This is a genomic window from Actinophytocola sp., from assembly GCF_036402745.1.
In the GTDB taxonomy this organism is placed as follows: Bacteria; Actinomycetota; Actinomycetes; order Mycobacteriales; family Pseudonocardiaceae; genus Actinophytocola.
This window is the reverse complement of the sequence record NZ_DASWSJ010000285.1, coordinates 1-54382: the sequence shown is the minus strand read 5'-3', so window position 1 is coordinate 54382 and position 54382 is coordinate 1. Positions and strand designations below refer to the sequence as shown.

Genomic DNA, 54382 nt, shown 5'->3' with positions numbered 1-54382 from the left:
CTGATCGCGTCGCGATCGACGTCGGGCGCGTCGTCGAGGTTGTCGAACAGGCCCGATCCGTCTTCGGTGTCGTCCTCGCGTGGCTCGTACTGGCCGGTCGGGTCGTCGTGCGAGGGGTCCTGGCCGGTCGGGTCGGTGCCGCCACCGGAGCCGGTGTGGCTCGGGTCCTCGGAGCCCGTGCCGGGCGGGGTGTCCTGGCCGGAGCCGGGGCCGGTGCCGGGGCCGGTGCCGCCCCCGCCCGTGTCGCCACCGGTGTCCCCGCTCGTGCCCCCACCGGTGTCGCCGCTGCCGCTGTCGTAGGGCTCGTACTCGCTGCTGCTGTCGGTGTCCTGCGGGCCCGGGCTGGGCTGTGGCTCCGGCTGGGGGGCGGGCTCCGGGGCGGGCTCGGGCTGGGGCGTGGCGGCGTTCGGGTCGCCGCCGCGGCCCTCCTCGTTCCAGGTGCCCATGCCGGTGGGGTCGGAGTACTCGGCCTCGGCCTTGCCGTCGTCATCGAGGTCGAGCACCGCGGTGTCGGCGACGCCGTCGCCGTCGGAGTCCCACATCACGTCGTCGACCCGGCCGTCGCCGTCGAAGTCGAGCGCCACGCCGTCGGCGGTGCCGTCACCGTCCACATCGACGTCGGCGGCGGAGTGGTGGACGTTCGGGTCACTCTCGCCGGTGCCGAAGCGGTACTCGATGTCGGACATGTCTCCCCCGTCCAGGATGGCTGCGCTGAGGGTAGATGCGGCCAGGGGGTTCGCGGTTCCAGGGGTTTGCAACGGTGAAGGATGCGAGATCACGGGAACGGTGATCGCGACGAGCACGTCCCAGACACCGTCCGAGACAGAGGAGGTCGGAATGTCGCAGCCCGCGGGCTTCGAGGCATTGCACCAACTGGCCGGCGAGGCCGAGCGGATGAGCCGGGTGCTCGGCGCGGCCGCGGACCCCGAGGCCACCTACGAGGGGCACGACGAGACGGAGACCGTGCACGCCGTGGTCGACGGCGACGGGGTGGTCGTCGACTTCCGGCTCGAGCACGAGTGGTACGACAAGGTCGACCCGCGCAGGCTCGGCGCCGCGGTGCTCGAGGCGGTCAACGCCGCGGGCGTCGCCCGGCTGTCCACCTGGGCCGAGAAGGTCGCCGACGCCCAGACCTCGGAGCCGGAGGCCGCGCCCGCGCCCGCCCCGAGCCCGGTGCCGGCCGGCCCGTTCGACATCAACCCGTCGGCGGAGATGATCGACCAGCTGCTATACCTGCTGCACCGGGTGGGCACGGAGTCCGAGGCGGAGGCCAAGGCACGCGCCGCGGCCGAGCAGCTGCGGCGCAAGCCGATCAAGGGCCGCAGCGACGGCGGGCACGTCACCGTCGCGATGGACGGCAAGCAGCTGGTCGAGGTGCAGATCGAGACCGACACGCGCTGGATCGGCACCGCGAACCACCTCGAGCTCGTCAGCGAGCTGCGCAGCGCGTTCGCCACCGCGTACGAGAACGTCGCCGAGGCGACGCCGCGGCGCCGGTCCAACAGCGCCATCACCGAGCTGCAGGCACTCACCGCGGACCCGCAGGAGTTCCTGACGCGCCTGTTCGGCATCCGTAGCTGACCGGCAGACCAACCACATTCCACTCAGGAGGGACTCGATGGCGCCAACCCCCGACCAGTACCAGGTCGCGCTGACCGCGTTGCGGGACGACGCGGACAAGTGGGACCAGTGCGGCAACGACCTCGCCACCGCCAAGGGCAGCGCGGAGAGCCTCGACCTGGAGGCACTGCACTTCTCCTACGTCGGCGACAAGCTCGGCGTCACCGCGCTCTACCAGCAGTTCCAGGCCAGGATGGTGGCGCTGCTCAGCGAGGGCAACGCGATGTCGACCAGGGTCGCGACGGCGCTGCGCAACTCCGCGCAGACCTACCAGCAGGAAGAAGAAGCAGGCGTCCACCGTATGAACAACGTTTGGTAGGGGATCGACATGGGCGATGTGTTGGGGCAGGCCGAGTTCGAGGACGTCCTGCGGCGGGTGCGGGAGGCGCTGGACGCGATTCCCAAGCAGTTCCAGCGGCTGGTCGACAACATCAACAGCGTGCTCGGCTGGCTGCCGGGCTTCATCATGGACCGGATCCGGGACGCGCTGAAGGCGGTGGGCGGCTTCATCGAGAAGGTGCTCACGGAGATCGGCAAGTTCATCATGCAGCCGGGGGTGCCCTGGACCCTGTGGAACCACGGCAACTCGTGGACCAACGACGTGGGCGGCAAGGCCAGCAACTGGCAGGAGGTCTTCACGCTCGGCGCGATGAAGACCGACGACGAGTGGTCCGGCAGCGCGGCGAACGCCTACAAGAACGTGCTGCCGCAGCAGAAGTCGGCGCTGGCCGCGGTGAAGTCCGCCTGCGACGACGTCGACGACGTGCTCACCCAGATGGCGATCGCGATCGGCGTGGCGTGGCTCGCCGTGGTCACCGCGATCGTGTCGTTCGTCATCGAGCTCACCGCTGAGGGCACCGCGGCGGCCACCGGTGCCGGCGCCCCGCCCGCCGCGGCCGCGGCCGGTGTGTCGGCGGCCAAGGTGTGGGGCCTGATCTCCGCCGCGCTCGCGCTGCTGGAGGCGTTCGTGGCGAGCAACCTGCTGCCCGCGATCAAGAACCTCAACCAGCGGGTGAACTCGAGCGAGGGCTTCCCGGAGGGGCGCTGGCCCCAGCTCACGACCGACATCTCCAACTCGAGCCACAAGGAAAACCACGGCAAGAACGCGCCGTGGGAGATGTCCAACGCCTAGTCCGCCTCCCCGGGATTAAAAGTGTGCGTTGCGTCCCGGCGAATAGTGCGGGTATCGAGGTGGATGGTGGCTGGGTGCCGTCACGGTCCCCTGAGGTTCCGGTGGTCGGCGCAGGACTTCGCACGAAGATCTACGAGACAGGCCTTAGCCCCGACCCGGTGGTGGTCGCCTTTCTGGCGGCCACCACCTTTGTCGTCGCTGACCCCGTGAGCGGCCCGTCACGCCGCCAGGCCGTGCTCGGTGAGCCGGCGGGTGATCGCGATGGCCGGGTAGGCCGGGGGCAGCGGGCGGGTCGGGGTGGGCGGCTCGATCCAGCGCCACGAGCGGTCCAGGGGCACCTGGCGGCCGGCCGGGGTGGTGGTGATCGGGGTCGTCGGAGTGGTCGGGACCACCACGTGGCCGCCGCGGGGGGCGAGGTCCACGTGGGCCCGGGCCAGCGCGCCGGCGACCCCGGGGCGTAAGTCCTCCGGTTGGCGGGTCAGGAATGTCCATTTGAGACTGTCTGGGTCGGTGAGCACCGGGCCGCACTGCATGGCAAGGCGCAGCTCGCCGCGTACCGAGCGGCCCAGGGCGGCCGGCATGGTGATCGCGGCGATCGACGAGCCGATCGCCACGATCAGCACCCGGTTGCCCACCTGCACGGAGACCGGCCAGCCCAGCAGTTCCTCGTAGGCCGCGCGGCCGTGTGCCAGCTCGCGGAGCCACCACGGGGCAGGCCGGTTCGTGATCGGAGTAGTCATGATCGTCCCCAAGGAGTTCGACGGTTCGAACGGTTCAGGGGCGCGCCGGAAACCATTGAATAACCGACCGAGTGGTATGTCAATACCGACCAGCCGGTTTTGTTTAGTGGATCTTCGCAGGTCAGGCCAGTAATGCGTTGAGGTCGCCGTAGGTCAGGTCCGTGGCCAGCGACTGGTACGTGCCGTGGTCGAGCAACTCCGTGGCGCAGCGGGTGGCGAGCGCGTAGGCGGCCTGAGCGATCCCCGAGCCGACGCTCACCCGGGCCACGCCCAGCGCGGCCAGGTCGGCGACCGGCGGGGCGCCGGGACCGGCCAGCACGTTGAGCGGCCCGGGTACCTGGGAGACGAGGGCCGCGATGGTCTCCGGATCGACGACGCCGGGTACGAACACGCCGTCGGCGCCGGCGTCGAGGTAGGCCCTGGCCCGCGCGACGGTGTCGCCCAGCCGGGTGGCCGGGTCGCCGACCGCGAACAGGTAGCTGTCGATGCGGGCGTTGACGAACAGCGGCGCGGCCGCCCGCGCGGCGGCGATGCGGTGTGCCTGCTCGTCGGCAGGGCGCAGGCCGGGGTAGGCGCCGTCCTCGATGTTGATGCCGGCCGCGCCCGCGTCGGCCACCGCGCGCACGGTGTCGCCGACCTCGGCCGCTGTGGCGCCGAAGCCGGTCTCGAGGTCGGCGGTGACCGGGACCTTGGCACCGGCCGCGATGCGGGCCACCAGGTCGACGGCCCGGTCGCGGGTGAGCTGGTCGCCGTCCGGGGCGCCGAGGCTCCAGGCGACGCCGGCGCTGGTGGTGGCGATGGCCCGGGCGCCGGCCCGCTCGATGAGGCGGGCGCTGGCGACGTCCCAGGCGTTGGGCAGGATCAGGATGGTGCCGGTGTGCAGTGCGCGAAACTCATCAATCATGGGCGCCACTCCAGCACGGCCCACCGACAGAAACGAACGCCACCGACGGCCACGGCGGATTCCCGCCAGCCGGCCGGTGGGGAGAGGGGCACCGTGGACGTCATGGTTCACGCTCTGCTGGACAGTCCTATCGGGCCGGTCACGCTCGTCGGCGCGGACGGCGCGCTGACGGGCCTGTACATGGCGGAGCACCGCTACGCCCCAGAGTCCTTCGGCCCCCGCGACGACGGCGCGTTCCCCGCGGTGGCCGAGCAGCTGACGGAGTACTTCGCCGGCGCCCGCACGGAGTTCGACATTCCCCTCGCGCCGCGCGGCACGCCGTTCCAGCAGCAGGTGTGGGCCGCGCTGCGCGAGGTCCCCTACGGCGAGACCGTGTCCTACGGCGAGCTGGCCGCGACCATCGGCCGCCCGACCGCGTCCCGAGCGGTGGGCCACGCCAACGGCCACAACCCGATCAGCATCATCGTGCCGTGCCACCGGGTCATCGGAACGTCCGGCAGCCTGACGGGCTACGGCGGCGGCCTCCCGCGCAAGCGCTTCCTCCTGGCGCTGGAGGCCGGCACCCCGGTCCTGCTCTGACCCGCTGGTTGGCTCGTGTGGTGTCGGGACGCATCGGGAGGTGCCGGGCGCGATGAGCAGGATGACGACCGTCAGGGTTGGGCAGCGGGGCTTCTGGGCGCTGGATGACGCGTTCGGTGTGTGGCTGGCCTACGTGGTCGAGGAGATCGAGCGGAGTGGGCCGGCGGCATGGCTGGACACGCTCGCCGAGCAGTGGCGGGTGGCGGCGGCGGTCACCGAGCTCGGCGCCGACGCGGGGCGGTTGACCGGCGAGCAGGCCGCTGCCCTCCACACGATCGCGGTAGCGGCGCGACGGCGCGCCGAGGCGGTGGGAGACATCCCGGTCGACCGGCTCCGCAGCTGGATCATCGTCGACGACCTGCCGGTTGCCGGTGGCTTCGCGCGGACCGGTGGATCGGTCGAGCTGTCCCGGGTGCTGGAGGTGGCCGACGGGTTCATCTCGCTGGTGGAGGGCAGCCGGGCGCCGGACCCGCCGGCCGGCGCGTGGCTCCTCGGGACCGGTGCCGGCGCAGTGGTGATGGAGTACCGACCGGAGGCCCGAACGGAGCCGCGCTTCTCCCGCCGCTGACCGGCGATGGAGCTTGCCTACGCGAGGTCAGGCGGGTGTGGCCACCTTTGGTTGCTCGATCGACTTCGTGGCCAGGCGGCGTTCTCTTTCCTGGGCGCCGATCAGGTCGTCCGGCAACGAGTCCTCGACCTCGGTGTCGAAGTCGCGCAGGAGCTTGATCGAGAAGCCGCCGATCGTGATCAGGACCAGCATCAGGCCGAAGACCACGTAGCCGAGGCCTATCCCGCGGCCGTCGCCCGTGCCGATCAGGGCGCCGAGGGAACCCGCCAGGGCGCCGTCGGGGGCCATCAGGGGCTCGAACAGCGCGGTCGCACCCGGGGCCAGCAGGGCGAAGCCGATCGGCAGGGTGGACCAGGTGATCGTCTGGTTCAGGGCGAACACTCGGCCGTGGTAGCGCTGCGGCACCTTCACCTGCACCAGCGTCGCGTAGATGCCCTGCGCCGTGGCCATCGAGCCGGCCATGAAGAACATGCCGCAGAACACCACGATCATCGACGCGTCGAGACCGATCACGAGACAACCGGCCGCCGTGCCCAGGTTGCCGATCAGCACGCCGATCATCCGGCGCTTGCGTGGCCCGCCCCAGACCGACATCAGGATGCCGCCCGCGATCGCGCCGGCCGCCTCCGCCAGGGCGACCTGGGCCACCTGGGTGGTGGAGCCGAACGACAGCACCAGCGGGGTGACCAGCACCAGGGCCGGCGCCAGAAAGACGTTCCCCAGCGCGAAGTACGCCAGCATCGTGCGGAACCCGCGGTGGTTCCACGAGTACCGCAGGCCGTTGACGATCGCGACCATCAGTGGCTCGCGCGGGCGCCAGCCCAGCAGGTCCGGGAACCGCACGAACGTCAGCGCCACGATGGCGAACAGGTAGCTCGCCACGTCGATCAGCAGGATGCCCTTGAGATCGATCGCCGCGTACAGGCCGGCCGCCAGCACCGGCATCAACAGCTGCGCCGTACCCGTCGACAGCTGCACCATGCCCATCGCGTGGCCGAGGAACTTCTTCGGCACCAGCTGCGGCACCGCCGACTGGAACGCGATCCGCTGGAACGAGCCGCCCACCTGGGACAGTGACACCAGCACGTAGACGTGCCACAACACCAGGCTGTCCGTGAACAGCAGCGCGGCGAGGCTCAGCTGGATGGTGCCGGACAGGCAGCTCGCCAGCATCATCACCTTGCGCCGGTCGGCCCGGTCGACGATCGCGCCGGCGACCGGAAGCGTCAGGACGCCGAAGATCAGCGCCAGCGCCCACAGCAGGCCGAGGTCGGTGACCGAGCCGGTGCGGGTGAACAGCCAGATCGGCAGCGCGAACGCGGTCAGCAAGGACCCGGTCGTCGACACCAGCTGGCCCAGCGTCACCGCGACGAACCGGGCCATCGTCGGCTTCACCGCCGGCGACGCGGAACCCTCGCCCGTGTCGATCCGCTGCCACGACCGCAGGTCCCACGGCGCGTCCTCGCCCCGCGCCGCCGCCTCGAGCGGCGCTGTCTGTCCGCTCTCGAGGGCCGGGTGCGCGGTCGTGACGATCTCCGCCAGCTCGTCGGCCCGGTACTTCAGGAAGAAGTGGCCCGCCTGGTCGAGCACCACCAGCCCGAGCGTGTCGGACAGGAACCGCCACTCCGCGTACCGCTCGGTGTAGTAGTCGGTGACCGGGTCCTCCGAGCCGACCACCGACACGATCGGCGCCCGCAGCTTCGCCGCCTGCCGGTCCAGCAGACCCGTGAAGTAGTCCTCCGACGCCCGCGAGTCGGCCCGCATGTTGCTGATGATCCGGTCCGCCTGCTCGGGGTCGAGCTCGTCGGTGTCCACGCCCATCGACTTGAGCCAGGACGCGTAGTGCCGGTTGCTCTTCAGCTTCTCGAGCTTGGTGCGCAGCGCGGCTAACGCGCCCTTCGGCCGGGCGAACGGGAACATCGCGCCGATGTAGACGACCTCGAGCTCGCGCCCGGCCGCCTCCAGCTTGCGCGCGACCTCCGCGATGATCGCCGAGCCGACGCCGCAGTGGCCGTAGAGCGCGAGCTTGCCCTCGATCCTCTCCAGCACCTCGTCGGCGAGCCGGGTGGTCAGCTCGTCGAACGGCAGCGCCTGCTCCTCCAGCCCGACGTCGTGGCCGGGGATCGCGACCGAGTAGAGCGCGTAGCCGTCCGGCAGCGCGTCGGCCAGCGGCTGGTACACGATCGCGCTGCCGCCGCCGTAGGGCACGCACACGTAGGTGAGGTCGTGTTCGCCGCGGGTCTTCGTCAGCTCGTACAGCAGCCTGCGCGGGCCGTCGTCCACGACGTCACCGTCCATGAAGGACGCCAGGTCGCGGATCGTGCGGTGGGTGAACAGGTCCATCACGCCGACCGCGCGGGTGCCGGTGGAGTCCTTGCGGATCCGGGCGACCACCTGGGTGGCCAGCATCGAGTGCCCGCCCAGGTCGAAGAAGTCGTCGTCGATGCCGAGCGTCGCGACGTCGAGGATCTCCGACCAGATCGCGGCGAGCAGCCGCTCCACGTCGGTCCTCGGCTCGACCAGCGCCGCGCTCGCGTCCCGGGTCATCACCGGCGCCGGGAGCGCCTTGCGGTCGAGCTTCCCGTTGGGGGTCAGCGGAAGCGCGTCCAGCGCCACGAAGGACGCGGGCACCATGTACTCGGGCAGCGTGTCCTTCAGCGCGGCCTTGAGGTCGGCGACCTCCGCCGTGCCGACGACGTAGGCGACGAGCCGCTTGTCGCCCGGGTTGTCCTCGCGGACGATCACCGCGGCCTCGGTCACGCCGTCCTGGTCGCGCAGCGCCGACTCGATCTCGCCCAGCTCGATCCGCAGGCCGCGCAGCTTCACCTGGTGGTCGATGCGGCCGAGGAAGTCGATGGTGCCGACCGAAGATCCGCTTGCGGGATCGGGCGTCGGCGGAGTACGCCAGCGGGCCAGGTCGCCCGTGCGGTACAGCCGCGAGCCCGGGACCGGCGAGAACGGGTCGGGCACGAACCGCTCGGCGGTGAGCGCCGGGCGGCGGTGGTAGCCCCGCGCCAGGCCGGCCCCGCCGATGAGCAGCTCGCCGGCCACGCCGACCGGGACCGGGTTGCCGGCCGGGTCCACGACGTAGAGCCGCAGGTTGGCGATGGGCGCGCCGATCGGCACGCTCGTGACCCCGGCCAGCGCGGCGGGCTCGCAGTGCCACGAGCTGACGTCGATCGCCGCTTCCGTCGGCCCGTACAGGTTGTGCAGCTCGCAGGAGGGGAACCGGGTGGTGAAGTCGACCGCGGCGGCGTGCGGCAGCTCCTCGCCGGAGCAGATCACCCGCCGCAGGCCCGTGGCCGCCTCGATGCCGTCCTCGCCGAGGAACACGGTCAGCATCGACGGCACGAAGTGCGCGGTCGTGATCCGCTCGGCGACCAGCAGGTCCCGCAGGTACCCGGCGTCCTTGTGCCCGCCCGGCTTCGCGAGCACCAGCCGCGCGCCGGTCTGCAGCGGCCAGAAGAACTCCCACACCGACACGTCGAAGCTCGCCGGCGTCTTCTGCAGCACCGAGTCCTCCGCGCCGAGCCGGTAGCGCTTCTGCATCCAGTCCAGCCGGTTCACGATGCCGCGGTGCGTGTTCGGCACGCCCTTCGGCCGGCCCGTCGAGCCGGAGGTGTAGATGACGTAGGCGAGGTGGTCGGCCGTGGTCGGCGGCGGGTTGTGGATCGGCTGGCCGGCCCACTCCGTCTCGTGGTCGAGCACCAGCACCCGCGCCTTCGTCGAGGGCAGCTCGTCCTGCAGGTGGCTCTGCACCAGCACGACCGGCGCCGCCGCGTCGGCCACCATGAACGCCAGCCGGTCCGCCGGGTACTCGGGGTCGAGCGGCAGGTACGCGCCGCCGGCCTTCAGGACCCCCAGCAGCCCGGCGACCAGCTCCAGCGACCGCTCGGCACACACGCCGACCAGCGTCTCCGGGCCGACGCCGACGCCGCGCAGCTTGTGCGCGATGCGGTTGGCCATCGCGTTGAGCTGCGCGTAGTTGAGGCTCTCGTCCTCGAACGTCACCGCGACCGCGCCGGGGGTGCGGGCCACCTGCTCCTCGATGAGGCCGTGCAGCGTGGCCGCGTCCGGGAAGTCCGCGGTGGTGTCGTTCCAGCCGTCGACGACCAGCGCCGCCTCGGCGGCGTCCATGACGTCCAGCTCGGACACCCGGGTGTCCGGGTTCGCCACGATCGACCGGAGGAGCGCGCCGAGCCGGTCCGCCATCCGCTCCACAGTGGACCGGTGGAACAGGTCGGTGTTGTAGACCAGCTTTCCCCACAGTCCACTCGGGATCTCGACGAGGTGCAGCTCGAAGTCGAACCGGGTGGCCCGCAGCTCCATCGGCGTCCACTCGAACGACACGTCCGAACCGGCCGCCGCGTCGCCGAACCGGCCCATCTCGTAGTTCTGCAGCACGAACATCGCCTGGAACACCGGCGACCGGGACACGTCACGCACCAGGCCGAGCTCCTGCACCACCTTGGCGAAGGGCACGTCGGCGTGCTCGAACCCGTCGAGCACGCTGCGCTGGGTGGCCTCGAGCAGCTCGGCGAACGTCGGGTCCGCGGACAGGTCCGCGCGCAGCGGCAGCATGTTGATGAACATGCCGATGACGTCCTCGAGCTCCGGCGCCGAGCGACCGGCCACCGACGCGCCGACCGCGAAGTCGTCCTGGCGGGAGTGCCGGGACAGGAACACCTGGTAGGCCGCGAGCAACGTCATGAACAGCGTGCCGCCGCAGCGCCGGGAGAGTTCCCCCAGCGCGTCGGTGACCTCGCGGTCGACGGTGAGCTCGACGTAGTCGCCGTGGTAGGTCTGGGTCGCCGGCCGCGCGAGGTCGGTCGGCAGCTCCAGCGGCTCGATGCCGGCCAGCCGCTCCTTCCAGTACGCGACGTGCCCCTCGGCCTCCGGCCCGGCGAGGCGCCGCGCCTCCCACACGGCGAAGTCGCCGTACTGGATCGGCAGCGTCGGCAGCGAACCGTCGCGGTACAGCGTGATCACGTCGCGCAGCATCACGTCGACCGACCAGCCGTCGCCGACGATGTGGTGCTTGGACAGCAGCAGCACGTGGTCGCCGGGCTCGTCGTCGGCACTGTCCAGCTCGACGAGCAGCGCCCGCAGCAGGGGGCCGGTGGCCAGGTCGAACGGCTCGACCGCGGCCTCGTCCACCAGCCGCTGCGCGGCCGCCTCGTCCGGCGCGGACACGATCCGCAGCGGCACCTCGACGTGCTCCTCGACGACCACCCGCGGCTTGCCGTCGGCGTCGGCGGGGAACCGGGTGCGCAGCGACTCGTGCCGCGCGACCAGCCCGGCCAGCGCCGCCCGCAGCGCGGCCACGTCCAGCGCGCCACGGATCCGCAGCGGCACCGCGATGTGGTACGCCGCCTCGCCGGGGGCGAGCTGGTCCATGAACCAGACCCGTTCCTGGGCGTAGGACAGCGGCGCCGGGGTGGCGTCGGGGCGGGGCCGGATGCCGTGCTGGGTGCGACCCTCGGCTGCCGCGTTCTTGCGGAGCTTCTTGGCCAGCAGGGCAGCTCGTGCCGCCCGCCGGTCGGCGGCCTCTGGCAGAGCGGTCATGGGTTAGTCGTTCTCCTCAGTCAACAAGGCCGCGACCTCGTCGTCGGACAGCGCGTCCAGCTCGGCGTCGAGCAGCCGGTCGATCTCGGCCGCGAGGTCCGCGACCACGGGGAAGCCGAACAACGCGCGCATGGGCACGTCGACCTCGGTCCGGGCGCGGATCTTGGCCATGGCCCGCATGCCCCGCAGCGAGTTGCCGCCGAGGTCCAGGAAGTTGTCGTGCGCGCCGACCTTGTCGACGCCGAGGATCTCCGCGAACACCTCGGCCACGAGCGACTCGGCGTCGGTGCGTGGCGCGAGGTAGGCCGAGCCCACCGCGACGACCGGCTCGGGCAGCGCGTCCCGGTCGAGCTTCCCGTTGGGCGTCAACGGAAGGGCGTCGAGCACCACGAACGCCGAGGGCACCATGTGCGCGGGCAGCGTCCGGGCCAGCTCGGTGGCCAGCACCGCGACGTCCGGGCCGCCGACGACGTAGCCGACGAGCGCGTCGCCCCGCACGACCGCGACGGCCTCGCGGACGCCGGAGCACGTGAGCATGGCCGAGGAGATCTCGTCCAGCTCGACCCGCATGCCGCGGATCTTCACCTGGTGGTCGGTGCGGCCGAGGAAGTCCAGCGAGCCGTCCCCGTGCTCGTCGACCCGCCAGCGGGCCAGGTCGCCGGTCTTGTACATTCGCGCGCCGGTCGGGCCGAACGGGCAGGGCAGGAACCGCTCGGCGGTGAGCCCCGGCCGGTTCAGGTAGCCGCGGGCCACCTGCGGGCCGGCCACGAACAGCTCGCCGACCACGCCCGGCGCGACCGGCCGCAGCCGCTCGTCCAGCACGTAGGCCCGCATGCCCGGGATCGGCCGGCCGATGCTGACCGGCCCCGGCGCCAGCTCGGCACCCGGCTCGATCCGCTCGGCGATGCAGCCGACGGTGGCCTCGGTCGGGCCGTACTCGTTGACCACGGTCACCGCCGGGTTGGCCGCGCGCCACTCCCGCAGCGCCTCGCTCGCCAGCGCCTCACCACCGAGCACCAGGTCACCGGTGGGTGCCAGCCCGCCGTCCAGCAGCGCGAGGTGACCCGGGGTGGCCTTGACGAAGTCGGGGGCGCCGCCCGTGCGGGCGGCCGGGTCGTCGATCGCGGCGAGCCGGACCGTGCCGCCTGCGGTGAGTGGGCCCAGCAGCGCGGTGACCGTGAGGTCGAACGACACCGGCGAGTGGGTGAGCACCGTGCCGGCGAGGCTCGGGTACGCCTCCCGCGCGTAGGCCAGGTAGGCGTTGGCCGCGCGGTGCTCGACGACCACGCCCTTGGGCCGGCCGGTGGAGCCCGACGTGTAGATCACGTAGGCCGGGTGCTCGCCGCGCAGCGGGGTCCGCCGGTCCGCGTCCGCGAGGTTGGTGTCCACAGTGGAGCCGGACGTGGCCAGGTCGGCGGGCGGCGTCAGCCGCGGCACGCCGGCCGGGAGGGTCGCGTCCGGCGTGGCGATCACCAGCGTCGGCGCGGCGTCGGCCAGCATGAACGCGATCCGCTCGGCCGGGTAGGCGGTGTCCACCGGCAGGTAGCCCGCGCCCGACTTGAGCACCGCGAGGATCGCGACGACGAGGTCGGCGCCGCGCGGAAGGGCCAGCGCCACCAGCGACTCCGGCCCGGCACCCCGCTCGGCCAGCGTGCGGGCCAGCCGGTTGGCGGCCGCGTTCAGCTCGGCGTAGGTCATCCTCACCGCACCGGCGACCAGCGCGGTCCGCTCCGGCGTCGCCGTCACCTGGCGTTCCACCAGCTCCGGCAGGGTCGCGTCCGGGACCGGCACGTCCGAGCCGGACCAGGTCCGCACGACCAGCTCCCGCTCGGCGTCGTCCAGCAGCGGCAGGTCGGCCACCGGCCGGCTGGGGTCGGCGACCCCGGCGGCCAGCAGCCGCAGGTAGCGGTCCACGACGGACTCGGCGGTGGCCCGGTCGAACAGGTCCGTGCGGTAGAGCAGCCGGCTCTTGCCCGAGGTCACGTCGAACGCCAGGTCGTCCTTGGTCGTGCCGAGCGTGATCGTGTCGAACCCGGAGTCCGGCACGTAGTTGAACGCCACCTGGAACACCGGCTGCACGGACGGGTCCCGCTGCGGGGCCACGGCCTCCACGATCGTCTGGAACGGCGTGTGCCAGTGCTCCATCGCGTCCAGCAGCACGGTCCGCACCCGGCCGAGCAGCTCGGCGAACGTCGGGTCGCCGCTCGCGTCCACCCGCAGCGCCACCGGGTTGACGAACATGCCGATCAGCGGCGCCAGCTCGGGCAGGTCACGCCCGGCGGTCGACACGCCGACCACCACGTCGTCGGTGCCGGACAGCCGGGCGAGCAGCGCGGCGTAGGCGGTGAGCAGCACCAGCTGCGGGGTCGACGAGTGCGTCCGGCCGATCTCCCCGACCTGGTCCAGCAGGCCCGCGGGCATCTCGAACCACACCTCGTCGCCGGCGAAGCCCGGCCGCGCGGGACGGGGCCGGTCGGTGGGCAGGCCGATCACCGCGGGCGCACCGGCCAGCCGGCCGCGCCAGAAGTCGAGCTGGCGCGCCAGCTCGGCGCCGGCCAGCTGGTCACGTTGCCACGCCGAGAAGTCCGGGTACTGGATCTCGAGCGGGGGCAGGTTCGGCTCCCGCTCGGCGACCATCGCCCGGCCGATCTCGTCGACCTCGGCGGCGTACACGAGGACCGAGTGGCCGTCGAACACCGCGTGGTGCGCGACGAACAGCAGCGCGAGCCGCTCGGCGTCCTTGCGGAGCAGCCGGGCCCGCCACAGCGGTGGCTGGTCCAGCGGGATCGGGGCGCGGGCCAGCTCCTCGGCCAGCTCGACGATCCGCCGGGTCTGCGCCGCACCGTCCAGCTCGGACAGGTCGACGACGTCCAGCCGCACCGGCTCGGGCGCGCGGACGACCTGCGCCAGGTCACCGTCGTCGGCCCGCAGGTGGGTGCGCAGCGCCTCGTGCCGGGCCACGATCCGGCCGAGGAGGTCGCAGGCCTGCTCGACGGTCAGTCCCGGCGGCAGGTCGGCCGGCCGGGACACGTTGTAGACGGGCGAGCTCGGGTCGAGCTGGTTGGCCAGCCACACCCGTTCCTGGGCATAGGAAGCAGGGAAGATCCACTCCCCAGGTTTCGCACTCACGACAGCCCCTCGCAGGCTCGGTACTGCCGCTCGCGGCTCGCAAGCTCGCCCTGTGTCGGTGATTCGCGAGCAAGCTCGCCCTGTGTCGATGATTCGCTCGCAAGCTCGCCCTGCATAGATGATTCGCTCGCCAGCTCGCTCATCCGGACACCTCACGAAGGGACCTGGGGCGCATGTCCGTCCACACGGTGTCCACATGGGACAGGCAGTCGGCCTTGCTGCCGGCGAAGCCGGCGTCGTACCAGCCGGCCGGCAGCTCCCGGCCCTCCGGCCAGACGGAGTACTGCTCCTCGTCGTTGCGCACCACGAGGAATCGGTCGTCAGTCATGAGCTCTCCTGGGAAGGTTTGTACGCCTCGGCCATGGCGACGGCGATCTTGCGCGGCCCGGTGAACGGCTCGCGGCCGTGCGCGGCGGACATGTTGTCCACCACGAGCACGTCGTCGCGGTGGTAGTCGAACCGGACGCTCGCGGCCCGGTAGGTGGCCCGCAGGTGGTCCATCACCTCGGCCGGGATGGGCTCGCCGTCGCCGTAGTAGGTGTTGGTCGGCAGGTCGTCCTCGCCGAACATCGCGATCAGGCCCTCCTGGAGGTCCTTCGCCAGCGTGCTCACGTGGAAGAACGTGGCGTGGTTGAACCAGCGCGGCACGTCGCTGCCCGGCCGGTGGTGCACGGCCTCGCGGACCGCGGTGGTGCGCAGGCCGTTCCTGCCGCGCCACTCGAGGTCGATACCGTTGCCCGCGCAGTACTCGGCAACCTCGTCGCGGTCCTCGGTGTCGAACACGTGCTGCCACGTGGTGCCGAAGTCCTCGTGGAAGTTGCGCACGAGCCGCCAGCCGCGCCGCTCGAACTCGCCGCGGATCGCCGGGTCGAGCTCCTGGTACACCCGGCGCACGTCGGCGAGCGGGGTCGCGCCCAGCGTCTCGGGCGGGGTGACGCAGTAGAAGAACAGCGTCAGCGGCCAGCCCGCCTGGTAGGAGTTCTCGTTGTGGAGGAAGATCTCCTCCTCCGGCGGGTAGTCCGTCGAGGTGTAGACCTTGCCCTTGATCGAGTGCCGGGGTGAGGAGCGCTCGGTGTAGGTCAGCGGTTCGCCGGCCAGCGCGCGGACGAGCTCGTTGAAGCCGTCCACGCCGCCGATGTCGAAGCCGCGGAACAGCAGGCCGCCGTGCTCGACCAGCGACGCGCGCAGCTCCTCGCGGCGCTCGCCGATCAGCTCGAGGACACCGGTGCCGTCACCGTCCACCACCTGGGGCAGCGTGATCGCGGTCGGGGTGCTCATCTGTCTGTCTCCTTAGGACCCGGTCAGGCTCGGGGCAGTCGGGGGATGGTGGTCTTCGGTGTCTCGGGCTCGGGTGCCGCCGCCTCCTCGGCCCGGATCTCCTCGATGCGGGTGGCGAGCCCGGCCACGGTCGGCGTCTCGAAGAGGCTCCGCATCGGCAGCCGGACCCCGACCGCCTTGCGCAGCGCGGCGATCAGCTGCACGGCGACCAGCGAGTTGCCACCCAGGCCGAAGAAGTCGTCGTCGACGCCGACCACCTCGACACCCAGACCCTCCCGCCAGACCTGCGCGATCGTCGCCTCCAGGTCGGTGCGCGGCGGCGTGGCGCCGTCCGTGGGGAGCAGCGGTGCGTCCGCCGCCCCGTCGAGGTCGGTGGCGATCGTGTCGGTGGTGACCTCGCGGGCCCGGGCCACGAGGTCGGCGACCGGGTACGTGGTGATCACGACCTGGCGGCCGAGGTCCGTGACAAGGCTGCTGGCGAGGCTGCGGTGGAACGCCTCGGCGCCGTCGGCCGGCGTGATGTCCTCGCTCGTCGTCGCCACGGCCGGTGACCCGGTCGTGGCCCCGGCGCTCAGCCCGCCGGTGACCGCGGCCTGGTCCACCTTGCGCAGCACGAAGTCGCTGATCGACACCAGCTCGCGGCCGGCCGGGTCGACGAGCCGCAGGTCCGCGGCCACGACGTCGTCGGTGCCGCCCTCGCGGTAGGTGAGGTAGCTGTAGAACTCCCGCGGCAGCGGCGCGCGGACGACGATCCGGCCGTAGGACAGCGGCAGGTAGGTGCCCTCGCCCCGGCCGCGGCCGAACGCGGTGGCCACGTCCAGCAGCGCGGGCTGCAGGACCCAGCCGGGCCCGGTGCCCTCCGCTGCGGCCGGCGCCTCGATCCGGGCGATCTCCTCGCCGTCGCCGAGGTGGTGCTCGGTCAGCGCCTTCCACCGCGGGCCGAACGTGAGCATGCTGGTCCGGCCGCGGCCGAACGAGGAGTCGTCGTCGACGCGGCGGCAGCGGGCGATGATCCCGTTGACGTCGAGGTCCGCGCCCGGTGCGTCGGTGGTCCAGCCGGCCGAGCCGCGCACGTGCGTGCGGGTCGCGCCGGCGGCGACGCTCTGGATCTCCAGGTCCAGCCCGTCCGCCGCGGGGGAGGTGAGGACCTGGTACTGGGCCAGCGTCGCGTCCGGCACGGCGAACGGTTCCAGGAACGCGACGTCCCGCAGCTCCACGGCGGCATTCGAGCCGCCGCCGGCCGGGCCGGGCAGGATCGCGGCGGTCGCGGCCCGCGCGCACTCGAGGTGCGCGGTGCCCGGAACCACCGGCACACCACCGATCCGGTGCTCGTCGAGCAGCCAGTGCGTGCCGGCCGAGACGAGGCCGCGGGCCACCGTGCGCCCGGGCGACTCGACGACCGTGGTGAGCACCGGGTGCTCCAGCGAGCGGGCCGTGCCGTCCTGGGTGAGCGCGCGGAACGCGGCCGGCGCGGCGGTCTCCGCGGCCATGCCGACCTCGGCCCAGCCGCCCCAGTTCTGGCTCAGCACCGGGGCCCGCCAGCCGTTGGTGCCGCGGGCGTAGGCGTCGAGGAAGTTGTTCGCCGCGCAGTAGTCGACCTGGCCGAAGCCGCCGGCCACCGCGGTGATCGACGAGCACAGGACGAGGAAGTCCAGCTCGTCGTCGCCGAACACCTGGGCCAGCGCCAGCGTGCCGGCGAGCTTGGGCGCCAGCACCTTCGCCGCCTCGGCCCGCTCCTTGACCTCCGCCATGCCGCCGCCGGGCAGGCCGGCCGCGTGCACGATGCCGTCCAGCCCGCCGAACGCCTCGTGTGCCCGGGTGCGGACTTCGCGCAAGTCGTCGGGGTCGGTCACGTCGGCGGCCACGACCAGCACCTCGGCACCGGCCGCCTCCATCCGGCGGATCGCCGCGATGCCGCGGCCGACCCGGTCGGTCGGCGCGCTGCCGTGCACGGCGAGGTGGGTGTCCCAGTCCTCGCGCGGCGGCAGGCCCGAGCGGGCGGCGAGCACCAGCTTGACCGGGCTGACCCGGCTGCCGCGCATCGCGAAGTCCTCGGCGAGCGTGATGCCGACGCCGCCGAGACCACCGGTGACGAGGTAGCGCCCGCCCGCGCGGATCGGGCTCGACGCCGCTGCCGGCAGCGGGACCTGCTCGTACCCGCCGACCCAGGCCCGGCCGGAGCGCAGCGCCACGTCGGCGCGGTCCTCGTCGACCGGCCGGCGCAGCTCGGCGACCACGGCCCGCACGTCCGAGGTGGACGCGTCGGCGTCGACCCGGCGCACGGTCAGGCCGGGCAGCTCCACCGGCAGCACCCGGGCGAGACCGGCGAGCGTGGCCTGCTCGGGGCGGGTGAGGTCGATGCCGGTGACGTCGGAGGTGCCGGCGCAGACCAGGTCCAGGTGCACGCCCTCGGTCGCGCCCGCCCCGGCCAGCGCCTGCACCAGGTGCAGCACGCTGAAGAAGCCGCGGTCCTGGGCCTGCCAGGCGGCGTCGATGTCGGTGCCGGCCGGGTCGCCGTCCAGCGCGAACGCGTGCACGACCCGGGTCACCTGTCCGCCCAGCGCGATGACGAGGCTGTCGTAGTCCTCCCGCGCGCCGGGGCGCACGGTGAACGTCTCGCCCGCCGCGAACTCCGCACCCGCGGCCACGGCGACCACCTCGGCACCCGCGGCCCGCAACGCGTCGGCGAGCGCGGTGCCGCGCGGGCCGTCGGCGAACACCAGGCACCGTCCGAACGGGACGGTCCGCGGGCCGGGCGCGGCCTGCTTCCACGTGGGCACCGCGAACCAGTCGGCGAGCGGCGCCGGCCCGCGCCGGGCCGGCTTCGCGACCGCCGCCACCGGGTCGGGGTCGACCCAGTGCCGCTTGCGTTCGAACGGGTACACCGGCAGCGGCACCCGCCGCGCGTCCGGGTCGGCGACCGGCCGCACCGGCACGCCGGTCACCCACAGCGCGCCGGCGGTCGTGGTGAACGTGGCCAGGTCGCCGGCCGGCTCGCCCGGGCCCGGCAGGCTCGCGAGCGGCACCACCGCCCGCTGCTCCGGCGCGGCCTTCGCCACCTGCATCCGGGCCAGGCCCACGAGCTGCTTGCCCGGCCCGCACTCGACGAACGCCCACCGCTCGCCGCCGGCCAGCAGCGTGGCCACGTTCGCGCCGAAGCGCACCGGCCGGCGCAGGTGTGCGGCCCAATACTCCGGGTCGGTCGCCTCCGCGTCGGTGATCCAGTCACCGGACACGTTGGACTGGAAGCGCAGGGTCGGGGCGGACAGCCGGATCCCGCGCATCAGCTCGGTGAACCCGGCCAGGACCGGGTCCATCATCGCCGAGTGGAACGCGTGCGAGGTGCGCAGCTCCTTGGCCTTCACCCCGTCGGCCTTGAGCCGCTCGGCGTAGGCGGCGACGGCCTCGCCCGGCCCGGCCACCACGCAGGTGCCCGGCCCGTTGACGGTGGCCACGGTCAACCCGTCCGGCAGCTCCACCGCGGACTCGTCGAGCTGCACCGCCAGCATCGCGCCCGCGGGGACCGTCTGCATCAGCCGCCCGCGCGCGGCCACCACGCGCAGCGCGTCGGGCAGGGTGAACACGCCGGCCACGGTGGCCGCGACGTACTCGCCGATCGAGTGGCCGATCATCGCGGCCGGCCGCACGCCCATGCTCTGCCACAGCGTCGCGAGCGCGTACTCGACGACGAACAGCGCCGGCTGGGTGTACCGGGTCTCGCGCAGCTTCGCCTCGGCTTCGGGGTCGCGACCGAGGACGAGGTCGCGGAGGTCGCTGCCCAGCTCGGGGATGAGCAGCGCCGCGCACTCGTCGACCGCGGCCGCGAACACCGGGCGGCGCGCGTAGAGCTCCGCGCCCATGCCGGCGTACTGCGAGCCCTGGCCGGAGAACAGGAACGCCACCCGGGTCGCCGGCGGGCCGGTCACCCCGTGCTGGCGGCGCCGCCTGGTGCGCAGCGCCGCGATCGCGTCCGGCACGTCGGTGGCCACGACGCTCGCGCGGTGGGCGTACTCGGCCCGGCCGACCCGCAGCGTGTGCGCCACGTCGGCCAGGTACTCATCCGCCCCGGTCATCCCCTCCAGGTGGTCGGCGAGCCGCGTGAGCGCCGCGGTGAGCGCCGACTCGGTCCGCGCGGACACGGCCAGCAGCTGCGGCTCGGCCACCTCGCGCCGGGGCCGGCCGGCCTCGGGCGCCTCCTGCAGCACGACGTGCGCGTTGGTCCCGCCGATGCCGAACGAGCTGACGCCCGCGGTGCGCGGGATCCCGTCGGTGTCCCACTTGGTCAGCGTCGTCGTCACGTAGAACGGCGTGTCCGCGAAGTCGATGGCCGGGTTGGGCCGCTCGAAGTTGATCGTCGGCGGGATCATCCCGTGCTCGATCGCGAGCACCGCCTTGATCACGCTGATGATGCCGGCGGACTGGCTCAGGTGGCCGATGTTCGACTTCACCGAGCCGATGCCGCACCACTCCCTGGCGTCGGTGTTCTCGGAGTACACAGTGGACAGCGCGGCGACCTCGATCGGGTCGCCGACCGCGGTGCCGGTGCCGTGCGCCTCGACGTAGGTGATCGTGCGGGGGTCGATGCCGGCCATGCCGACGGCCTGGGCGACCGCCTCGACCTGGCCGTCCACGCTGGGCGCGGTGAAGCCGACCTTGTTCGCGCCGTCGTTGTTGATCGCGTTGCCCAGGACCACCGCGCGCACGTGGTCGCCGTCGGCGATCGCGTCCGAGAGCCGCTTGACCAGCACCGCGCCGACGCCGCTGCCCCACACGGTGCCGTTGGCGCCCGCGTCGAAGGGCCGGCAGTGCCCGTCGGGGGAGGTGAAGCCCTCCATGCCGAGGTAGCCGGTGCCGTGCGGAATCTCCAGGTTCACCCCGCCGGCGAGTGCCATGTCGCACTCGCCGTTGCGCAGCGCCTCGCACGCGAGGTGCAGCGCGACCAGCGACGTGGAGCACGCGGTCGCCACGGTCATGCTCGGGCCGCGCAGGTCGAGCTTGTAGGACGGCGTGGTGGCCACGTAGTTCGGCTGGTTGCCGGTGGCGAGCGACACCGCGTTGTGCGGCGACCCGCTGGCCGCGGCGTTGCGCTTGATGTTCTCCCAGAAGTAGGTGTTGCCGCCCGTGCCCGCGTACACGCCGATCGCGCCCGGGTAGCGGGCCGAGTCGTAGCCGGCGTCCTGCAGCGCGGTGAGGCAGCTCTCGAGGAACAGCCGGTGCTGCGGGCTCATCAGCTCCGCCTCGCGGTTGGTCATGCCGAAGAGCCCCGCGTCGAACTGGTCGAACCCGTCGACCATCGGCGCCGCGTTCACCCAACCCGGATCGTCCACATCGGACTCCTGGGCGCCGCGGGCGAGCTGCTCCTCGCGGGTGAAGTGGGTGAGCGACTCGACGCCGTCCACCAGGTTGCGCCAGAACTGGTGCACGTCGCCGGCACCGGGCACGCGCGCGGCGAGGCCGACGATCGCGATCGGCTCGGTGCCGTCGAAGTCCCCCGGCGCGCCGATCTCGTTCGGCTGATCCATCTCGGTCCCCTCTGCTACTGCGCGGTGCCGCTGACACGGCGTGGTGGGTTGCGTCTGCCTCGGTTGCCGGCACTGGTGCGCCGTGCGGCGGCCCGCAGCGCGGCCCTGGCCAGCTCCGGCCGCTCCGCCGTGCCGTCCAGATGTGCGGCGAGCGCGCGGATGTTCGGGTACCGGAACAGGTCCAGCATCCGGATGGAGCGGCCGGTCGCCGCGGTGAGCCGGCCATGCACGGCGGCGACCGCGAGCGAGTGACCCCCGATGTCGAAGAAGTTGTCCGCCACGCCGACGGACTCGCGCTCCAGCACCTCCCGCCAGATGCCGGCGATCAGCGCCTCGGTGGCGGTGATCTCGGCACTCGTCGCCGGCTGGTACTCCGGGGTGTCCGGGGCGGTGACGGTCATCGCGCCGGCCGCCGCCTCCCGCACGGCGGGCCGGGGCAGGTGCGGCGCGGTCCGCGCGGCCGCGGTGTCCGGCGCGGCGGCGAGCGCGCCGACCAGCTCGGTGAGGTCGGTGAGCAGGCCCACCACCCGGTCGGCGTCGAACAGGTCCGGGTTGTAGACGGTGTCGAAGGCGAACCGGCCGTCCCGCTCGGCCACGTAGACCGTGAGGTCGAACGGCGAGCCGGGCTTGGGCACCTCGATCGTCTCGCCGGCCAGGCCCGCCAGGCGCAGCCGCGGCTCGGTGAAGTTCAGGACGTTGAACAGCACCTGCACCAGCGGCGCGCGGGAGGTGTCCCGGCCGACGCCGAGGCTGTCGACGATCCGCTCCAGCGGCGCGCCCGGGTGGGCGGTCGCGTCCCGCAGCTCGTCGGCACCCGCCCGGACCGTGTCGGCGAACGTGGGCGCACCGGCCCGCAGCCGCACCGGCACGGTGTCGACGAAGAAGCCGAGCACGTCGTCGAACGCGGCGAGCGCGCGGTCCGCGACGATCGCGCCCAGCACGTGGTCGGTCGCGCCGGTGAGCCGGTGCAGCAGCTCGCCGAACCCGCCGAGCAGCACGCTCGCCGGGGTGGTGCCGAGCGCGGCGGCCAGCTCCCGGACCGCGGTGTCCACTTCGGACGGAAGGGGGACGCTCGCCTCGGCGCCCGCGTAGGTCGCCGTGGCGGCGCGCGGCCGGTCCCGGGGCAGGTCCACCACGGTCGGCGCGCCGGCGAGGTGCTCGGTCCACCACGCGAGGTCGGCGGTGCCGCCCCGCTCGTCGCGGTCGGCGCGCCACACGGCGTAGTCCGCGTAGGTCGCGGCCGGCGGCGCCAGCGCGGGAGACCCACCCTGGCGGGCCCGCTCGTAGGCCTTCGCGAGGTCGTCGTAGAGCACGGCCTGCGACCAGCCGTCGAACACCGCGTGGTGCAGGGTGATCGCGAGGACGTGCTCGTCGCCCGCCAGCTCGTAGAGCGTCACGAGCCAGGCCGGCCCGGTGGCGAGGTCGAACACGTGCCGGGCACCGGCCGCGAGCAGCCGCCGCAGCGTCGTCTCCTTGTCGGCGGTGACCGTGAGGTCGACGATCTCCACCGGCACGTCGGCCGGCGGGGCGCAGTCGGCGTAGGGCACCCCGGCGGTCTGCCGGATCCGCCAGCGCAGCACGTCGTGCCGGTCGGACACCGCCCGCAGCGCCGCCCGCAGCGCGGGCAGGTCGAGCGCGCCGCGCAGCCGGTTGGCCAGCGCGATGTTGTAGGGCGCGTCGTCGGGGGCGAGCTGGTCGGTGAACCAGAGGCGGCGCTGCGGCGGGGCGAGCGTCGGCGGGTTGCCGGTGGTCAGCTCCTTGCCCGGCAACGGATCCGCCCTCGCCACCCGCTCGGCGAGCCCGGCGACGGTCGGCGCCTGGAACAGGTCCTCGATCGCGACCTGGCGGCCCAGCTCCACGCGCAGCCCGGCGACCAGCCGCATCGCCGCGATGGAGTTGCCGCCGCCGGTGAAGAAGTCGGTCTCCCGGGTCGGCGCCTGGCCCAGCACCCGGGTCCATACCCGGGCCACGACCTGCTCGGCCGGCGTGCCGGCGAACCTCGGCTCGTCCTCGGCGAGGTCGGCCAGCGCCCGCTCGGCGAGCGCGCGCAGCGCCGGCCGGTCGAGCTTGCCGGACACCGGGTTGAACGTCAGCTCGGCCAGCGCCACCACCAGGGTCGGCTGCATCGCGCTGGTCAGCCGGTCCTTGGTGTACTCCCGCAGCGCGTCCGCGTCGGGTGCGGTGGCCGGCGCGAGGAACGCGACGAGCCGCTTGCCGCCCGGCCCGTCCACCGCCTCGACGGCCGCCTGCCGCACGTCCGGGTGCGCACCGAGCACGGCCTCGACCTCGCCCAGCTCGATGCGCTGGCCGCGGACCTTCACCTGCCGGTCGCCGCGGCCCAGGTAGACGATCCGGCCGTGGGAGTCCTCGTAGACCTGGTCGCCCGTGCGGTAGAGCCGCTCACCCGGGTGCTCGGCGAACGGGTCCGGCACGAACCGGTCGGCGGTGAGCCCCGGCCGGTCCAGGTAGCCGTTCGCGAGGCCGGGGCCGCCGACCATCAGCTCACCCACCTCGCCGCGGGGTACCGGGCGCAACAGCTCGTCCATCACGTACGCGCGGTGCCCGGGGGTCGCCCTGCCGATCGGCAGCGGGTCCTCGGGCGCGTAGGTGATGTCCTCGGTGAGCACGAGCACGGTCGACTCGGTGGGGCCGTAGGTGTCGGTGAACCGCCGGCCGGGCGCCCAGCGGGCCGCCAGCTCCGCGGGCACCGCCTCGCCGCCGCACTGGACGACCGCCCAGCCCGGCACGTCCGCCGGGTCCAGCATGGACAGCATCGTCGGCGTGATGAAGCCGTAGTCCACCTCGTGCTCGACGACGAACCGCCGCAGCCGCTCCGGGTCGGCCCGGTCCACGGCCGACAGCAGCTGCACCGACGCGCCCACGGTCAGCGGCACGAACAGGTCGATCGTGGTGGCGTCGAAGCCGAGCGAGGAGATGCCGAGCACCCGGGTGCTCGCGTCGATCGGGAACAGCTGGGTCCAGCCGGCCACGAAGGACCTGATGTTGCGGTGGGTGGTCAGCACGCCCTTGGGCCGGCCGGTCGAGCCGGAGGTGTAGAGCACGTGCGCGGTGTTGTGCTCGGTCGCCGGGCACGGCTGGGGCTGGGCCGGCGGTGGCAGCTCGAGCGTGCGGATGCCGGGCACGTCACCGAACTCGGCGGCCGCCCGGTCGCCGACGACGACGGCCACACCGGCGTCCTCGGCGATCTCGCGGAGCCTGGTGCGCGGACCGCCCGGGTCGAGCGGCACGTAGCAGCCGCCGGAGAGCAGCACGCCGACCACGGTCGCGACGTAGGCCGGGTCGCGGGTGGTGCAGATGCCGACCCGGGTCTCCGGCCGGACACCCAGCTCACGCAGCGCGTTCGCCACCCCGGCGGCCCGCTCGACGAGCTCGCGGTAGGTGAGCCGGTCGTCCCACTGCCGTACGGCCACGGCGTCCGGTGTCGCGCGGGCCTGCGCGAGGATCAGGTCTGCGGTGGTCAGGGCGGCGCTGGTCATCCGCGTGCTCCCCTTGGTTGGTAGGTGGCCGGGTCGGTGAGCTGGAACCGCAGCTCGCTGACGTACCGGCGGCCGGCCGGGTCGGGCAGCCAGGAGTCCTCGGTGAGCGGCAGCTGCTCGCTGAACGTCACGCTGACGTCCGGCCCGCTGCGCGCGGCGGTGCGCAGCATCGTGCAGAGGGCCTGCACGTGGGCCGGGCCGGCGAGGTCGGTGAAGCAGGGCTTCGGCTCGGTGCCGATCTTCACGAACACCCGCTCGGGCAGGCCGAGGTCGCCGCGCAGCCTGCGCGCGGCGAGGAAGCGCGCGCGCTCGCCGGTGACGTCGGCGAGGCCGGTCGCGGCGACCGTCGTGCGCCAGGTGCGCCGGGCCACCACGAGCCGGTCGATGACGATCCGCGGGCTGTGCGCGGCCGGGCCGACGAGCTTGAAGCTGTCCAGCAGCAACGCGGTGAGCACGTCGCCGAACGTCTCGACCACCGGCCAGCCGCGGCCCTCGGGGGTCGAGGCGGTCAGCTCGCCGTCGCGGTCCTCGACGAGCAGGGCGCTCGCCGCGACCAGGCGACCGGGTGTCGCGCCCCGCGCGTCGGCGACCCCCAGCTCGCGGTCGGCGCTGCCGAGGAGGCTGTGCCGGGCGCGGCCGGTGATGCGCTGCGAGTGCTCGGGGTAGAGCAGCCGCGGCCGGGCGCCGAACGTCGTGTCGTGCGCGGCCCGCAGCGCCGCCGGATCCGGGTGCCACGGCGAGAACAACGCGCTGTCGAACGGGTCGTAGGCCGGGTGGAGCTCGCCGAGGACCAGCAGCACGTCGTCGCGGTCGAGGTCGGCGACCTCGCGGGCACACGCCTGGATGTCCGCGCTGTGCACCCGCGCCGACGGCCAGCCCGGCCCGGTCGCGGCGAACACCTCGGCCGCGGGACCAGCGAGCTCCGCCGCCGACAGCCGGACCTCGGCCTGGCCGGCCGGCACCCCGTCGAGCCCGAACAGCCGCGCCCACCGCGCGGTGAACTCCGCGCCGATCGCCCGGCCCGGGCCCTGCTCGTCGAAGAGCATGCCCTGCACCAGGTTCCAGAAGTCGGCGAGCCGCACCGGGCCCGCCACGCGCAGCTCGGTGTAGAGCTCCCCGCAGATCCGCTCGCAGGCCGCGCCGAACTCCGCCGACAGCCACCGGGCCGCGCGCAGCACCACCGACAGCGGCGCGGCGAGCGAGTCGAGCAGCCCGCGGCCCACGACCAGGTCGGCGTCGCGGGTGGTGTCCTCGTAGGTGAGCGTGCGCCCGGCGTAGGTCTGGCCGTCCCGGCGGCGGGGCGCCACGCCGGTCAGCCCGGTGAACACCTCGTCCAGAGTGGACAGCGCGGTACGCAGGGCGAGCGGGTCGCCGGCGGCCGCGGCCACCGCGTCGCGCGCGGCGCGGAGCCGGTCGAGGCCACCGGCCGCGCGGGCCCGGACCTCGTCGTCGCCGATCGCCGCGATCCGCTCGCGCAGCACCCGCTCCGCGTCCGGCGACGTCGGCAGGCCGGCGTCCCAGCGCAGCAGCTCCCGCTCGACGAGGCGGTCGAGCAGCAGGTAGCCGTCCGCCTCGGTACGCAGGCCCGCCTGCTCGACCAGCTCCGCGACCAGCCGGTGGGCGGCGGTGTGGCCGGTGCACCGGGCGAGCACCGCCCTGTCCACTGTGGACAGCTCGAGCGGCGGCCGGAGCGGCCGGCGCAGCAGCCGGCCGTCGAGGGTCAGGTGCGGCCGGAGCACGGGTGCCCACCAGCGGCGCACCGCGAGGTCCCCGGCGAGCCCGTCGGCGAGGCACTGCACCGCCCACGCCTCGAAGAACACCCGGCGCTCCCGCACCAGCCCGGTGCCCAGCCGCACGTGCGTGCCGGCCGTGTCGTCCACCCGGCCCCAGGACACGGGACCGAAGAAGCCGATCGTCTCGCTCTTGGCGCAGTAACGCTGCCAGTACCTGAGCAGCGCCTTCTCCCGGTCCCGGCGGCGGACGTTGCGGGCGGCGTCCGGCCCGCCCGCCAGCAGCCCGTCCAGGCTCGCCAGCACACCCGGGTTCTGCCAGGTGACCGCCTCGCGGAACAGCGGGTCGGCGGCGATCTCGTTGGCCGCCACCGCACCCGCGTGCAGCGCCTCGGCGAAGGCCTTGTCGAACACGCCGGCGTCGCCGGTGCCGGCCAGCAGCGCGTCCGCCGCGGCCGCCGCCTCCGGGGCGGTGAACCGGTCGAGGCCGTCGGCCGGGAAGCCGGCGGTGCGCAGCAGGACGTCGCGCCAGACCGACCAGCCCGTCCCGGCGAGGGGTAACTCGTGGCTCATCGAGCACCCTCCGCGGGGCGCTCGACGGCGGTGTCGCCAGTGGACCCGACGGTGGGCTCCACGGTGGACTCGACGGTCGTGTCGACGATGTGCAGGCGCAGCTCGCTCACGTAGCGGCGGCCCTGCGCGTCGGGCACCCAGGCACCGTCCGGCCCCGGCAGCAGCTCGCTGGCCACGACCGACACGCCGGTGCCGGCCTGCCCGACCGCGGCGCGGATCATGCTGCACAGCAGCGTCGCGTACTGCGGGCTGGTCAGGTCCAGGTAGCACGGCTTGGTCTCGGTGCCGATCTTGACGAACACCTGGTCCGGCAGGCCGAGCGCGAGCCGCCAGCGGCGCACCGCGAGGAACCGCTCGCGCTCGCCGGTGACCGTGGCGAACCCGGTCTCGCCGGCCGTGGTCCGCCAGGTCTCCCGGCTCACCACCATCCGGTCGACGGTGATCCGCGGTGTGTGCGCGGTGGGCGAGGTCAGCTTGAACGCGTCCACCGCGTGCGTCGCGACCATCTGGGAGAACACCTCGACCAGCGGCCAGCGCCGCCCGTCCGGGTCGGCCGCGACCAGCTGACCGTCCTCTTCGGACACCAGCAGCGCGGTCGTCGGGACCAGCCGGTCGGGCTCGGCGCCGGGCGCGGGCACGAAGCCGAGCTGCACGTCGGTCGGGCCGGTCAGGCTTTCGGCCACCCGGCTGGTGCGCCGCGGCCAGTCCAGCGGGTACAGCGGGCGGACCCGGCGCTGGCCGAGGTCCTCGGCGAGCGCGGTGCGCAGCCGCTCCACGTCGGGGTGCGCGAGGGTGAACACCTCGTTGTCGAACGACGCCCACGCGGTGTGCATCTCGCCGAGCACGACGTGGTACTCGCCGCGCTCCAGCGCGTCCGGCCCGGTCGCGCTGATCTGCAGGTCCGGGCTGTGCAGCCGGGCCGCCGACCAGGTCGGCCGCAGCGGCGGGAAGACCTCGTCGACCCGCGCGCGCAGTGCCGACGTGGACCGCACGACGGGCCCACCGGCGTCCGCGAGGTCGAACAGGTCCGCCCAGCGGCGGGCGAACTCCTCCGCCACCGCGTCCACCGGCCGGTCCCCGGTCGTGCCCCAGAACAGGCCCTGCGCGAGGAACCACAGGTCCGACAGCCGCACCGGGCCGTCGCCGGCGTCCGCACGCAGCTCCTCGTACAGGCCGCGCAACGCCTGCGCGTAGGCCACCTCGAGGGTCGCGGCGAGCCAGCGGGCCGCGCGCAGCAGCAGGTCGAGCGGGGCGGCGAGCTCAGCGAGCAGCGGCGCGCCGAACGTCACGTCGAGGTCCCGCGCGGTGTCCTCGTAGCACAGCGTCCGGCCGGCGTAGGTCTCCCCGCTGCGCCGGCGCGGCGACGCACCGGTCAGCTCCGTGAACACGGCGTCCAATGTGGACAGCGCGGCCCGCAGGGCGAGCGGGTCGCCGGCCGCCGCGGCCACCGCGTCCCTGGCCGCGCCCAGCCGGTCGAGCCCCTCGGCCGCCGCGGCGCGTGGCGCGTCCTCGCCGATGGCCGCGATCCGCTGGCGCAGCACGGCTTCCGCGGCCGAGCTGTTGGGCAGCGCCGCGTCCCAGGTGATCAGCTCGCGCTCGGCGAGGTGGGTCAGCATGGTGTAGCCGTCGTCCTCGCGGCGCAGCCCGATCGCCGGGTCGGCCACCACCGCGGCAGCCGGCTGCTTGCCGTCGCACGCGGCGAGCAACGCCGCCTCGGCCGAGGACAGCGTCTGCGGCCCGCGGCCCGGCCGGTGCACCTGCCGGCCGTCGAGGGCCAGCTGCGGGCACAGCATCGGCGGCCACCAGCGGCGCACCGCGGGGTCGGCGCTGATCGCGTCGGCGTAGGCACGCATGGCCCAGGCCTCGAACACCACCCAGCGGCGCCGGGTCAGCGCGGGCCCGGCCGTGGTGACGGCGGGGCGGTCCAGCTCGGGGTCGATCGTCACCCAGCAGCTGGGGCCGAAGAAGCCGACCGTCTCGTTCTTGCCGCAGTAGCGCTGCCAGTACTTGACGACCGCCTTCTCCCGGTCCCGCCGGCGGGCGTTGCGCGGCGCGTCCGGACCGCCCTCGGTCAGGCCGACGAGCGCGTAGAGGGCGTTGGTGTTCTGCCAGGTCACCGCCTCGCGGACCAGCGGGTCGCCGGCGAGCTCCAGCAGCCGCGTGGCGTTGTCGGCCAGCGCGGTGGCGAAGTCGGCGTCGAAGTCGGCGTCGAAGTCACTGGGCTCGCCGCGCAGCAGGCGGTCCGCGCTCGCGGCGGCGGCAGGGGCGGACAGCGTGGTCAGACCATCCGCAGGGAAGCCGGCCGAGCGGAGCAGGGCGTCGCGCCAGACCGACCAGCCGGTGTCCCCGAGCGGCAGCCTGTGGTCAGCGGCCATCGGCGGCGACTCTCCCGGCCGCGTCGAGCAGGTCCCCGGGCAGCAGGTCGAGCACCTCGGTGCGCTCGTGCTGCAGGAAGAAGTGGTCGCCGTCGACCTCGTGCACGGTGAGGCCGCTGCCCGCGTGCCGGTCCCAGGCCAGGATGTCGGCGAGCGGCACGGCCTTGTCGTCCCGGCCGGCGAACGCCACGATCGGCACCGGGATCGGCGCACCCTCGACGAACACGTAGTCGTCGAGCTTCTGGAAGTCCGCGCGCAGCACCGGCAGCAGCAGCTCGACCAGCTCCGGCTCGGCGAGCACCGCCTCGGACAGCCCGCCGCCCTCGGTGACCCGGCGCAGCAGCTCGTCGTCGTCGAGCTTGGACAGCCCGTCGAACGGGCCGGAGACCCGCAGGTGCGGCGCGCGGCAGGCGCCGACGTACAGCCTGACCGGCAGCCGGCCGCCGATGCTGTGCAGGTGGCGGACCACCTCGAAGGCGTAGCGGCCGCCGAGGGAGTGGCCGTAGAGCGCGTAGGGCCGGTCGGCGCGGCCGGTGATCGCCGCGGCCAGCTCGGCGATGGAGAAGCCGGGGTCCTCGATGATCCGGTTCTCCCGGCCGGGCAGCTGTACGGCCGCCACCTCGAGCTCCGGGCCGATCGCGGTCAGCCAGCGGTGGTAGGCACTCGCCCCGGCTCCCGCGTACGGCAGGCAGAACAGCTGCGCCGCGGCGCTCGGACGGGGTTGCGGGCACACGAACCAGTTCACCGCGGACCTCCTCGGTTGTGGGCCTCGATCCAGAACCTGGTGCGCTGGAACGGGTATGTCGGCAGCGGGATCCGCCGGCCGCCGGCTGGGTCGGTGGGCAGGTCGACGGGGGCACCGTCCACCCACCGCTGGGCGATCGCGCGCAGGGTTCCCGCGCCGGCGACCTCCCCGGGGACGAGCGAGTCGAGGGCACGCACCGCGTCGTCCACGGTGCTCGCCACCACCGCGGCGCGGCAGGCGAACGGCCGGCGCCCCACGGACAGCGTGTGGGCCACGTCGGCGAGCGGGGGCCGGTGCGCGGCGAGGTGGTCACGCAGGCGCGAGGTCGCCGCGCGCAGGGCGTGCTCGTCCCGCGCGGACACCGGCAGCAGGTACTCGCCGCCGTCCTCCTCGGCCGGCTCCGCCGCGGGTGGCTCGGCCACCAGGACGTGCACGTTCGTGCCGCCCAGGCCGAACGAGCTGACCCCGGCCACCCGGCGGTCGGCGTCGGGCCAGTCGCGCACCTTGGTGGGCACGTAGAACGGGCCGGACTCGAGGTCGAGCTCCGGATGCGGCCGGCTGAAGTGCAGGTTCGGCGGGATGATCCCGTCCCGCACGGCGAGCACGGCCTTGATCAGCCCGGCGATGCCCGCGGCCGCGTCCAGGTGCCCGATGTTGGTCTTCACCGAGCCGAGCGCGCAGGACTCCGGCGGCGCCGAGCCCTCGAAGACCTCGTTCAGCGCGGCCACCTCGATGGCGTCGCCGAGCGGCGTGCCGCTGCCGTGCGCCTCGACGAACCGGACCTCGGCCGGCGCGATCTCCGCGACCGCGAGGGCCTCGGCGACGGCGGCGGCCTGCCCGCCCGGCCCCGGCACGGCGAACCCGGCGCGGTCGGCGCCGTCGTTGGTCATGCCCCAGCCGGGCAGGACGGCGTAGACGTGGTCGCCGTCCTCGAGCGCGTCGGCGAGCCTGCGCAGCGCCACCACGCCGACGCCCGAGCTGAACCCCGTGCCGCTCGCCGCCTCGTCGAAGGCCCGGCAGCGCCCGTCCGCCGAGGCCATCCCGCCTGGCACGTGCCGGTGCCGCGGCCAGGTGACGCTGACCCCGCCGGCGAGCGCGAGGTCGCAGCGGTAGTCGGCGAGGCTCTGCGCGGCCAGTGCCACCGCGGCGAGCGAGCTGGAGCACGCGGTCTGCACGGCGAGCGCCGGGCCGGTCAGGCCCAGCCGGTAGGCGACCTGGCCGGGCAGGTGGTCGGTGAACTGGCGGCCGAGGAGCTGGGCCTCCCAGTCGTCGGGGTCGGCGTCGCTCACCGCGGGGTTGCCGAACAGGTGGAACAGGAAGTACCGGTTGGCCGAGGTCGCCGCGAACACACCGACCGACGTGCCCTCGTCGGCCGGGTCGTGACCGGCGTTCTCCATGGCCTCCCAGGCGGTCTCGAGAAAGAGCCGGTGCTGGGGGTCGGTGCGGGCGGCCTCGTCGGCGCCGAAGGAGAAGAACCCGGCGTCGAAGTCGGCGATCCCGTCGAGCTTGCCGCCGGAGCGCACGTGCCGCGGGTCGCCGCGCAGGCCGGGCCCGATGCCGAGCGCGGCGAGCTCGCTGTCGGAGTAGTCGTGGATCCCGTCGACGCCGGCGCAGAGGTTCCACCAGAAGCTGTCGAGGTCGGCCGCGCCGGGGAAGCGGCCGGCCATGCCGACGACCGCGATCTCGTCGCCGGTGTACTCGGCGTGGGTCGCCGGCTGCCGCGGGCTCGTACCCGGCACCGGTCGCGGATGCCGCTCGCCGCCGGTCTTGCCGGTCTCGCCGCCGGTGAGGAACCGCGCCTGCGCGGCGATGGTCGGGTGCTCGAAGAGCTTCATGAGCGCGACGTCGGTGCCGAACCCGGCGGCGAGCCGCTGCTGGACCTGGCCCAGCAGCAGCGAGTGGCCGCCGATGTCGAAGAAGTTGTCGGTCGGCGCGACGTGGTCGGTCCGCAGCACCGCGCACCAGATGTCGTGCACCCGCTGCTCGGCCGGGCTCAGCCGATGGCCCGTGGTGGCCTCGCGCGGCGGGTCGGGCAGCGCGAGCTCGTCGAGCTTGCCGGTGACCGTGAGGGGGAACTCGTCGAGCACGACCACCGCGCGGGGCACCGCGTACCCGGGCAGCGTCTCGGCGACCGCGCCGCGCAGCGCCCGCCCGTCGAGGTCCGCGTCCGCGCCGCGGCCGGCGACGACATAGCCCAGCAGGTCCTCGCCACGCACGACGACCCGCGCGGCGCTGACCCCGGGCCGGGCCCGCAGGGCGGCCTCCACCTCGGTCAGCTCGACCCGGAAGCCGCGGACGTTGACCTGGCGGTCGAGCCGGCCCAGGCACACGAGCCCGCCGTCCGGCAGGGCCTGGCCGAGATCGCCGGTGCGGTACTGGCGCACGCCGTCCGCGCCGGTGGCGAAGGCGTCGCTCTCGACGTTGGCGTAGCCGCCGACGAGATGCCGGCCGCGGACCGCGATCTCCTTGCTCTCGCCCAGCAGCACCAGCTCGTAGCCGGGCAGCGCGGTGCCGATCGGCAGCGGCCCGGTCGCCGCGGGGTCCACTTCGGACACCGCGACCTGGTACTGCGCGGCGAAGGTCACCTCGGTGGCGCCGTAGCCGTTGACGAACACGCAGCCCGGGGCGAAGACTTCCCGCCCCCGGGCCACGTCGGCATAGGTCGACTGCTCGCCGCCGAGCAGGACCGTGCGCACGGTGTCCAACCGGCCCGCTCCCCCCATGTCACCCAGCGCGTCGAGCAGGTACCGGTACACCGTCGGCGTGGAGTGGTAGATCGTGACGGCCTGGCGGGCGAGTGCCGCGGCGGCGTGCGCCACACCGTGCGTGCGGAGGTCGATGGGGACGAGCGCCGCGCCGGTCAGCAGCGCGGGGTAGAGGTCGGGGATCGCGGCGTCGAAACCGAACGAGGCCAGCAGGCTCAGCCGGTCCGCGGCGGTGATCGACAGGCTCGAGATCTGGTTGTCGACCACGTGCATCAGGTTGCGGTGGGTCTGCGCGACCGCCTTGGGCCGGCCGGTCGAGCCGGACGTGAACAGCACGTAGGCCACGTCGTCGAGGTCGGTGTCGGCCGGCTCGAGGCGGGCGGGCGCGAGGTCGTCGGCGATCAGCACGGTGTCGCTCAGCCGGTGCGCGAGGTCGGCGTGCGCGCGGTTGGCCAGCACGAGCGACACGTCGGCGGCGGCGACCTGGTAGGACAGTCGCTCCACCGGGAAGGTCGGGTCGAGCGGCACGTAGGCACAGCCCGCGCCCAGCACGCCGAGGATGCCGGCGATCGTCTCGGCGCCGTGCTCGGTCACCAGCCCCACCCGGCGTGCGGGTGCCACGCCTGCAGCCGCGATGCCCCTCGTCCGTCCACCCGCGAGCGCCGCCAGCGCCGCATACGTCAGGCCCGCGCCGCCGTCCACGGTGACGTCCACAACGGCCTGACGATCGGGGAAGCGCTCCGCGACGTCCGCGAAGCGACGGATGGTGGAGAGGGGAGTCATCGCAGGCAAAGAACGCGACAAAACCGGCCGGACAAGGTGCTCCTCAGGCATCACATGTATGAGAGTCCGAACAGGCTAAGTTGCCGTGACGCCCGATGTGCTGTCCGAGCAAACAGTTAGACCGAACGATCTGTGGCTGATCTGCTGTTCGGCGCAACAATGTGCCCCAAATAGCGCTAAATCGCCGAATATCTGTGTCAACTATAGCGAGTTGGTCAATCACTGTCAGTTAGTCGCTACATCCGGACGCAGTTTGACCATGCAACTACGTGCGCGCCGTACCGGACAAAAGAGCCCGCCGGCGTGAACGCCGACGGGCTCGTTGTTTTCTTTCGGTCAGAGGTATTGGCCGGTTCCCCGGATACCGGGCGCTTCCGGAACGTCACCGCCCGCACCCGGCGGCAGGCCGCGGCGCATCTGCTCGAGCTGCACGCGCGCGGCCATCTGCTGGGCGAACAACGCCGTCTGGATGCCGTGGAACAGGCCCTCGAGCCAGCCGACCAGCTGGGCCTGCGCGATGCGCAGCTCGGCGTCGGAGGGCGTGTTCTCGTCGGTGAACGGGAGCGACAGCCGCTCGAGCTCCTCGCGCAGCTCGGGCGCGAGGCCGTCCTCGAGCTCGGCGATCGACCGCTTGTGGATCTCGCGGAGGCGGCTGCGGCTGGCGTCGTCGAGCGGCGCCGCGCGAACCTCCTCGAGCAGCTGCTTGATCATGGTGCCGATGCGCATGACCTTGGCCGGCTGCTCGACCATGTCGCCGACGGACTCGGCGTTGGCGACGCCGTCCTGACCGTCCGGGATCCGGGCGGTGCCGAGCGGCGAGCCGTCCGCGCCCATCACCACCACGTGCTGTGGCTGCTCGGCCCGGCCACCGTCGTCGGGCTGGGGTTCGCCTGCCTGGTTCGTCACACCTCGAGGGTAACCACCGCCCGCCACACCTAACTCACGGGATGGCCCCCGGAAGCGGGACCACGGCCGGCCTCCGTACGGTGTGGCTCATGGCGTTCGACGTCGCTGCGATTCGGGGACAGTTTCCCGCGTTGGGTGATGGGTGGATTCACCTCGATGCCCCGGCCGGGATGCAGGTTCCGGAGCAGGTCGCGACCGCGGTGTCGACCGCCCTCCGGGCGCCCGTCTCCGGACCCGGTGGGGTGTTTCCCGCCTCGCAGCGGGCGGAGGCGATCGTGGACGCGGCCCGCCGCGCGGTCGCCGATCTGGTCGGCTGCGACCCCGCGGGCGTGGTGCTCGGCCCCAACCCCGCGGTCCTGCTCCAGCGGCTCGCGGAGGCGATGGGCAGCGGCTGGGTCATCGGCGACGAGGTCACCGTGTCGCGGCTGGACCACCAGCAGAACATCGCGCCGTGGCTGGGGGTCGCCCAGCGGGCCGGCGCCACCGTCCGCTGGGCGGAGATCGACATCGAGACGTGCGAGCTGCCGGCGTGGCAGTACGAGAGCCTGATCTCCCACCGCACCAAGGTCGTCGCGGTCACCGCCGCGTCGGGGGTCGTGGGCACCCGGCCGGACCTGTCGAAGATCACCACGCTCGCGCACGACTCGAACGCGCTGGTCGTGGTCGACGCGTCCTCGTCCGCGCCGTTCGTGCCCATGGACATCCGCGCGATGGGCGCCGACGTCGTCGCGGTGTCGGCCACCGCGTGGGGCGGCCCGACCGTCGGCGCGCTCGCGTTCGCGGACCCGTCGCTGCTCGAGCGGCTGCCGGCGTGCTCGCTGGGCCCGAACCAGAGCGGGCCGGGCCGGCTCGAGCTCGGCCAGCACGCCTACCCGCTGCTCGCCGGCCTGGTCGCGTCCATCGACTACCTCGCCGGGCTCGACGACGCGGCGTCGGGGAGCAGGCGGGAGCGGCTGCAGACCTCGATCGGGTCGGCGAAGTCCTACCAGGCGGGCATGTTGGGCAAGCTCATCTCCGAGCTGCGCGGCCTGCTGCACGTCACGGTCATCGGGGACGCGATGCGCCGGATCCCCGCGCTGGCCTTCACGGTCACCGACGTCAAGGCGTCGCAGGCGATCGTCCACCTGGCCGACCGCGGCATCTGCGCCTTCGCCGACGACGTGCCCAGCGGCGTGTTCGCCGCGCTCGGCGTGGCCGAGGTCGGCGGCGCGGTCCGGATCGGCCTGGCCCACTACACGACGTCGGCTGAGATCGACGCGCTCGTGGAGGCCGTGGCCGGCCTCACCTCACTGGGCGGCTGAGGGCATCACCAGCACGATCTTGCCGAAGACCCCGCCCTCCTCCATCTTCCGGTGGGCGTCCGCGGCCCGCTGGATCGGCAGCACCTCGTGCACGATGGGCCGCACGGTGCCCGACTCCACCAGCGGCCACAGCTGCGCCGCCACCTCGGCCACGATCGCCGACTTCTCCTCCACCGGCCGGTGCCGCAGCGTCGTCGCGGTGACCGAGCCGCACTTCGACAGCAGCGTGCCCAGGTTCAGCTCGCCCTTGACCCCGCCCTGCATGCCGATGACGACCAGCCGCCCGTTGCGGGCCAGCGCGGAGACGTTGCGCGGCAGGTACTTCGCGCCCATGTTGTCGAGGATCACGTCCGCGCCGTGGCCGCCGGTGGCCTCCTTCAGGACCTCGACGAAGTCCTGCTCGCGGTAGTCGACCAGGATGTCCGCGCCCAGGTCGGCACACCGCGCCAGCCGGTCGGCCGCCCCGGCCGTCACCGCGACCCGCGCGCCCAGCGCCTTGCCGACCTGGATGGCGTGCGTCCCGATCCCGCCGGCGCCGCCGTGCACCAGGAACGTCTCACCCGCCACCAGCCGGGCGGTGAGCACCACGTTCGACCAGACCGTGCACGCCACCTCCGGCAGCGACGCCGCGGTGACCAGGTCGACCCCGCCTGGCGCCGGCATCACCTGACCGGCCGGCACGACGACCTTCTCCGCGTAGCCGCCACCCGCCAGCAGCGCGCACACCTGCTCGCCCACCCGCACCGAGTCGACGCCCTCGCCGAGGGCCGCGACCGTGCCCGAGCACTCCAGGCCGGGCACGTCGGTGACGCCGGGCGGCGGCGGGTAGTAGCCCTGGCGCTGCAGCAGGTCGGCCCGGTTCACCGCGGTGGCCGCGACGTCCAGGAGCACCTCGCCCGGGCCGGGCTCCGGATCCGGAAGCTCCGTCCAGGTCAGCACGTCCGGTTCGCCTGGTTCGCTGATCGTGATCGCGTGCATGCCAGAACGGTAATCGTTGTCCATGACGGTCCGTTGGTGGGTCTTGACCTGCGACGAGGATGCGGCAAGGGTGTCGTGGCCGGATGCCGTGATCGAGTTCGGGGCCGATCGCGCGCAGGCGTCCCGCCCGAGGAGAGGAAGCTCCATGCCGTCCCGCAAGACGACACTCCGCGTCGGGGCCGCGTTACTCGCGGCCGTGGCCGGTCTCAGCCTGGCCGCGGCACCGGCGTCGGCCGCCCAGCAGACCATTCCCGATGGTCCCGCGCTGGCCCGCCAGCTGGTCAAGAAGGTCACGATCACCGGTATCAACCGGCACCTGATCGCGCTCCAGCGCATCGCCGACCGCAACGGCGGCAACCGGGCCGCGGGCACCACCGGGCACGAGGCCTCGGCCGAGTACATCGCCACCAAGCTCGAGGACGCGGGCTTCATCCTCACGCGGCAGGAGTTCCCGTTCGTCTACGACCAGACGCTCGGCCAGTCACTCACCGTGGGCGGCACCGCCGTGCCGGTCGCGCGCATGACCTACAGCGCGTCCACCCCCACGGGCGGCGCGACCGGCCCCCTCGTGGTGGTGCCGACCGACGCGTCGCCGGGCTGTGAGACCTCCGACTACGACGGCCTGGCGGCCGAGGGCGCGATCGTCCTCGTCAGCCGCGGCTTCTGCCCGTTCGGCCAGAAGGCGGACATCGCCGGGCAGGTCGGCGCGGCCGGCGTCCTGATCTACAACAACGTCCCGGGCTCGCTCGGCGGCAGCCTCGGCGGGCCGATCGAGGGCAGCGCCCCGGCCGGTGGCCTCTCCCAGGCCGACGGTGCCGCGCTCGCCGCGCGGGACGGCGCCACGGTGGCCCTGAACCTGCGGGGCGTGACCGAGGACCGCACCAGCTACAACGTCATCGCCGAGACCCGGACCGGCCGGCACGAGAACGTCGTGATGGCCGGCTCGCACCTCGACAGCGTCGCGGTCGGCCCCGGCATCAACGACAACGGCTCGGGCAGCTCGGCGCTGCTGGAGACCGCGCTGCGGCTCGGCAGCTCGCCCAAGGTCAACAACGCGGTGCGGTTCGCCTGGTGGAGTGCCGAGGAGCTCGGCCTGGTCGGCTCCGAGCACTACGTGCGGAGCCTGTCGTTCGACGAGCAGCTCAACATCGCGCTGTACCTGAACTTCGACATGATCGGCTCGCCGAACGCCGGCTACTTCGTCTTCGACGGCGACAACTCCGACGGCGTCGGCGCGGGTCCCGGCCCGTACGGCTCGGCCCAGATCGAGGCCGCGTTCGCGAACTACTTCGACGTCACCGGCGTGCCCACCGAGGGCCGCGACTTCGACGGCCGCTCCGACTACGGCGAGTTCATCCTCAACGGCATCCCGGCCGGTGGCCTGTTCACCGGCGCCGAGGTCGTGAAGACCCCGGCGCAGGCGGCCAAGTGGGGCGGGGTCGCGGGTGAGTCCTTCGACCCGTGCTACCACCAGGCGTGCGACAACCTGGGCAACGTGGACCGGGTGGCGCTCGACCGCAACTCCGACGCGATCGCGTTCGTGCTCGGCTCGTACGCGATCAGCACCGAGGACATCAACGGCGTGCCGCCGCGCGGCGCCCGGGCGAAGACCCGGACCGCGGAGAAGCGCTCGGTCTCGGTCGGCAAGGTCAACGACCGCGACCTCTCGATCAGCTAGCGAACACCGAAAGGGCGCCTTACCCGATCCGTCGGGTAAGGCGCCCTTTCGCATGTCCGGAAAATGTGCCTGGGTGCGGCGCCGTCCCGCGGCATTTCCGCACCCAGGCTGTCGAGTTCGGGTAGTGGCCGCCGTCCTCAGGCCGGCGTGGACTCCCACCGGGCACCTCTGGAGAGTTACCCGACGTGGGGATCAACATCGTCGAGGTGTGCGAGAGGTGCGTTATGCGCACGAGCGCACCCGAACCCTGATGCTGTTCCGCGGTCGCGACCGGGACGAGCTCTCTCGGCTCAGTCGCGGGGTGACAGCGAACGGCGGTCCACTACGTCCTTGTCCTGCATTGCCACGGCACCACCTGGCCTCTCCCGGCGGGCCTCGGTGACTTGTGCGAGTCGGCCGGCCGTATCACCAGGATGCACCCGTAACCGCGTCGTTACAACCCCAAGGGAGGACCCGACCTGGTGAAATCCGAGGTCACTGTCCGAAGCGGACGAAGACCCGTCCGGTTGGGACAGTGCATCCGGTTGGGGCGAAAGGAAAGCGCCGCCGCCGCCCGGTCGGGCGACGACGGCGCTGTGCGTAGGGGAGCTACGGTGCCACGGTGATGCGATCGGCGGCCGGCGGCGCCAGGTTCGGGTGGGCGGTCAGGTACGCGGTGAACGCGTCCAGGTCCACCGGCCCACCGGTGAGGTTGGTGCCGTTCTTGAACTCCGCGAAGCCGTCCCCGCCCGCGGCGATGAAGTTGTTCAGCGAGACGCGGTAGGAGCCGTTCGGGTCCACCGGCTGGCCCGCGACCGTGATGTTCGAGATCTTCGAGCCGACCGCGGCCGAGCGGGACCAGGTGTAATGCAGCGTGGAGGAGATCTGCAGGAAGCGGGTCACCACCGAGCCGTCCGGCTGCGGCTGCCACTGCTGCTCGAGCACGGTCTTGAGCTGGGCACCGGTCAGCGTGATCGTCTGCATGATGTTGCTGAACGGCTGCACCGCGAACGCCTCGCCGTAGGTCACCACGCCGTCGCCCTCACCGGCCGACGAGCCGGCGTAGTTGAGGTCGGTGCGGATGCCGCCGGGGTTGGTCACCGCGATGACCGGGTTGTTGGCCTGCGTCGCGGCGAGCTGCGCGTCGGCGATCACGTCCCCGAGCGGTGACTCACCGGCCTGCGTCGCGGCGCGGACGAGGTCGGCGGCGATCGTGCCGACCTTGGCGTTGGCGATCGGCGCCGACTTGGTGGTCGCCTCGTCGACGAGCGCCTGCGCGGCCGGGTCCGGGGTGACCGTGCGGGTGACGATCTCGTTGTGCGCCACGGTCTTGCCGCGCACGACGTCGCGGCTGCGCTTGTCGATCTTGAGGTCCACGACGGACAGCAGCCGGCCGAAGGACGAGCCCTGGATCAGCGTGCGCGGGTTGCCGGCCGGGTCGGTCACCGTGCAGTTGTACTGCTGGTGGCTGTGCCCGCTGAAGATCACGTCGACGGACGCGGACGCGTGCCGGGCGATCGCGGTGGCCGCGCCCGGGGTGGTGCGGCAGTCGTCCGGGCCGCCGCCCTCGGTGTTGTCACCCTGGTGCAGCAGCACGACCTGGGTCCTGATGCCGAGCCTGTCGAGCATCCGCGAGGAGCGGTCGATGGCCTCGACCTCGTCGCCGAACTGGAGGCCCTTGATGGCCTCCGGGGTGACGACGAGCGGCAGGTCCTTCAGCGTGACACCGATGATGCCGATCGGCACGCCGCCGGAGACCTTGACCGTGAACGGCAGCGCGGCCGGCACGCCGTTGTCGAAGTACACGTTCGCGCCGAGGATGGGGAACTTCGCGCCCTTGTACCTGTCGTGGAACTGGCAGCCGTCGGTGGGGTGGCAGCCGCCGAACTGCATGCGCAGCAGCTCGCGGTAGCCCTCGTCCAGCTCGTGGTTGCCGATGACGGAGGCCTCGACACCCAGGCCGTTGAGCAGCTCCATGGTCGGCTCGTCGTGGAACAGCGCCGAGTTCAGCGGCGAGGCGCCGACGTTGTCGCCCGCGGAGAGCAGCAGCGAGTTCGCCGTCTGCGCCTCGAGCTGCTTGACGTGCGTGGCGAAGTACGCCGCGCCGCCCGCGTCCACCGTCTTGCCGTCGGGCAGGGTGACCCGGCCGGACGAGCCGGCCGGCGGCGTGAGGTTGCCGTGGAAGTCGTTGAACGTGATGAGCCGCACGTCGGTGGTGCTGCTGGGCGCGGCGCTCGCGGTGCCGGGGCCGGCGAGCCCGGCGATGGCGACCGCGGCGACCGTGACCGCGGCGGTGCGACGCGCGAAGCGGGTGAATGCCTTCATGATCCTCCGTCCAGGGCGCCCGGTACTCCCTGGCGGGCGCGGCCAGGAGTCTGCACGCACCGCGCGGGGATTGCCAGAGCCGATCTACCCTTGTCGGTGTGACCACGGCCGAGGAAGAACCGCGATGGCTAGACCAGCGCGAGATGCGGGCCTGGCGCGCGTATGTGATCGGCAGCGAACTGTTGCGGAAGCAACTCAACCGCGAGCTGCAGGACCGTCACGGAACGACTCTGGCCGACTACGAAGTGCTCGTGCGCCTGTCCGAACGGGACGGTCGGCGGATGCGGATGGCCGCGCTGGCGGCGGAGGTCGCGTCGTCGAAGAGCCGCCTGTCCCACCAGATCACCCGGCTGGAGTCCGCGGGCCTGGTCCAACGCGTCGACTGCGGCGACGACGCCCGAGGCGTGTTCGCCGAGCTGACGGACAAGGGCATGGACCGCCTGCGCACGACCGCCCCGACCCACGTCGCCGGCGTCCGGGAGCACCTGATCGACCTGATGACGCCGGAGGAGCACGCCGTCCTGGCCGAGGTCTTCGAGCGGGTCCAGGAACACCTGGGCGACCTCGAGGCCTGACGGTCCTCAGGCCCGCGGCCTCGGTTCGATCGGGTCCTGGCAGATCACCGGCGTGTAGCAGAGGGTGCGGCTCTTCACGGCGTCGCTGCCGATGAGAACCGTCTGGCGCGAGTCGTCGACCAGGACCAGGTACGCGCCGTCCGCGGAGCTGAGCAGGTAGCCCGTGACGTAGGCGTCGTCGGTGAGGGTGAAGCGTTCCAGGGGCAGCCACACCGTGGAGGAGAACAGCCACGGATCCGGGGGCACGAACAGCAGCAGGACGCCGAGCACGACGAGCATGATCCGGGCGAACAGCTTCTCGGCCTGCATCACGAACGCGAGGCCGACGAAGAGCAGGTGCAGGCCCAGCGAGGCGAGGACGAGGCCGGGGCTGCCGGCGTCCGCGCCGAACCGGAACACCAGCCCGAGCGCGTTGATCAGCAGCGAGAGCACCAGCCACAACGCCCCGCGGACGCGGGTGGCCTTGCCCCGCAGAAGATGCCCGGCGATCAGCGCACCGACGAACCCGACGGTCTGGATGGTGAACGGCAGGAACAGGAGCACGAGCGCCCGCAGCGCGTCGGAGATCTCGGAGGCCAGGAAGACGGTCCGCGCCTGGTAGGTGTCGAACCGGGCAACCCCCAGACACTGCGCGGCGAACAGCAACGGCCCCCCGACGACGGGCAGCGCGAAGGAGAGCGGATTCCCCTTGAACCAGGAGGAGACGTCGCGCCCGACGTCCTGGTAGGGCGTACTCACCCGATCCATGCGCAACCCGCCTCGCCCCTGATGTCCCGTCGAACCACCATCGCGCGAGCCACACATTCGTTACGACAAGGTCGCTACGGCGAACACGGTCTGTGCGGCCTTGCGGGGAGGTCTTTTCGAACCCCGATCCACGCGTGCAGCGCCTGCTGAGCTTGGTGGACGACTGGCCGGTTAGTCCAGAAGCTCGCGAAGCTCAGACACGGTGCGGCCCGCCTGGCGGAGAATCGAACTGAGTGAACAGCATCGCTTCGCAGGTCAACACGCTGCTGTGAGGACCTCAATGAGATCGCTTGCTCAGTCGCGGGACCAACATCGCGTTTGGTAAGGCTCGTCTTGATCACCGCGAGGGTCCCGCCGCCCAGCACATCCGTGGCGTACCGCCACCATCCTCACAGGTCAGACAGGCATACAACGGGACAATACCGGGCCCTGCTCAGGAAGGTGCGGACTTGCCTTGTCGCGCTGGCATGGCGTGGTGGTGGGTGTCGTTGTGGAGCTCGGCGAGGTAGTCGGTAATGGTGGCAGCTTCAGGGCTGCCGAGCCGTTGGTAGATGGTCAGCGCGTGGGTGAATGCTGTGGTGGCGGCCGAGATGTCGTGTGCGCGCTGTGCGTAGCGTCCCAGGCCTACCAGTGCGCGTGCCTCGTATAGGGCCGCGCCCATAGTCTCGGCGAGGGTGCGAGCTTCGGTGAACAGGGCTTGCGGGTCACCTGCCGGGGGGTAGTCCAGGGCGAGATCACCCATGCTGTTGAGCGTCTCGGCTTGCCTGTCACGGTCACCCATGTCGCTGTACAGGGCGTACGCCCGCGTGAGGAGATGACCGGCCTGCTCGTAGTCGCCTGTCCGGTGGCACACGCGGCCGAGATTGAGGCAGGGGTTGGCTTCCCCGCGTCCGCCACGACCGCCGAGGTCGGTATACAGCTGACGGGCTTGGTCGAGCAGCTGTTTCGCCCGCTGGTAGTCCCCCCGCAGGTAACACATTTGGCCGAGAAAGTTGAGGACGTTGCCTTGCCCGCGCCGGTTGCCGAGGTCGAGGTACATCTGGTGGGCCTGTTCGAACAGTTGCTGCGCCCGGTCCCAGTCCCCCCACAGGCGGCACGCGAGGCCGAAGTCGAGCTGAGTGGTGGCCTGCCCCAGCCGATCACCAAGATCGGTGAACAGTTGGAGCGCTTGGCCGAACACCTGCCGCGCCCGGTCCCAGTCTCCCCACTGGCGATAGGCGTTTCCGAGGTTGAGCAGGACGGTCGCCTGCCCGCGCCGGTCGCCGAGGTCGACATACAGCCGGTGGGCCCGGTCGAGCACCTGCCGCGCCGGCGCATAGTCCCCCTGCAGGTAATGCACCTCACCGAGGCTGGTGAGGGTGGTGGCCTGCCCGAGTTGGTCGTGGGTGCGTTCGGCGGCGGCCAGTGCGATGTGGTGGATGCCGTGGGCCTGCTCGTAGGCGCCGCTGACCCGCAGATAGTCGTGCAGCGTGGCGGCCAGCGCGATGACCAGATCAGGATGTGCGGGGACGTGATCGAGGCAGGTCATCAGGGTGGCCAACTCGGTGTCCAGCCAGGCCCGTGCCCGCTGTGGCGTGTCCAGATCGGGGTGGTGGGCAGGCGCGTGGAAGGCGATCGAGAGGGTCGACGGAGCGCGACGGGCGATGTGGGCGCCGGTGCTGGCGACGGTGTACAGGTAGTAGTGCAAGACCCGGCGCAGCGCCCGATCGGTGTCGGCCCGGTCGGTGGTGGCGGCGAGGGACCGGGCGTAGACCCGTAGCAGATCATGCAACTGGTGGCGGCCGGGTGAGGTCTCCTGGACGAGGTGGTCGGCATGCAGGGCCTCCAGATGGTGATGGGCCTGGGCCAGGGAACAGTCCGCCAGCGCAGCGAGCGCATAGGCGTCGATGCTTAGTCCGGGATGGACGCCGAGCAGCGTGAAGATCCACTGCCGTTCGGCGGTGAGGTGCTGGTAGGACACGGTGAACGCGGCCCGGATCGAACGATCCCCGGCGGCCAGGTGCGCCAGCCGATCGGGATCCTGGACAAGGAGGTCAGCCAGGTAGGCCATGCTCCAGGTCGGGTGGCTGCGCATACGGCTGGCGGCCAACGCGATCGCCAACGGCAGATGGCCACACAACGCCACCACTCGCGCCACCGCCGCTGTCTCGGCCGCACGAGCCGAATCGGCATCGGCGGAGGTGGGCACGCAGGCCGCTAGCGTCAGCAGCAAACGGGTGGCTTGATCGGACGACAGCACTTCCAGAGTCAGGGCGTGGACGCCGTCCAGGGCAGGCAACCGGTGCCGGCTCGTGATCAACACGAAACAGTCAGGCGTACCAGGGAGCAAAGGGCGGAGTTGGTCGTGGCTGGCCGCGTCGTCCAGCACCAGCAGGACCTTCTTGCCGGCGATCCGATCCCGCCACAGTCTCGCTCGATCATCGATGTCCTGAGGCAGAACTGATCGGTCCACGCCGGTGGCTGCCAGCAGGGAGGCCAGGGCGTCAGCCGGTTCGCGGGGGGCTTGGGTGGGTGAGTGGCCACGCAGTTCCAGGAAGATCCGTCCGTCCGGGAAACGGTCGGCGAGGTGGTGAGCGGCGTACACACTGAAGGCCGTCTTGCCCACCCCAGCCATGCCATCCACTATGTGCACCGCGATCCCCCGCACCGGCCCGTCTGCGGCGGCGGTGACGGTGTCGAGCAGAGTACGCAGTTCGTCCTGGCGACCGACGAAATCGGGGATCTCACCGCGCATGCTGAACATCGCCGGCGGCACCGACCGCGCCGTAGGTTCTGGTGATGGGACGATGATCGCCGCTGGGTCCGGTGCGTAAGGGTCATCGGGCAGCGCGATCCAGGCGACGGTTGAGGTTTCCTTCTCCGACACCCACACCGGCCGGAAGGTTGCCGGGTCAACGGACAGACTGTGCCGCACCACATCCTCGAAAAACCAACTAGAGGTGATCAGGGCCAGCTCGCCCTCAGAGTCAGCGAGCGCAGTCTTCAGCCGCTGGGCGTCCAGCAGCCGAAAGGTGTGGTTGACCGCCGCACCGGTGACGCCATGCCGATCAAAATGGACTTCCCCGGCATGCAAAGCCATCCGCAACCGAATCTGCTCCTCGATGGGATGGCACTGGTTATGTTGACGCAAGGCCGCCGCCAGGACACCAGGAACGATATCGACGAACAGGGCCTTGGGGATCTCCGCCGGCACCAACACGAGTATCCCGTCCCCGCGATCCTCACACCAGCACGCCGCCCAGGAAGCACCGGCCTCGGCCAATGCCCGCTGCACGACCGCATACATGACATCGCGAACGATGACCTGATGAGGATTGGTACGGCGCCGATCCCCGAAACGCTCGACGTCGACCACCAGGATCGTGCGATGGACTGCAGGACGCGGCGGCTGCATAACCGACTCCCCTCAGACAGCCCCATTGTCGCCGTCGCCAGGCATCCATGCGCGGAACAAGGGCCGGTGCCCATCAGATGCGGGAGCCACGGTGAAGGATCGACAGCCAGCCATGACGGCACATAACGCCAACGCCAGCATCGTGCCGACCTTATACCCGCACCCGGCGAGACCCTGAATGAGACTGCGACACGTGTGGGCGGAGTTGACACATGCTGACCCACCAGCATTTTGCCTGGTCAGCTCTGCGGAGGCGGAGGGATTTGAACCCCCGGACCCTTGCGGGTCTCCTGTTTTCAGGATCTACGCAACGCCGTTCAGTGGAGTTCGCACAGGTACGTCTCCACAGGTCAGACCGCTATGGCGACCGCTGCGAACGCCTCCGAACTGACGCGAATGAGACCCTAAATGAGACCCTGATCCGCGCCACGAGCCGACTGCGCTCCCCGGTCCAGAGCAGGACGATGACGGCACCCTCTCCGACCTAAGCTTGATCTTTAACCGGTTCGGCGTGGTTCGGTGTCTTTCTTGTGGGGTGGGCGGTTGTATGCCTCGCCGGTGGTGAGGACACGTCCCACGTCGTGACGTTGTGCGGGCCGATCTTCATCCAGCGTGACGGGCAACTGGTGTGCGTGCCGGTCACGAGCCCATCTCACGGCGTTCACAACGGCGCCGTACTCATCCTGATCCCGAGCGCGTTTGTAGGACCCACCGTAGAACGAGCATAACTGTTGGTCGAGAGCACTAATCCACATCGTAGCCTCGAACATCGAGATATATGCCTGTGAAACGTCGCGAGGGGTTCGATCAGCTTCATGCCTGGCCTTTGCCTTCCTGAAACCTATTAAGGCGAGCTTCAATCGATGGACGTCATCCGGTCCTGCCTTCTGTGCTTGTTGCAGAACGACCATCACTACGGCCCACCTCCACCCACGCTAACCAAATGGCCATTGACCCGTCACGATCCTGCAGCGCTGCTGGACCGAGCCCGCATGCCGGGCCGCTCCATGGGGCCGCTGGCGCGGGCATTGGAGGACTTCTTCACCAGCCGCCGCTTGGCCCTGCCCACCAACCAGGCCGACCAGTTGGCGGCCGGACGCCGGCAACGCCGCGTCAACGACGTCCCCGAACCGTTGCGGCCGGCCGTGGCCAGCTTCGCCGACTCGATGCTGCGAGCGCGGAACGCGCCCGCCGGGCGGGAACCCGACCCCGCAGCAACCACACCATCGAAACCGGGCTGGCCATCCTGCGCGATCTCGCCTGCTTCCTGATCTCTAACCGGGGCAAACACCAGTGGGCCCTGGTCGACATCCACGACATCGAGGCGTTCCTCGTTGACCCACCCAAGTCCCGCAAACGGCGGCCGACCGTGCTGCGGCAGTTCTTCCGATTCGCCCGCGCCCAACGTCTGGTGCTGGTCGACCCCACCACGGGCTTGTCCGCCAAGGAGTCCAACAGCTTCCGCGGCCGCACCCTCACCCTCGACCAGCAGCGCGCGCTGTTCCGCCGCTGGACCACAGATACCGATGTCCACCCGCACGAGGCGATTGTCGGGATACTCGCTCTCCTGCACGGGGCCTCCAGCCAAGAAGCTCGGCTGCTGCAGGTCGATGACATCGACCACCAGGCCCAGGCTCTCCGGTTGGGCAATCGGCCACACCCGGTCCCGCTCGATCCGGCCAGCTGGGCTGTGCTGCAGCGCTGCCTGGCTCACCGCGACCAGCAGCGCACCGCCAACCCGCATGTCATCGTCACCGAAGGCACCAGGCCGGGCGAGGGCCGGCCTCAGCCGCCTATCTCAGCCACGTTCTCGACGGCTGCGGGCGCTCGCCCCGCATGATCCGCAGCACCCGCCTGGTCGACCTGGTCAACACCATGGACCCGAAACTCGTCGCCGCCGCGTTCGGCATGACCGCCGAAGCCGTCATGATCTACCTTGCCGACCACGTCGACGACGGCCGCCTGCCACCGACAGAGCACCGACGCGACGTCACCCGCCGAACACCGTCGCTCTCAGGCGTCTTCGCCGACGCCCAACTGGTGCCGCATCGCGGCCGAGTCGAGCAGAGCCCAGTGTTCAACGATCTTGCCGTCCCGCACCCGGACCATGTCGATGCCAGTGACCTCATAACGTCGCCCGGACGCCACGTGAGTGCCGCGAACGGTAAAGCGGTTGACGGAGAAATCACCGGAGGCAACGTTGTGCTCGATCGTCACCTGGACGCCGTCATCCATGTGTTCCCATTTTTGTCTCCAGGCAGCCACCCCCTTGTGATCGCCGTCCGCGCCTCCGCGATGGTCGATGGCGTCCGAATCAATGAGCGCCAGTGCCTCCTCGCGCCGGCCTGCACTGAACAACTCGACATTGCGCCGGTGGACCTCGGCCGCGCTGGCGACCGGCGTAGCAGCATTCGTCTGTTCTGACATCTGATGTCTCCTCTTCAAGCCGAGACGTAACCGGGGAGCTCCCCGGTTGCTCTGCTCCGGTACTCTAACCGGGGATGTCCCCAATTAGCAAGGAAGGCCATGCCATCAGCCGGTGCCAGCCCCACGCCAGACCAAGGACAGCCGCAGCGACCCCGCCGGGCCGACGCACAGCGCAACTACGAGCGACTGCTGGCCACCGCCAGGAAGGTCTTCAGTGAGCGCGGTGTCGACGCGCCTCTCGACGACATCGCCCGCCAGGCCGGGATCGGCAACGCCACGATGTACCGGCATTTCCCGACGCGTCGAGAGCTGATCATCGCCGTTTACGCCGACGAGGTGGCCGCGCTCTGCGCCCACGGCGAGGCCCTGCTCGAGGATGAGTCACCCGGTGACGCGCTCTTCGGCTGGCTGCGGGCCTTCATCGCGCACGTGGCCGCGAAACGAGAGCTGGCGCTGGCCATCCCCAACGATCAGGGTGGGCAGCGCTCGGCACTGTTCGATCGCTGGCACAAGACGATGCACACGACCGCATCCGCGTTGCTGACACACGCCCAAAGCTGTGGTGCCGTCGACGCCGACCTCGATGTATCCGACCTGCTCACGCTGGCCAACGGCATCGCTGTGGCCAGCGGCGACAGCGATCAAGTTGAGCGGTGCCTTGGACTCCTCCGTCGCGGCATCGCCACGTAGCCGGCGGCATCGTGCCGAACCCGTGGAGGTTCGGCGGCACCTGACACATGTTCGCGCGAACGTGTGCGCTTTCCCGAACGGCTTGTTGCTGGTCACGATCAACGAGGCTCGTTCGTAGCGGGAGGAGACCAGTTGGAAGAACAAGTTGGCGGCCTCGGCCTCGAACGGGATGTAGCCCACCTCGTCCACGATCAACAGCGGGACACGACCGAGCTTGACCAATTCCTCTTGCAGCCGTCCGGCGTGCGCGTCGGCGAGCCGGGCGACCCACTGGGCCGCGGTGGCGCACGGGCGGGATGACGAGACCTTGGCTTCAGCAGGGGCGGCGTCGGGGTCTGGTACCTCGACGGCCGACGGGGTGACGATTCCCTGCACCTGAGTCGTGGGGTGTTTCCGCCAGGAGCGGAACCACTGTCCCCGTGCACCGGACCGGTGCCAAGGTCAGCGTATGGCGGACATCCTCCTCTTCCACCAGAACCGCAGCCCCGCGCCGGATCGCGAGCCGGAGCCGCTGTGGCGCGAGGTGCTCGGCCGGAGCCTGCGTGCGACCAGGGAGGAACAGGGTGGCCGTCTAGTCGACGTGGCGGAGCGGGCCGGCATCTCGCCGCAGTACCTGTCCGAGATCGAACGCGGTCGCAAGGAGCCGTCCAGCGAGATGATCGCCGCGGTCACCGGTGCGCTCGGGGTCGACCTGGCCGACCTGCTCGCCGACGTTGCCGGCGACGTCCGACGGCTTCGCGGCGCGGGTCCCGCGGTCGGGCGCCGTCCCGCGGGCCCCGTGCTCATGGCCGCCTGAGACCGCGGGTCTCAGGCTCGGCGCTCGATGACCTGGTCCGCGAGCCCGTAGCCGACGGCGCCGATCGCGTCGAACACGCGGTCCCGGTCGGTGTCGTGCCGCAGCTCCGCGACGTCGTGACCCGTGTGTGCCGAGAGGATCTCCTCCAGCTGGGTGCGCACCCGCACCACCTCATCGGCCTGGAGAATGAGATCCGGGATGGCACCGCGGCCCTGCGCCGCGGGCTGGTGCAGCACCACCCGGGTGTGGGGCAGCACGAAGCGGTGCCCAGCCTCGCCTGCGGCCAGCAGCACCGCGCCGGCCGCGACCGCCTGGCCCACGCACGTCGTCGCTACCGGCGCCTTGATGAACCGCATGGTGTCGTACAGCGCGAGCATCGCGGACGGGTCACCACCCTCGGAGTTGATGTACAGGTTGATCTCTTGTTCCGGGTTGTCCGCCTCCAGGAATAACAACTGGGCGATCAACGCGTTCGCCACCCCGGAGTCGATCGCGGTGCCGAGGTAGAGGATCCGCTCCGACAGCAGGTGCGAGTAGACGTCCATGATCCGCTCGCCGCCCGCACTGCGCGTGATGACGTTGGGGATGGTGTAGGTGCTCATGCGCGGACTCCCGTCGTCGAGCCGAGGCCCAGCTTGTGTGTGCGCACGGGCACGACCTGGTCGAGGCTGTCGACGATGTGGTCGATGAAGCCGTACTCGCGTGCCTGCTCGGTGGTGAACCAGCGGTCGTGCAGCGAGTCGGCGAAGATCCGGTCGATCGGCTGGCCGGTGTCCTCGGCGATGAGGCCAAGCACCGTGTCCCGGGTGTGCCGCAGATCGTCGGCCTGCACCTCGACCTCCACAGCCGAGCCACCGATCCCCGCCGAACCCTGGTGCATCAGGATGCGGGCGTGAGGGAGCGCGAAGCGCTTACCCGGTGTGCCCGCGGACAGCAGGAACTGTCCCGCGCTGCATGCCAGCCCCAGCGCGAGCGTGGCCACATCGCACGGCACGAGCCGCATCACGTCGCGGATTGCCAGCATCGAGGGGACCGACCCGCCCGGCGAGTGGATCCACACCGCGATGTCCTTGACGGGATCCTCGCTCGCGAGGGAGAGCAGCTGGGTGGCGAGGACTGTTCCGTTGTCGTCGTCGAGTGCGCCGTCGAGGACCAGTACCCGCTGGCTGAAGAATCGTTCTCGGAGCAGGTGGTCGAACAGCGGCTGCGTGGCGTCGTTGGTCATGCTCCGACAATGCCGCTGGTCCGGTGCGGTTCGCCGGTTTCTCTGCTGTGAGCAGATCAGCTCTCAGCAGGCCGGGCACCGATCTCTCCACTGTGGACTTCACGGTCCAGTTGGCGACCCAGCCGGATCGCAGTAGCGGTCGTCATTCGAATAGATCGTGCTGTTGAAGTTGTTGTACGACCGCATCGTGGTCAGCCGCAGGCTAGCGGCGCCGGATCGACGTCTTCGAGCAGAAGCGCGAACGGGCACTCGGCCCGCTCCAACGGGCGAATGAGACCCTGAATGAGACCCGCTCTGACCGACGTACCGGGTACTAGCGTCGGCGATAGGCGATGGCCCTGGTCACAGCTGCGGAGGCGGAGGGATTTGAACCCCCGGACCCTTGCGGGTCTCCTGTTTTCAAGATCTACGCAACACCGTCCAACGGTGCTCGTTACGGGTACGTCTGCCCTGGTCAGGACGTTGTCGCATGTTCCGCGAACGACCCCGAACAGGGGTGAATGAGACTGTAAATGAGACTGCGACCACGACCTGTCCGCGCTGGCTGTTGTCGAGGAAACCGACGTGCGCAGACAAGCTGGTATGGATGGTGTCCGACCGGGCAGCCGTCCATGGCACACGCCATCCTTGGCCGGGTTGGCAGGAGTACCTAAAGTGACCGAATCATGTAGATCCCATCGCCGATAGGCTCTGAATGCTGCTTGACGAAATCAATCACACTCTTTGGCCAACGCGTGGATCTCGACCAGCGGATGCCGTCCAGCCGGAAGCCGTCCAGATCAATATTTTCGAGGTTGCAGTCAATGAAGTCATTGATACTTGCGTGGAGTATGTCGAGATCTTCAGCCAATGAGTATGCCTGCCTGAATGCGACGCTCAATTGCTCATCAGACGCCAGCGCCTCTGAAATCGATCGAGCTAGCGAGCGATAGTGTTCGACGGCTTTACTGAACGATCGTCTCGCCGACGCTTCGACTTCTACCGCATGCCTAAGTTCATCGGCGACCTCGCGGGCAGACGCTAGACGGTTCGAGCGTGGCCCTGGCCGTGATATTTCTCGAATAAGCGATCGCACGGCCCGTTCGATGTATTGATGGGCCACGACCCGGGTTTCAAGACAACCGCACGCACGACGTTGATAGTCATTCTCAACGTCAGTGTGGGTCCGGAACTCCAAGCGGTGTACAGGCGCGATGTCACGCATGCTCTCGGCTAGCTCTCGCAGTGTGGATACCGTTATTTCAACAACGGTATTCTCCGTGTCATCTTTCCCACTTGTTGGGTCATCAACGTCTACTAGGGCACGCAAACCTTCTTCAAGCGAAAGGTGAGATCGCACATCGCCCACGAGTCTGTGATCTTCGGCGACGAGAAAAATCTCGCTCAACCTGGCGTCAAGATCAAGCTCGTTCGTTAGGCTGGCAACAAAGTCTCTGTGCTTCTCGCTAAGGGTACGTTCGACTTCTGGAGGCTGCATCTTGTCAGTCATTTGACTCTCCGCCGATACCCCATCTTGTCAACTTCGCTATCGCCGTGCTGCGACTTACTGACACTGTTCCGGGTGACGTTCCGAGCATCGAAGCAGTTTCCTGTACGCTGAAACCGGCTAGTTTCCACGCGATCGCTTGAGCTTCACGGGGAGCGAGTCTTCGTATTGCTGCAAGAAGGTCGTGTCGAAGTTCCCAGTAGGCAACATCTGTGGATGCTGAAGACCTGAAATTTCCGTCCGTAGCCTCCTCGCTTACATCTTCGTGAATTGTCGCGATGCGGCGAACTCGCGATCTGGATGCACATTTGTACACGTATGCCTTGGGGTGGTCCACCTCACGCCACCGCAGATAGACCTCGAGCAATGCCTCTTGCGCGATGTCATCAGCCTCAGCAGGCGAAGAACCTTGATACATTAGAAATGCTACGACACCGGGCTTTACATTTCGATAGAAATGTGCGAAATCGTCGTGGCGCCCCGCGATCTTCGCTTCTTTCGGTGTAGCATCGTCGCCAGGTAGGTGACGTTCACCTCTGGCCATGGGCTTCGCCTTTCTGGGGTATGACTGCTGGCCCTTTGATGCTTACCCACTGCCCATTCTCGAAATAGTGACACATTGTGCTCCCTTTGGGCAGATATTGTAGCGCAGCAAGTATGAATTTCTGGCGCTCACGCTCTTGCCGCAGCCGCCATCTTAGCCCCAGCCAGATCGCGAGCAGGGTGAGTCCGCGTACCGCCACTAGCGCACTCACGCCGACAAGTGTTCCCGCCGATACGTCCACCATCGTCTCCTCATGCTCTGCGGTTCGAACACTTAGAGGCAGACGGCCGCCGGATCTTAGGAAAACACCTGGGCGGGTAGCCGATGACGCGGTGTTCCGCGAGGCTACGAAGAGACCATATTGGTCTTGGTCCGGGCAGTGCCACATCTGGCACGGCCGACACAGTCTTGCCCCGCGCCGGACCTGCCAACGGGCCCCCGGGCACTGGCAGTTGGGAGGCACGCCGAGCACCTGAGAGGCGATGCAGACTGATTTACGGGCTCGTCCGCGCAACCCTCCCTGACCAGGGCTTATACCGGTGCACAGACCAACTTGGGCACTCACTTGGCACGGCAGTGCTCTGCAGATCCCCGGATCTGACCTGCAACTCCCCCGACCGGAGTCGCAGCAGCGCTCAGCCTGGCGGCTGGCTTGTCGAGAGTCCAACCGACGACTTACTCGTTGCGAGCGACAGTCGTCACCGTTTGAACCGGGCGAACATGCTGCTCAGGCGGCATACGGCGTCCACGCCGGCCAGGCGAGTGCCGCCGTGTGCAAGGCACACACGACGCAGTGTCCGCCGCCCTGTCGGCCGAGCTGCACCAAGCACGCTATGCACTGCCCGCAGCGAATTGGAGGCGTCCAGGACGTAGACGTGAAGTCGCGGGCCGGTCGCCGGGGCATCCGTCTGCCCGACCAACTGTTCGCGCTCCTGATGGAGCACGAGAAAGCTCAGGCTAAAGAGCGCGAGCTAGCCGCCGACCTCTGGCATGACCCGAATGAGGCGGGCCAGGTGGCTTCGGGCCACGGGCAATCGGTTTGGCGGCAGGCCCCCGGGGCGGCCTACGATGGATGGCTATCCCCTCGAGGGTTGACTTAGGCAAAGGAAGCGTGTTGTGGCAGGTCAGCGCATCAATCTCCGTAGACTTCCGGCGAAGCCACAGGATGCGCTTCCTGACTCAACGGAACCGCAGGGCCTGTGTCCGCGGTGCGGCCGACTGAGCAACTTCGGCGCCATCGGACAGTTGCCGGTTTCGTACAAGCCGGGCAACACAGTTGGTCAGGATGGTCAACCGCGGCGTCGGCATGACCAGCAGGTTTCTGTCCTGCAGTGCTTCGGTTGCGGGGAGAACGTCGTTGTCGTCGAGGACGAGTACATCGGTGGTGTCGCCTCGCGGTCAGGCGGTAACGGAGGCGCGGTCGAGTGGCGCGGCATCCACTGGTGGCCATCACCGGGCATGTCGCCACTGGATGCGGATATTCCAACCAGTGTCGCCGATGCGGTAGCCGAGGGCACTCGTTGTCTGTCGGTCAATGGGCCTCGGGCGGCAGCTGTGATGTTCAGGGGCGCCCTGGCGGAGATGGTCACAGATAAGGGATCAGCGAACGCGCAGAGCAGGAGATCGCTGGCTGGCCAGCTCAGGCAGATGGCCAGTGACGGCGACCTCGACAACAACCTGGCCGACTGGGCTGACCACATTCGCGTGATCGGCAATGCGGGAGCGCATCCGAACACACTAGATCCGGTGTCTATGGAGGAAGTGGAGGATCTCTCGCGGCTATTGGCGTCGTTGCTGGACTACTTATACGTCATGCCCGCACGGGTCCAGCGGGCTCGCGCTGCCCGCCCATGATCTGTCGGCGCGAATGAGACTGCGGGAAAGGC

Annotated in this window: 34 protein-coding genes, 1 tRNA gene and 2 pseudogenes; 11 read left to right on the top strand and 26 right to left on the bottom strand. The window is 71.2% G+C overall.

Annotated elements, in window-relative coordinates:
• Window positions 1–686: pseudogene (locus VGD70_RS27030) on the bottom strand (hypothetical protein); the annotation flags it as partial.
• 151 nt (window positions 687–837) lie between these two features.
• On the opposite strand from VGD70_RS27030, the gene VGD70_RS27025 reads away from it, so the two are divergent.
• From VGD70_RS27025 to VGD70_RS27015, 3 genes are read left to right on the top strand one after another with little or no spacing between them, the layout of a single operon-like run.
• Entirely contained in the window at window positions 838–1581 is a 744-nt protein-coding gene (locus VGD70_RS27025; protein WP_331086152.1) for a hypothetical protein, read from the top strand.
• A 37-nt stretch (window positions 1582–1618) separates the two neighbouring features.
• Window positions 1619–1939 carry a hypothetical protein gene (locus VGD70_RS27020; protein WP_331086150.1) on the top strand — a complete coding sequence of 107 codons (321 nt, stop codon included), beginning with the start codon at window positions 1619–1621 and terminating at the stop codon, window positions 1937–1939.
• 9 nt (window positions 1940–1948) lie between these two features.
• Window positions 1949–2752, top strand: coding sequence for a hypothetical protein (locus VGD70_RS27015; RefSeq protein WP_331086148.1), 804 nt, complete (start codon window positions 1949–1951; stop codon window positions 2750–2752).
• Window positions 2753–2970: 218 nt separating this feature from the next.
• Here VGD70_RS27015 and VGD70_RS27010 read toward each other — a convergent pair whose 3' ends face one another.
• Both VGD70_RS27010 and VGD70_RS27005 read right to left on the bottom strand, forming a co-directional pair.
• Window positions 2971–3492 (bottom strand): hypothetical protein, encoded by a 522-nt coding sequence (locus tag VGD70_RS27010; RefSeq protein WP_331086146.1) that lies wholly within the window; start codon window positions 3490–3492, stop codon window positions 2971–2973.
• A gap of 121 nt (window positions 3493–3613) precedes the next feature.
• Window positions 3614–4396, bottom strand: coding sequence for an isocitrate lyase/phosphoenolpyruvate mutase family protein (locus VGD70_RS27005; RefSeq protein ID WP_331086144.1), 783 nt, complete (start codon window positions 4394–4396; stop codon window positions 3614–3616).
• A 102-nt stretch (window positions 4397–4498) separates the two neighbouring features.
• Between VGD70_RS27005 and VGD70_RS27000 the strand changes: the two genes are divergently transcribed.
• A complete protein-coding gene (locus VGD70_RS27000; RefSeq protein WP_331086142.1) occupies window positions 4499–4975 on the top strand; it encodes a methylated-DNA--[protein]-cysteine S-methyltransferase in 477 nt (158 codons plus the stop codon).
• 52 nt (window positions 4976–5027) lie between these two features.
• On the top strand, window positions 5028–5543 hold the full coding sequence (locus VGD70_RS26995; RefSeq protein ID WP_331086140.1) for a hypothetical protein: 516 nt from the start codon (window positions 5028–5030) through the stop codon (window positions 5541–5543).
• A gap of 27 nt (window positions 5544–5570) precedes the next feature.
• Here VGD70_RS26995 and VGD70_RS26990 read toward each other — a convergent pair whose 3' ends face one another.
• The 11 genes from VGD70_RS26990 to VGD70_RS26940 all read right to left on the bottom strand — a co-directional run bounded on the left by VGD70_RS26990 (window position 5571) and on the right by VGD70_RS26940 (window position 34279).
• Window positions 5571–11108: an amino acid adenylation domain-containing protein gene (locus VGD70_RS26990; protein WP_331086138.1), complete on the bottom strand. Its 5538-nt coding sequence runs from the start codon at window positions 11106–11108 to the stop codon at window positions 5571–5573.
• A 3-nt stretch (window positions 11109–11111) separates the two neighbouring features.
• Window positions 11112–14237: an amino acid adenylation domain-containing protein gene (locus tag VGD70_RS26985; RefSeq protein ID WP_331086137.1), complete on the bottom strand. Its 3126-nt coding sequence runs from the start codon at window positions 14235–14237 to the stop codon at window positions 11112–11114.
• A 139-nt stretch (window positions 14238–14376) separates the two neighbouring features.
• Window positions 14377–14565 (bottom strand): MbtH family protein, encoded by a 189-nt coding sequence (locus VGD70_RS26980; protein ID WP_331086135.1) that lies wholly within the window; start codon window positions 14563–14565, stop codon window positions 14377–14379.
• The gene (locus VGD70_RS26975; protein WP_331086133.1) at window positions 14562–15515 is read right to left on the bottom strand and encodes a TauD/TfdA family dioxygenase; all 954 of its coding nucleotides are present in this window, start codon (window positions 15513–15515) and stop codon (window positions 14562–14564) included. The genes VGD70_RS26980 and VGD70_RS26975 overlap by 4 nt, the downstream gene beginning before the upstream one ends.
• A gap of 23 nt (window positions 15516–15538) precedes the next feature.
• Window positions 15539–21037, bottom strand: coding sequence for an SDR family NAD(P)-dependent oxidoreductase (locus VGD70_RS26970; protein WP_331086131.1), 5499 nt, complete (start codon window positions 21035–21037; stop codon window positions 15539–15541).
• Between the two features lie 14 nt (window positions 21038–21051).
• Window positions 21052–24534: an amino acid adenylation domain-containing protein gene (locus VGD70_RS26965; RefSeq protein WP_331086129.1), complete on the bottom strand. Its 3483-nt coding sequence runs from the start codon at window positions 24532–24534 to the stop codon at window positions 21052–21054.
• On the bottom strand, window positions 24531–26837 hold the full coding sequence (locus VGD70_RS26960; RefSeq protein WP_331086127.1) for a lantibiotic dehydratase: 2307 nt from the start codon (window positions 26835–26837) through the stop codon (window positions 24531–24533). The genes VGD70_RS26965 and VGD70_RS26960 overlap by 4 nt, the downstream gene beginning before the upstream one ends.
• A complete protein-coding gene (locus tag VGD70_RS26955; RefSeq protein ID WP_331086125.1) occupies window positions 26834–29212 on the bottom strand; it encodes a lantibiotic dehydratase in 2379 nt (792 codons plus the stop codon). The genes VGD70_RS26960 and VGD70_RS26955 overlap by 4 nt, the downstream gene beginning before the upstream one ends.
• Window positions 29202–29957, bottom strand: coding sequence for a thioesterase II family protein (locus VGD70_RS26950; protein WP_331086123.1), 756 nt, complete (start codon window positions 29955–29957; stop codon window positions 29202–29204). Before VGD70_RS26950 ends, VGD70_RS26955 begins: the two co-directional genes overlap by 11 nt.
• On the bottom strand, window positions 29954–33445 hold the full coding sequence (locus tag VGD70_RS26945; protein ID WP_331086121.1) for a beta-ketoacyl synthase N-terminal-like domain-containing protein: 3492 nt from the start codon (window positions 33443–33445) through the stop codon (window positions 29954–29956). The genes VGD70_RS26950 and VGD70_RS26945 overlap by 4 nt, the downstream gene beginning before the upstream one ends.
• 336 nt (window positions 33446–33781) lie before the next feature.
• A complete protein-coding gene (locus VGD70_RS26940; protein WP_331086154.1) occupies window positions 33782–34279 on the bottom strand; it encodes a bacterial proteasome activator family protein in 498 nt (165 codons plus the stop codon).
• Between the two features lie 161 nt (window positions 34280–34440).
• On the opposite strand from VGD70_RS26940, the gene VGD70_RS26935 reads away from it, so the two are divergent.
• On the top strand, window positions 34441–35652 hold the full coding sequence (locus tag VGD70_RS26935; RefSeq protein WP_331086119.1) for a cysteine desulfurase-like protein: 1212 nt from the start codon (window positions 34441–34443) through the stop codon (window positions 35650–35652).
• Here VGD70_RS26935 and VGD70_RS26930 read toward each other — a convergent pair.
• The gene (locus VGD70_RS26930) at window positions 35638–36630 is read right to left on the bottom strand and encodes an NAD(P)H-quinone oxidoreductase (RefSeq protein WP_331086118.1); all 993 of its coding nucleotides are present in this window, start codon (window positions 36628–36630) and stop codon (window positions 35638–35640) included. The two genes, VGD70_RS26935 and VGD70_RS26930, sit on opposite strands and share 15 nt — an antisense overlap.
• 145 nt (window positions 36631–36775) lie before the next feature.
• Here VGD70_RS26930 and VGD70_RS26925 point away from each other — a divergent pair, with 145 nt between their 5' ends.
• Window positions 36776–38308, top strand: a complete 1533-nt coding sequence (locus VGD70_RS26925) for a M28 family metallopeptidase (RefSeq protein ID WP_331086116.1) — start codon at window positions 36776–36778, stop codon at window positions 38306–38308.
• A gap of 588 nt (window positions 38309–38896) precedes the next feature.
• On the opposite strand, the gene VGD70_RS26920 is transcribed toward VGD70_RS26925, so the two are convergent.
• Window positions 38897–40612 carry a bifunctional metallophosphatase/5'-nucleotidase gene (locus tag VGD70_RS26920; RefSeq protein WP_331086114.1) on the bottom strand — a complete coding sequence of 572 codons (1716 nt, stop codon included), beginning with the start codon at window positions 40610–40612 and terminating at the stop codon, window positions 38897–38899.
• Window positions 40613–40755: 143 nt separating this feature from the next.
• On the opposite strand from VGD70_RS26920, the gene VGD70_RS26915 reads away from it, so the two are divergent.
• Window positions 40756–41187, top strand: a complete 432-nt coding sequence (locus tag VGD70_RS26915) for a MarR family winged helix-turn-helix transcriptional regulator (protein WP_414638065.1) — start codon at window positions 40756–40758, stop codon at window positions 41185–41187.
• Window positions 41188–41193: 6 nt separating this feature from the next.
• On the opposite strand, the gene VGD70_RS26910 is transcribed toward VGD70_RS26915, so the two are convergent.
• From VGD70_RS26910 to VGD70_RS26890, 5 genes are all read right to left on the bottom strand, one after another.
• Window positions 41194–41934, bottom strand: a complete 741-nt coding sequence (locus VGD70_RS26910) for a hypothetical protein (RefSeq protein ID WP_331086110.1) — start codon at window positions 41932–41934, stop codon at window positions 41194–41196.
• 433 nt (window positions 41935–42367) lie between these two features.
• On the bottom strand, window positions 42368–45328 hold the full coding sequence (locus VGD70_RS26905; protein ID WP_331086108.1) for a tetratricopeptide repeat protein: 2961 nt from the start codon (window positions 45326–45328) through the stop codon (window positions 42368–42370).
• A gap of 248 nt (window positions 45329–45576) precedes the next feature.
• Window positions 45577–45712, bottom strand: a tRNA-OTHER gene (locus VGD70_RS26900).
• 574 nt (window positions 45713–46286) lie between these two features.
• Entirely contained in the window at window positions 46287–47072 is a 786-nt protein-coding gene (locus VGD70_RS26895; RefSeq protein WP_331086106.1) for a hypothetical protein, read from the bottom strand.
• 269 nt (window positions 47073–47341) lie between these two features.
• Entirely contained in the window at window positions 47342–47755 is a 414-nt protein-coding gene (locus tag VGD70_RS26890) for an ester cyclase (protein WP_331086104.1), read from the bottom strand.
• 99 nt (window positions 47756–47854) lie between these two features.
• Here VGD70_RS26890 and VGD70_RS26885 point away from each other — a divergent pair, with 99 nt between their 5' ends.
• Window positions 47855–48445 (top strand): helix-turn-helix domain-containing protein, encoded by a 591-nt coding sequence (locus tag VGD70_RS26885; protein ID WP_331086102.1) that lies wholly within the window; start codon window positions 47855–47857, stop codon window positions 48443–48445.
• A 69-nt stretch (window positions 48446–48514) separates the two neighbouring features.
• Here the strand turns inward: VGD70_RS26885 and VGD70_RS26880 are convergent.
• A pseudogene (locus tag VGD70_RS26880) lies at window positions 48515–48730 on the bottom strand (ATP-binding protein); the annotation flags it as partial.
• 163 nt (window positions 48731–48893) lie between these two features.
• Here VGD70_RS26880 and VGD70_RS26875 point away from each other — a divergent pair.
• The gene (locus tag VGD70_RS26875; protein WP_331086100.1) at window positions 48894–49241 is read left to right on the top strand and encodes a helix-turn-helix transcriptional regulator; all 348 of its coding nucleotides are present in this window, start codon (window positions 48894–48896) and stop codon (window positions 49239–49241) included.
• An 11-nt stretch (window positions 49242–49252) separates the two neighbouring features.
• On the opposite strand, the gene VGD70_RS26870 is transcribed toward VGD70_RS26875, so the two are convergent.
• The 4 genes from VGD70_RS26870 to VGD70_RS37000 form a co-directional block, all read right to left on the bottom strand.
• Window positions 49253–49843: a ClpP family protease gene (locus tag VGD70_RS26870; protein ID WP_331086098.1), complete on the bottom strand. Its 591-nt coding sequence runs from the start codon at window positions 49841–49843 to the stop codon at window positions 49253–49255.
• On the bottom strand, window positions 49840–50466 hold the full coding sequence (locus VGD70_RS26865; protein ID WP_331086096.1) for an ATP-dependent Clp protease proteolytic subunit: 627 nt from the start codon (window positions 50464–50466) through the stop codon (window positions 49840–49842). The genes VGD70_RS26870 and VGD70_RS26865 overlap by 4 nt, the downstream gene beginning before the upstream one ends.
• A 649-nt stretch (window positions 50467–51115) precedes the next feature.
• Window positions 51116–51955 (bottom strand): hypothetical protein, encoded by an 840-nt coding sequence (locus tag VGD70_RS26860; RefSeq protein ID WP_331086095.1) that lies wholly within the window; start codon window positions 51953–51955, stop codon window positions 51116–51118.
• Entirely contained in the window at window positions 51948–52496 is a 549-nt protein-coding gene (locus tag VGD70_RS37000; RefSeq protein WP_414638064.1) for a sigma-70 family RNA polymerase sigma factor, read from the bottom strand. The genes VGD70_RS26860 and VGD70_RS37000 overlap by 8 nt, the downstream gene beginning before the upstream one ends.
• A gap of 1116 nt (window positions 52497–53612) precedes the next feature.
• On the opposite strand from VGD70_RS37000, the gene VGD70_RS26850 reads away from it, so the two are divergent.
• On the top strand, window positions 53613–54350 hold the full coding sequence (locus VGD70_RS26850; protein ID WP_331086093.1) for a DUF4145 domain-containing protein: 738 nt from the start codon (window positions 53613–53615) through the stop codon (window positions 54348–54350).
• Window positions 54351–54382 lie beyond the last annotated feature (32 nt).

What these genes read in the sequence shown, in the direction of transcription:
- VGD70_RS26995 (WP_331086140.1), top strand. Translation starts at nt 5,028, where the DNA reads ATGAGCAGGATGACGACCGTCAGGGTTGGGCAGCGGGGCTTCTGGGCG.
- VGD70_RS26925 (WP_331086116.1), top strand. Translation starts at nt 36,776, where the DNA reads ATGCCGTCCCGCAAGACGACACTCCGCGTCGGGGCCGCGTTACTCGCG.
- VGD70_RS26890 (WP_331086104.1), bottom strand. Translation starts at nt 47,755, where the DNA reads ATGTCAGAACAGACGAATGCTGCTACGCCGGTCGCCAGCGCGGCCGAG.
- VGD70_RS26860 (WP_331086095.1), bottom strand. Translation starts at nt 51,955, where the DNA reads ATGACTGACAAGATGCAGCCTCCAGAAGTCGAACGTACCCTTAGCGAG.
- VGD70_RS26955 (WP_331086125.1), bottom strand. Translation starts at nt 29,212, where the DNA reads ATGGCCGCTGACCACAGGCTGCCGCTCGGGGACACCGGCTGGTCGGTC.
- VGD70_RS26920 (WP_331086114.1), bottom strand. Translation starts at nt 40,612, where the DNA reads ATGAAGGCATTCACCCGCTTCGCGCGTCGCACCGCCGCGGTCACGGTC.
- VGD70_RS26905 (WP_331086108.1), bottom strand. Translation starts at nt 45,328, where the DNA reads ATGCAGCCGCCGCGTCCTGCAGTCCATCGCACGATCCTGGTGGTCGAC.
- VGD70_RS27005 (WP_331086144.1), bottom strand. Translation starts at nt 4,396, where the DNA reads ATGATTGATGAGTTTCGCGCACTGCACACCGGCACCATCCTGATCCTG.
- VGD70_RS26930 (WP_331086118.1), bottom strand. Translation starts at nt 36,630, where the DNA reads ATGCACGCGATCACGATCAGCGAACCAGGCGAACCGGACGTGCTGACC.
- VGD70_RS26875 (WP_331086100.1), top strand. Translation starts at nt 48,894, where the DNA reads ATGGCGGACATCCTCCTCTTCCACCAGAACCGCAGCCCCGCGCCGGAT.
- VGD70_RS27000 (WP_331086142.1), top strand. Translation starts at nt 4,499, where the DNA reads ATGGTTCACGCTCTGCTGGACAGTCCTATCGGGCCGGTCACGCTCGTC.
- VGD70_RS26970 (WP_331086131.1), bottom strand. Translation starts at nt 21,037, where the DNA reads ATGGATCAGCCGAACGAGATCGGCGCGCCGGGGGACTTCGACGGCACC.
- VGD70_RS26935 (WP_331086119.1), top strand. Translation starts at nt 34,441, where the DNA reads ATGGCGTTCGACGTCGCTGCGATTCGGGGACAGTTTCCCGCGTTGGGT.
- VGD70_RS26915 (WP_414638065.1), top strand. Translation starts at nt 40,756, where the DNA reads ATGCGGGCCTGGCGCGCGTATGTGATCGGCAGCGAACTGTTGCGGAAG.
- VGD70_RS27020 (WP_331086150.1), top strand. Translation starts at nt 1,619, where the DNA reads ATGGCGCCAACCCCCGACCAGTACCAGGTCGCGCTGACCGCGTTGCGG.
- VGD70_RS26960 (WP_331086127.1), bottom strand. Translation starts at nt 26,837, where the DNA reads ATGAGCCACGAGTTACCCCTCGCCGGGACGGGCTGGTCGGTCTGGCGC.
- VGD70_RS26885 (WP_331086102.1), top strand. Translation starts at nt 47,855, where the DNA reads ATGCCATCAGCCGGTGCCAGCCCCACGCCAGACCAAGGACAGCCGCAG.
- VGD70_RS26870 (WP_331086098.1), bottom strand. Translation starts at nt 49,843, where the DNA reads ATGAGCACCTACACCATCCCCAACGTCATCACGCGCAGTGCGGGCGGC.
- VGD70_RS26980 (WP_331086135.1), bottom strand. Translation starts at nt 14,565, where the DNA reads ATGACTGACGACCGATTCCTCGTGGTGCGCAACGACGAGGAGCAGTAC.
- VGD70_RS26910 (WP_331086110.1), bottom strand. Translation starts at nt 41,934, where the DNA reads ATGGATCGGGTGAGTACGCCCTACCAGGACGTCGGGCGCGACGTCTCC.
- VGD70_RS26975 (WP_331086133.1), bottom strand. Translation starts at nt 15,515, where the DNA reads ATGAGCACCCCGACCGCGATCACGCTGCCCCAGGTGGTGGACGGTGAC.
- VGD70_RS37000 (WP_414638064.1), bottom strand. Translation starts at nt 52,496, where the DNA reads ATGGCCAGAGGTGAACGTCACCTACCTGGCGACGATGCTACACCGAAA.
- VGD70_RS27015 (WP_331086148.1), top strand. Translation starts at nt 1,949, where the DNA reads ATGGGCGATGTGTTGGGGCAGGCCGAGTTCGAGGACGTCCTGCGGCGG.
- VGD70_RS26965 (WP_331086129.1), bottom strand. Translation starts at nt 24,534, where the DNA reads ATGACCAGCGCCGCCCTGACCACCGCAGACCTGATCCTCGCGCAGGCC.
- VGD70_RS26945 (WP_331086121.1), bottom strand. Translation starts at nt 33,445, where the DNA reads ATGACTCCCCTCTCCACCATCCGTCGCTTCGCGGACGTCGCGGAGCGC.
- VGD70_RS26990 (WP_331086138.1), bottom strand. Translation starts at nt 11,108, where the DNA reads ATGACCGCTCTGCCAGAGGCCGCCGACCGGCGGGCGGCACGAGCTGCC.
- VGD70_RS27010 (WP_331086146.1), bottom strand. Translation starts at nt 3,492, where the DNA reads ATGACTACTCCGATCACGAACCGGCCTGCCCCGTGGTGGCTCCGCGAG.
- VGD70_RS27025 (WP_331086152.1), top strand. Translation starts at nt 838, where the DNA reads ATGTCGCAGCCCGCGGGCTTCGAGGCATTGCACCAACTGGCCGGCGAG.
- VGD70_RS26865 (WP_331086096.1), bottom strand. Translation starts at nt 50,466, where the DNA reads ATGACCAACGACGCCACGCAGCCGCTGTTCGACCACCTGCTCCGAGAA.
- VGD70_RS26940 (WP_331086154.1), bottom strand. Translation starts at nt 34,279, where the DNA reads ATGGGCGCGGACGGCTCGCCGCTCGGCACCGCCCGGATCCCGGACGGT.
- VGD70_RS26895 (WP_331086106.1), bottom strand. Translation starts at nt 47,072, where the DNA reads ATGCGGGTTGGCGGTGCGCTGCTGGTCGCGGTGAGCCAGGCAGCGCTG.